The organism is Cellulomonas gelida, from assembly GCF_006538725.1.
Lineage (GTDB): Bacteria > Actinomycetota > Actinomycetes > Actinomycetales > Cellulomonadaceae > Cellulomonas > Cellulomonas gelida.
In genome coordinates this window covers 1-55,954 of the sequence record NZ_BJLQ01000006.1, presented here as the reverse complement: position 1 = coordinate 55,954, position 55,954 = coordinate 1, and the positions used below count along the sequence as shown (strand labels likewise).

Sequence of the window (55,954 nt, the reverse complement as noted above, 5' to 3'; positions counted from 1 at the left end):
GCAGGTCACGATCCGATAACGTCCGGTTCGTGGCGATTCCCCCGATCGACCCGCGGCGCCGCGACCTGCGCCGCCACCACGCCTGGCGACGCGCCCGCGCGACCCGCCGCCGTCGCCTCGCCGAGGCCGCGGCCACCCTCGCGGTGGTGGTCGTCGCCGTCCTCGGCGTTCCCCTCCTGCTCGCCCCGGGCAGTGGTGCGGGCGGCGGCTCGGGTGCCGAGCAGGTCCGTGCCACGGGGGTGAGCGCCGGTGCGGAGGCGCCCGACCGGCCCGGGGCCGCGGCGGGGTCGCCGCGGCCCGCGAGCAGGTCGACGACGCGCGACGCCGACCCGGCCACACCCCCGGCAGATGCGGATGCGGCACCGTCCCGGTCGGCGGCCCCGTCGTCGGCCAGCGACGGCAGCGCGCCCGGCACCGGCTCGTCGTCCTCGCCTTCGTCCGCCCCCTCGGCGCCACCGGTCAGCCCGACGACCGCCGCCGCACCCGCGCCCTCCCCCGCGCCGCAGGCACCACCCGTGCCCGAGACCGACACCGCGCTCGCCGACGAGATCGTCGCGCTGACGAACGCCGCGCGCCGCGACGCGGGCCTGCCCGAGCTCGCGGTCTCGCCGTGCGCGACCGAGCAGGCGGTGCACCGGGCGAGCGTCCTGGTCGCCGAGGACCGCTTCGAGCACGACCCGCTCGACGAGATCGTCGACGCGTGCGACGTCGGGACCGTCGGGGAGAACCTGGCGCTGGGCTACCCGAGCGCGCGGGCCACCGTCGACGGGTGGCTGGCCTCGCCCGGGCACCGCGCGAACCTCCTGCAGCGCCTGTTCACGTCGATCGGCGTGGGGTGCGTGCCGAGCGACCGCGGCCCGTTGTGCGCCCAGGTGTTCCTCGGCTGATGGCTCACGGGCGCATGACGCGTCGCGTGACCGCCTTGGCACCCTCGACGAGCAGGAAGACGACCACCGCGCCCACGATCGTGATCCCCCAGTCGCGCGGCTCGATCGGCGCGGAGTCGAACCAGTCGTTCATGAACGGCGCGTAGGTGAACACGAGCTGGAGCACGACCAGCGCGCCTGCCGCGATCCACACCAGCCGGTTGCCGACGAGCACGCGCCACGTCAGGCTCGTCGACCCCAGGAACCGGCAGCTGAACAGGTACGCGAGCTGCGCGAACGCGAGCATCGCGACCGCGACGGTCTGCGCGTGCGCGTCGGCGGCGCCGAGCCGGTGCCGCTCCAGCAGGTACACCGCGAGCGTCGCGCCGCCGATGACCACGGACGCGAACAGCACGAGCGCGAGCGACCGGGCCGAGACGACGTGCTCGTCGGGCGAGCGCGGGCGCCGCGTCATGATGTCAGGCTCCGCGGGCTCGCCGGCGAGGGCGAGCGACAGCGTGACCGCGGTGACGAGGTTGATCCACAGGATCTGCACGGGCGACAGCGGCAGCGACAGGCCGAGCAGCACCGCGACGAGGATGACGAGCGACTGCGCGCCGTTCGTCGGCAGCAGGAACGCCACCGACTTGCGGATGTTGTCGTAGATCCGGCGACCCTCCTCGACCGCGCGCTCGATCGTCGCGAAGTTGTCGTCGGCGAGAACGATGTCCGCGGCCTCCTTGGTGGCCTCCGTCCCCTTGATGCCCATCGCGATGCCGATGTCCGCCCGCGTCAGCGCGGGTGCGTCGTTGACGCCGTCCCCCGTCATCGCGACGACCTCGCGGTGCGACTGCAGCGCGCGCACGATCCGGATCTTGTGCTCGGGCGACGTGCGCGCGAACACGTCCACGCCGCGTACCCGGCGCCGCAGCTGCTCGTTGGTCATGGCCTCCAGCTCGGCGCCGGTGAGCACCTCGACCTCGTCGTCGCCGCGAGCCTCGCCCACGTCGACGATCCCCAGCTCACGCGCGATCGCCAGCGCCGTCCCCGGGTGGTCGCCGGTGATCATCTTGACCTTGATGCCCGCGCGGTGGCAGTCCGCGATGGCGGCCACCGCCTCCGGACGCGGCGGGTCGACGATCCCGACGAGCCCGAGGAACTCGAGGCGGCTGCCCACGTCGTCGGCCGCGAGCGCGTCCTCGCCGGGCGCCGGGCGGCGGGCCGCCGCGAGGACCCGCAGCCCCTGCGCGCCGAGCTCGTCGATCGCTGCGTGCCAGCGCGCGGCGTCCAGCGGCGCCGGACCGGCCTGCGTGCGCTGCGTCGTGCACCGCTCGAGGAGCCGGTCGGGCGCGCCGAGCACGTGCACGAACCGGGTGCCGTCGGCGAGCTCGTCGAGCGTCGCGGAGAACTTGGTCGAGGACTCGAACGGCACGACTGCGAGCCGCGTCGCGTCGGCCGTGAGCCCCACCTTGAGCGCGAGCACGACGATCGCGGCCTCGGTCGGCTGGCCGACGATCCCCCACCGGCCGTCGGTCCGGACGACGCGCGCGTCGTTGCACAGCTGTCCGGCGACGACGAGGTCGGCCAGGTCGCCGTGACGCGCGAGGTCGAGCGGCGCGTCCGTCGAGTCGCCCGGAGCGCCGTCCCCGGGCACGGCGTCCTGCCTCTGAGCAGAGCCCTGCACCCGCACGGCGCCGACGGGCTCGTAGCCGAGGCCGTCGACGTCGTAGCGACCGTGCGCGGTGACCACGGTCCGCGCGGTCATCTCGTTGCGGGTCAGCGTCCCGGTCTTGTCCGAGCAGATCGTCGTGACCGAGCCCAACCCTTCGACCGCCGTGAGCTTGCGCGTGATCGCGTTCCGGCGGGCCATCTGCTGCACGCCGAGGGCGAGGGTCACGGTGACGAGCGCGGGCAGGCCCTCGGGAACCGCCGCGACCGCGAACCCGATCGCCGCGGAGACCAGCTCGTCGAGCGCGAAGCTGTGGATCACGCGCCCGATGACGAGCATCGCGCCGGCCATGAGCAGGATCAGCAGGCTGAGCTGCTTGCCGAGCCGCGCGAGCTGGCGGGTCAGCGGGGTGTCGAGGTGGTCCACCCCGGCGACGAGCTCCTGGATCCGCCCGATCTGCGTGGCCGGGCCCGTCGCGACCACGACACCGGTCCCTCGCCCCGCGGTGACGATCGTGCCGGAGAACAGCATCGAGCTGCGGTCACCCACACCCGCGTCGGCGCCCACCGCCGCGACCTCCTTGACCGCGGGGACGGACTCCCCCGTGAGCGCGGCCTCCTCGACCTGCAACGTGGTCGAGTCGAGGAGCCGGACGTCCGCCGGCACCCGGTCGCCCGAGCGGACGCGCACGACGTCCCCCGGCACGAGGTCGTCCGCGGGCACCGAGCGCCACTCGCCGTCACGCCGCGCATCGGCCTCGAGCGAGAGCATCGTCGCGATGCCCGCGAGCGCCTTGTCCGCGCGCCCCTCCTGGACGAACCCCACGACCGCGTTCGCGACCGCGACGACGAGGATGACCGTGAAGTCGACCCAGTCGCCGAGGATCGCCTTGAGCACCGCGGCCGCGAGCAGGATGTAGATGAGGACGTCGTCGAAGTGACCGAGGAACCGCAGCACCACGTTCGGGCGCGGCGCCTCGGGGAGCCGGTTGGGCCCGACCTGCGCGAGCCGGCGCCTCGCCTCGTCGTCGGCCAGCCCGTCGGACGTCGAGGCGAGCGCGGCGAGGACCTCCTCGGGCGGCTCGGCGTGCGCGAGCAGCGCGGCGCCGACCTCGGGCGGGGCGACGGTCATGGCACGGCCTCCTTCGCTCGGGATCAGCCTCCCGCACCACCCGGCCGGGCGCGCGGCACGCGCGTCAGGAACGTGCGGAGGGGGCCGGTGCCAGCGCCTGGCGGCGCACCATCTCGCCGATCCAGACCGGCGCGAACGGCGACGTGCACCCCGCAGGGGTCGGGTAGTCCTTGAGCACCTCGAGACGCTCACCGATGTCGATCGCCCGGGCGCGCAGCTCCGGGTGGTGGATGCCGATCGTCGCGAGGCACTCGTTCATCGCCCACTGCAGACGCTCGGGCGCGTCACGCATGTCGGCCTCGATGCGGTCGAGCAGCCCGGTCAGGTCGAGTCCGTCCGGGGCCCGGGCGACGCGGTCGCTCGTCAGGGCCCACCCCGCGCTCGCCACGACCGGGTCGGGGTCGTCGAACCACAGCACGCGCAGCTCCTCGACGTGCGGGCTCTTGCGCACGACGTAGCTCAGCAGCCACCCGTGCACCTTGGGCACGCGCGCGTCGCGGAGCATGGCGTCGAGCTCGTCGGCGCGGTACGCCCTCGGTCGGCTGATGAGGATCGCGACGAGGCGCGCGGCGGTGTCACCGGTCGTCCACAGGCGGCCCGCGAGGTCCTGGTCGGTCTTCAGCCGCTTCGCCACGGCGCGCAGCCGGGTGAGGTTCACGCCGTGGTCGTCGCCGTGGCGCTCGTTGACCGCGCGGATCTTCGGGTCCTCGAGCGCGGCGAGCTCGGCGAGCACGTCCGCGACGGCGGCCTGCGTCTGCGTCACCATGCCTTCGCCCTTCACTTCGTCGTCCGTTCGTCGTCGTCCATCGTCTCCCGGACGCGCGAGAGCCTCTCAGCAGCACCCGTCGGCGCGCGTCACCTCGTGCTCGCCGCGCCGGGCGCGCGTGCGGTCGGCGCGTGCGGCGAGCGCGTCGTCGGGCGGGTACTCGACGTGCTCGAGCGTGAGCCCGTGCGCCGCCACGACGTGCGCGGCCGCGTCGCGACGACGCGCCGCGAGCAGGTCGCCCGGCCAGGTCACCGGCCTGCGGCCCTCGCCCACTGCGAGGCTCGCACCGACCAGCGAGCGGACCATCGAGTGGCAGAACGCGTCGGCCTGCACGGTCGCGACGACGAGCCCGGCATCCGGCCCGTCGGCCGGACGGGACCACGCGAAGCGCTCGAGCGTGCGGATCGTCGTGGCGTCCGGACGCGGCTTGCAGTACGCCGCGAAGTCGTGCAGCCCGACGAGCGCGTCCGCGGCCTCTTGCATCGCGTCGACGTCGAGCAAGCGTGCGTGCCACAGGACGTGCGAGCGGGTCAGCGGGTCGCGCGCGGCGGCCGTGTCGCACACCCGGTAGGCGTAGCGGCGGCGCAGCGCCGAGAAGCGCGCGTCGAAGCCGACCGGCGCGAGGCTCGCACGGTGCACGACGAGGTCGGCGGGCAGCACGCCCGCGAGCCGGGTGGTCAGCGCGTCGAGCGGGTCGCGCTCGCTGCGCCCTCGAGCGGCCGCGAGCGCGTCGTCGTCGACGTCGACGTGCGCGACCTGCCCCCGGGCGTGCACCCCCGCGTCGGTGCGGCCGGCGACGACGAGGCGCGGCGCCGCCAGGCCGCGCGGTCCGGTGCGCAGGATCGTCGCGAGCGCGTCCTCGAGGGCCCCCTGCACCGTGCGCAGCGCGGGCTGGCGCGCCCACCCGGCGAAGTCGGTGCCGTCGTACGCGAGGTCGAGGCGCAGGCGGACGGTCACGCCCGCCACGGTACCGGGCGCCCGCGCGCACTAGCGTGGGCCCGTGCCCGGTCAGGACCCGTACACGCTCGCCGTCGACTGCGGTGGCGGCGGCATCAAGGCGTCGGTGCTCGACGCCGCCGGCACGCTGCACGCGCCCGCGCTGCGGGTGCCCACGCCCTACCCCCTGCCCCCGCAGCGTCTCGTGGAGACGATCGCGGCGATCGCCGCGGACCTCCCGCCGGCCGACCGGGTGACCGTCGGCATGCCGGGCATGATCCGGCACGGCGTGGTCGTCGCGACGCCGCACTACGTGACCCGCAGCGGCCCGCGCTCGAGCGTCGACCCCGCGCTCGTCGTCGCGTGGTCCGGGTGCGACGTACGGGCGGCGCTCGAGTCGCGGCTCGGCCTGCCGACGATCGTGCTGAACGACGCGGAGGTGCACGGCGCCGGTGTGGTCTCCGGGACCGGGCTGGAGCTCGTGCTGACCCTCGGCACCGGCCTGGGGTCCGCACTCTTCGACGGCGGGCGCCTCGCCCCGCACCTGGAGCTGTCCCACGCACCCGTGCGGCGCGGTGTCACGTACGACGAGTACATCGGCCAGCCCGAGCGCCGACGCCTCGGCAACGCGCTGTGGGCGCGGCGCGTGCAGCGCGTCGTCGAGGGGTTCCGGCCCGTCTTCCACTGGGACCGGGTGTACCTCGGTGGCGGCAACGCGCGGCACGTCACGCCGAACGTGCTGGACCGGCTCGGCGACGAGGTCGTCGTGGTGCCGAACCAGGCCGGGATCGTCGGCGGCGTGCGCGCCTGGACCCTCACCGCGGGCTGATCGTCAGGCCCACGGATGGGTAGGGTCGGACATCATGGCGACTGATCCCCCCGCGCCCGCGGACGACGAGGCCGCGGTCGCCGACGACGCCGCACCCGAGCCCACCGAGGTGGTCGTCGTGCTGCGCGACGGTGTGCCCGCGCTCGTCGAACCGGCCGGCGCGCACGTCCCCACCGACGACGATCTCGCCGCGCTGCGTGCCCTGCCGGCGCGCGAGCACCAGGTCGCCAGCCACGCGATGCACGCTTTCTCGGGCGACGACCGCACCGCGAGCCTGGTCCTGGTCCTCGAGGACGTCCTGGCGGGTGTCGGCGTGGACGACCTGACCCACGGCACGCTCGTGGCGCTGCCGGACCCCCGGGCCCTGCTCGTGCACGTCGTGCGCGACGAGCAGGTCCTGCGCGCCGCGCACCTCATGGCCACGGTCGCCCGGATGCGGTCCTCGGAGGCCGGGGCCATCAGCGCGGACGTGTACTTCCGCGACGTCGACGGCGGGTTGCAGCGCATCACCGAGCACGCGGACGACGAGGTGCAGGTGCGCATCGAGGGACGGTTCGCGGACACGCTCGCCGGGCTGGGGCTCGTCGACCGCAGCCGGCGCGCGCGCCGGGCGGCACGCCGACGCCGGGGCTGAGCCGGGCACACGTTACGGTCCTCGCCATGGCCTGGTTCACGCGTCGACCCGACGAGCCCGAGCAGTCCCCGCGCGCGAGCGCGCAGCGCGCCGACGACCCGTCGGTCCTCGATGACGCGGCGCCTGTGGCCCCGGCCGACGAGCTCGGGCGTCGGCTGGTGGCGCGCATCGTGGCCGAGTCCGAGCTCCCCGTCGTCGACCCCGACGCCGGACCGTCGCTGGGTGCGGGGCTGTGCGTGCGCGCCGCGATCGACACCCCGGACACCGTCGACATCCTGCTCACCACCCGCCTCGGCGGGTGGGCCGCGCTCGGCGACGCCGCGCTCGCCGGGCTGCGCCGCCTGCCCGCTCCCGCGCACCAGCGCGTCGAGCACGAGGTCCACGTGTTCGAGAGCGAGGACCACTTCGGCGCCTCGCGCCTCCTGCTGCACGACGAGCTGCTCGCGTCGGTCGGCCTGACCGACCGACCTTTCGGCACGCTCGTCGCCCTGCCGACGCGCTCGAGCCTCCTGGTGCACGTGCTGCACGACGCGACCGTGGTGCACGCGCTGCACCTCATGTCACGCGTCGCGCGCGCGGGCCAGGACATGCCAGGACCGCTGAGCCCGCACGTGTACTACCGGGCCGAGAGCGGTGCGCTCCAGCAGATCACGCGCTACGAGGGCGACCAGCTCCAGGTGCACGTCGACGGGGCGTTCGCGAGCGCGATGCACGACGCCAAGCTCACGGACTGACGCTCACCTCGGCGGACGCCTCGAGCAGCACGCGCGTGAACCGGACCGGCGCGACCACGCTGACCAGGTGCGTCGCCCCCGGCACGACGACCAGCCGACCGTCGCGGCATGCCGCGAGGAACTGCTGCTCGTCGCCCCGGAAGTGGTCCCAGCGCCCGTTGACGAGCCACACGGGCGCCCGGACGTGGGCGAGCGCGGCCACCGGGTCGAACGCACCGACCTCACGCAGCACGTCGCCCATGACCTCGAGCGCGAACCCACCCGCGCCCAGGTCGGAGGTCGCCTGCTCGCCGACGAAGGTGCGCGCGAACCGCTCGTTCAGGCCCGCGCCCGCGTCGGGCAGCCGGCCGATGCCCCGGGCGACCGTCGCCCACCCTGCGACCAGCACACGCCGGGGACGCGTGCAGCACCCCGCCGCGACGAGCCCGGCGACCTGCTCGGGGTGGCGCGCGGCGTGCGCGATCGAGACGTATCCGCCGAGGGAGAGCCCGGCGACGAGCGCCCGTCCGCCCAGCGCGTCGACCGCGCGCGCGACGGTCGCGACCGCCTCGTCCAGCGTGAACTGCTCGTCCGCGCGCGTGCCGTGACCCGGCAGGTCCACCGCGACGGTCGCGAGGCCCGCCCGCGCGAGCGCCTCGACCTGAGGGCGCCACATCGTGCGCGACGTGCGGACCCCGTGCACCAGGACGACCCCCATCGTCGGACCGTACCGCGACCTGCGGGGCGCTCGGTCACCCGTTCGGCCCAGGAGCAACCCCCGCGATTACGACATGGGCGATCCGCGGCGTTTCCCCTCGGGACCTTGGTCCGTAGCGTCGTGGCGACGCTCGGTGGCCGCCGCCGCCGGAGCACACCCGTCCGCGAGGAACCCATGCGCATCCCTGCCCCCCTTCGCCGTGCCACCGCGACGTTCGCCACCGCCACGCTCGCCCTCGTGACGCTCGTCGCGGGACTCGCCGCACCCGCCACCGCGGAGGACATCGGCTTCAGCGTCGACGACTTCGCCGGCAACGCGATGGGCACGCGGACCCTGGTCGCAGGGAACAACACGTGCAGCCCGTCGGGGAACAACGCCCTGACCATGGGCACCGGGACGATGAAGGTCGACGCACGCGTCCCGGACGCGCTCGGCTGCAACTACGCGAACGCACAGGTCACCTGGACCGCGGACTCGGTGGTGAACCTCGAGCAGGCAGGTGCCGACCGCCTGCAGCTCAAGTACCGCGACGTGACGCCGAACCAGCCGTCGGCGGTGACGTTCGGCGTCAGCGCCGAGGACGTCAACGGCAAGGTCGCGAGCGTCGGCGGGCTCACGCGCAACGGCGGCGCGGCGGGCGACTGGCTCACCATCCGCTACACGCCCGCCTACGTGGGCGACGTCGCGGTCTTCACGTTCCCGTCGGGCTTCGACCGCAGCCGGGTCAAGAAGGTCACCCTGTTCGTCTCGGCGACGACGACCAACCAGAACGTCTCGGTGACGTTCGAGGGCATCGGGGCGAACGTCGGCGAGCCCACGTACGTGGCACCCGCGTTCGCCAGCACGAGCCCGCTCGTCTTCCCCCCGTCGACCACCACGACGCGGACCGTGGCCGTCACCGGCAACCCCGCGCCCGACGTCACGATGACCTCCGGGAAGCCGTCCTGGATGAACGTCTCGACCAGCAAGTCGGGTACGACGACGACCGTCACGCTCACCGGCAACCCCGGGACCTCCTACGCGGACACCTCGGTCACGCTGCACGCCGACGTGGCCAACGCGCTGACGGCGGACGCGACCATCCCCGTCGTCGTCCCGTCGCCCGTCTCGGTGACCTACTCGGCCCTGGACGCGACCGTCGGCGTCGCCGGTCCCACGACCCTCGGGACCGTGACCTCGACCCCCGGGTCGACGATCCTCGGCCCGACCACCGGGCTGCCCGCCGGCACGGGCCTGGCGTTGGTCGGCTCCGACGTCCAGCTGACCGGCACGCCCACCGCCACGGGCACGTTCGCAGTCGCGACGACGGTGGGGAACGAGTACCGCACGGCCTCGTTCAGCAGGTCGGTCGTGGTGGGCCAGCAGCCGACCGTGGTCACGGCCGCGAACGAGCGGCACGACGTCATCCTGGGCGAGCCGGTCTCGATCCCGATCACGACGACCGGATACCCGGCACCGCAGGTCGACGTCACCGGACTGCCCGCCGGGCTGAGCTACTCCGACGGCGCCATCACCGGCACGCCCACCCTGCAGGGCGCGAGGATCGTGACGGTCACCGCGACCAACGCGTGGGGCACGGGAACGGGGACCCTGGACCTGGTCGTCGGCCCGCGGCCCACGGTGACCGCCCCCACGACGACCCTCGTGACGGCGGGTTCGGCGACGTCGCTGCCCGTGCCGCTGACGGGCGACCCCTTCGAGGTGACAGCCACCGGCCTGCCCGCGGGCCTGTCGGCGGTCCTGACCGGCTCGACCGCAGCGATCACCGGGACGCCGGCACGCCCGACGAGCGCCGCCCAGGCCACCGGCACCGCGACGATCTCGGCGGACAACGGCTTCGCGACCGCCACCACCACCTGGGCATGGACCGTGCAGGCCGCCCCGCAGGTGACCGGGCCGGCGGCGGTGTCGACGACTCTGGGCTCCGCACTCACCGGCGCGACGTTGGTCGCGACCGGCTACCCGAGCCCGACGCTCACCACCACCGTCCTCGGCGGAGCGTCGCTGCCGCCGGGCCTCTCGCTCGACACGAGCACGCCCGGCCAGGTGAAGGTCGTCGGGACCCCCACCGCCACCACCGCGAGCGGCGCCGTGGTCGTCCGGGTGACCGCGGACAACGGTGTCGGCGGGGCCGTCGCGCGGGACCTCACGATCGACGTGCTGCAGGGCCCGTCCTTCGCCGACGCGTCGCCCGAGCTCACGCTGCGGGCCGGGACGACCGACTCCCTGGCGCTGGCATGGAGCGGGCACGAGCGTCCGACGCTCGCGCTCGGCTCGGCGCTCCCCGGCTGGCTGACGTTCACCGCCGCGACGGGCACGTTCACCGCGGCCCCGGGTGCGGCCGTCTCGGGCTCGTTCGGCCCGTTCGCCGTCACGGCGACGAACGCGGCGGGCACGGCGACCGCGAACGTGACCGTCGTCGTGACCGCCCCGGCGGCCCTCACCGCGAGCGTCACCGACGTCCCCGTCCGGCGCGGCACCGCGGTGGGCACGGTCGACGTCGGGCTCGTCACCGGCTACCCCGCCCCGACCGTGAGCGCGACGGGCCTGCCGAGCGGGCTCGGCGTGGTCGTCTCGGGCGGTCGTGTGCTGCTGTCCGGCACGACGAACGCCACCGGTGGGCGCCACGACGTCACCGTGACCGCGACCAACGGGGTGGGGACGGCAGCGACCCTGTCGTTCACCGTCGTCGTCCAGGTGCCCGCCACGCTCAGCGCACCGCCCACCGTCACCCTCCCGGTGGACACCGCTGCCGTGCTGCCGATCACCCTCGGCGGCTACCCGGCGCCCACGCTCTCGACGACCGCGCTGCCCGCAGGGCTCACGCTGTCCGGCGGGATCGTCTCGGGCACCCCGACGTCTCCGGGCACCTACACCGTGACGCTGTCGGCCTCCAACGGCGTCGACACGGACCCGACGCCGGTGCCGGTGACCATCGAGGTCACATCGGTCCCGACCTTCGCGTCCCCGCCGTCCGCCACGACCCTGCGGCTCGGGACCGCGGTCGACCGTGCGGCCTTCACGCTCGCCGGGCACCCGACGCCCGTGGCGGACGCGGACGGGCTTCCCGCCGGCCTCGCGATCGAGCAGACGGGCGCCGCCGTGCGGCTCGTCGGCACCCCGACCCAGGCCGGCACGTTCGACGTCGAGGTCACGCTGACGAGCGCCACCGGGACGACGGACGCCGGCTGGACCGTCGTCGTGCAGGAGCCCGCGGGCGTCTCGGCGGCGGCGTCCGCCACGCTCGTGCTCGGTGCGCCGATGACGCTGATCCCGCTCACCGTCACGGGCTACCCCGCCCCCGCGCTCACGGTCACGGGTCTGCCCGCGGGGGTCACGCTCGTCGAGGACGGCGACGGCGCTCGCCTCGCAGGGACGCCGACGCGAGACGGCCGGTTCACGGCCGTCGTCACGGCGGGCAACGGGGTCGGCGACGAGTCGAGCACCAGCATCGTGCTCGACGTCGAGTCGGCACCCTCGGCGGGCGACGACGTCGCCGCGAGGTTCCCGGCAGGCACGGCCTCGACGCTCACGCTCGAGCCGACCGGCCACCCCGCGCCGACGCTCACCACGTCGCCGCTGCCGGCGTGGCTGACGTTCGACGCCGCATCCGCGACGTTCTCAGGCACGCCGTCGGAGGCGGACCAGGGCGAGCACGAGGTCGTCGTCACGGCGACGAACGTGCGCGGCACCGCGACGGCCACGGTGACCCTCACGGTCCCCGCTCCCCCGACGACGACGCTGAGCGGCGGGACCACCGTCGTGCGCGCCGCCACCGCGGTCGACGTCGCCCTCACCCCGGTGCTCGGGCACCCCGAGCCCACCGCGACCGCGACCGGCCTGCCCGCCGGCCTGTCCGTCTCCGTGAGCGGCGGCGAGCTGCGACTGACCGGCACCACGTCCGCGCTCGGCACGCACGACGTGCAGGTCACGCTCGACAACGCGGTGGGCACCGCGCTCACCGTGCCGTGGACGGTCGTCGTCCAGGCGCCGCCGTCGATCACGGCACCCGGCCAGGTCGACGTCGTCGTGGGAGAGCCGCTCACCGCCACGGTCGCCTCGCTCGGGTACCCGGCCCCGACCGTCACGGCCAGCGGCCTGCCGGCCGGCGTCACGTTCGTGCCGACCTCGTCGGGTGGCCGTCTCACGGGCACGCCCACGACCGCGGGGACCTCCACGGTGACGTTCCGGGCCACGAACGGTGTCGGCGACGACGCCACGGCGACCACGACGCTCGTCGTGGCCCCGGCGCCGGTCCCCGAGGTCGAGGTCTCCACGCCGCGCATCGCCCCCGGCGGCGCTCTCGAGGTCCGGGTGTCCGGGCTCGAGCCCCACGAGCAGGCACGCATCGAGCTGCACTCGACGCCGGTGCTGCTCGCCGAGGTGCGTGCGGATGCCGACGGCGCGCTCGTCGTCGACGTGACGGTGCCCGCCTCGACCCCCGCGGGCACCCACCACATCGTCGTCATGACGGCCTCGGGCGAGCGCGCCCGGGTCGCCGTCGAGGTCCGAGCAGCGGTGCCGACACCGGACCCCTCGGCCTCGCCGGACCCCTCGGCGACGCCGCGGCCGACGCCCACCTCGGGCGGCCGGGACGACCAGGACGACGAGCTCGCGACGACCGGTGCCACCGCCGGACCGCTCGTGGCGCTCGCGCTGCTGAGCCTCGCGCTCGGTGCGACGGCGCTGACGGCCCGTCGCCGCCGCAGCTGAGCACCGGTACGACCAGCTGAGCCCGGCCGGCGACTCCGTGACGGAGCGCGCCGGCCGGGCCGGGCCTAGCGTGACGGGATGGACCGTCCCTCGCTGCACGCCACCTCGGTCACGATCGGCACGGACGACCCCGCGCTGCTCGCCGACTTCTACGCACGCCTTCTGGGCGGCCGCGTGACGGCCCAGGACCCACCGCACGGCGACGACGCGGGCTGGGCCCAGGTCGCCACGGGCGACCCCGGCCGACCGGGACTCACGCTCAACTTCGAGCACGAGCGCCAGTTCCGCCGCCCCACGTGGCCCGCGAGCCCCGATGGCCAGAACGCCACCCAGCACCTGGACGTCCTGGTCGAGGATCTCGCGGCTGCGACGGCCTGGGCGATCCGCTGCGGGGCGGTCCTGGCCACCGCACAGCCCCAGCAGGACGTCCGTGTCCTGCTGGACCCGTCGGGGCACCCCTTCTGCCTGTTCACCTGACCGGCGAACCCCCCTTGATCCGAGCCGACCTGAACCGGGCCCACCTGGCCGGTCGCTCGCGGGGCCCGGACGCGGGACGACGAAGGCCCGGACACCGTGGGGTGTCCGGGCCTTCGTGCGGCGACGGCGAGCGTCAGGCCTTGTCGTCGGCCTTCGCCTCGTCGGCGGGCGCGTCCTCGACGGGAGCGTCGGCGACGACGTCCTCGACCGGCGCGTCCTCGACCTTGGCGGCCTTCGGCTTGGCGGCCTTCTCGGCGGCCTTCGTGGCCTCCTTGACGACGGCCTGCTTCGGCGAGAGCGGCTCGCGCACGATCTCGATCACGGCGAGGGGCGCGTTGTCGCCCTTGCGCGGACCGATCTTCGTGATGCGCGTGTAGCCACCGTTGCGCTCGGCCAGGGCCGGGGCGATCTCGGTGAAGAGCACGTGCACGACGCTCTTGTCCTTGACGACGGTCAGGACGCGACGGCGGGCGTGCAGGTCGCCGCGCTTGGCGAACGTGATGAGGCGCTCGGCGAGCGGACGCAGGCGCTTGGCCTTCGCCTCGGTCGTCGTGATGCGGCCGTGCTCGAACAGCTGGGTCGCGAGGTTCGCGAGGATCAGCCGCTCGTGCGCGGGACCGCCACCGAGCCTGGGACCCTTGGTGGGCGTGGGCATGGTCAGTTCTCCTTGAAGTTCTTCGTCAGTACCGGGTCAGTACTGGACCGGTGCTGATGTCAGTACTGCTCGTCCTCGACGAAGTCGCCCTCGTCGTCGCCGTAGTACGCCGACGCGGACGGGTCGAAGTCGAGCGGGCTGTCCTTGAGGGTCAGGCCGAGCTCGGCGAGCTTCTCCTTGACCTCCGTGATCGACTTGGCGCCGAAGTTGCGGATGTCCAGGAGGTCGGCCTCCGACCGGGCGACGAGCTCGCCGACCGTGTGGATGCCCTCGCGCTTGAGGCAGTTGTACGAGCGGATCGTCAGCTGCAGGTCCTCGATCGGCAGCGCCAGGTCCGCGGCCAGGGCCGCGTCCGTCGGCGACGGGCCGATCTCGATGCCCTCCGCCTCGACGTTGAGCTCGCGAGCCAGACCGAACAGCTCGACGAGCGTCTTGCCGGCCGACGCGAGCGCGTCGCGCGGGCTGATCGCCGCCTTCGTCTCGACGTCCACGATGAGCTTGTCGAAGTCGGTGCGCTGCTCGACACGCGTCGCCTCGACCTTGTAGGTCACCTTGAGCACGGGCGAGTAGATCGAGTCGACCGGGATGCGGCCGATCTCGGTGTCGTACGACTTGTTCTGCGCGGCCGACACGTAGCCACGGCCACGCTCGACGGTGAGCTCGATCTCGAGCTTGCCCTTGTCGTTCAGCGTGGCCAGGTGGAGCTCGGGGTTGTGCACCTCGACCCCCGCCGGCGGGACGATGTCCGCCGCGGTGACGTCGCCGGGGCCCTGCTTGCGCAGGTACATCACGACGGGCTCGTCGTTCTCCGAGGAGACGACGAGGTTCTTGATGTTGAGGATGATCTCGGTGACGTCCTCCTTGACACCCGGCACGGTCGAGAACTCGTGCAGGACGCCGTCGATGCGGATCGACGTGACGGCGGCACCGGGGATGGAGGACAGCAGCGTCCGGCGGAGCGAGTTGCCGAGCGTGTAGCCGAAGCCGGGCTCGAGCGGCTCGATGGAGAACCGCGAACGGACCTCCGAGATGACCTCTTCGGTCAGGGTGGGGCGCTGTGCGATCAGCACGGTGTGTTTCCTCTCAGCGGACGTCCGCCATATGACGCCACGCAGGTGTTGCGTTCCCGGTCATGCCTCGGTCCGCATGCCAGGGGATGAGTCTGTGAGCCGCGTGCACCCGTACCGGGCCGGGCAGGGGCTCGGCCCGGTACGGGTGTCGATCAGACGCGGCGGCGCTTCGGCGGACGGCAGCCGTTGTGCGCCTGCGGCGTCACGTCCTGGATCGAACCGACCTCGAGACCAGCGGCCTGCAGCGAACGGATCGCCGTCTCACGACCCGAGCCCGGGCCCTTGACGAAGACGTCGACCTTGCGCATGCCGTGCTCCTGCGCACGACGCGCGGCGGCCTCGGCGGCGAGCTGCGCCGCGAACGGCGTCGACTTGCGCGAGCCCTTGAAGCCGACCTGGCCGGACGACGCCGACGAGATCACGGCGCCCGAGGGGTCGGTGATCGAGATGATCGTGTTGTTGAACGTGCTCTTGATGTGCGCCTGGCCGTGGGAGACGTTCTTCTTCTCCTTGCGGCGCGGCTTGCGCACGGCGGTACGGGACTTGGGAGGCATCTGCTCTTCTTCTCTCTACGGATCGGGCTGCCGGCAGCGGGGGCGTTACTTGCGCCCGGCCTTCTTCTTGCCGGCGACGGTGCGCTTCGGGCCCTTGCGGGTACGCGCGTTGGTCTTCGTGCGCTGACCGCGCACCGGAAGGCCGCGGCGGTGACGCAGGCCCTCGTAGCAGCCGATCTCGACCTTGCGGCGGATGTCCGCGGCGACCTCACGTCGCAGGTCACCCTCGAGCTTGTAGTTGCCCTCGAGGTAGTCGCGCAGGGCGACGAGCTCGTTGTCGCCGAGGTCCTTGACCCGCAGGTCGCCGGAGATGCCGGTGGCCGCGAGGGTGGCCTTGGCGCGCGTGCGGCCGACCCCGTAGATGTAGGTGAGCGCGATCTCCAGCCGCTTCTCGCGGGGGAGGTCCACTCCGATGAGACGTGCCATGTGCCTGGTGGCTCCTGTAACTGCTCGGAGGTCTTCCGCACCGTCTTCCCACGTGCCTGCGGGCCCCGGCCTCCGAGCCGAGGGTTCGCCGGCGCCCGTCCCGTGGGTCAGACCTCGGGTGCGGCCGCCGGAGCGACGATGCGCTTGCCGGACCTGACGGTCCGTCGTGCGTGCCCCGAGCGCTCGGGGCGTGGTGCGGCGAGATGCCGCCGGGGCATCAGCCCTGGCGCTGCTTGTGACGCAGGTTCTCGCAGATCACCTGAACGCGACCGTGCCGGCGGATCACCTTGCACTTGTCGCAGATCTTCTTGACGCTGGGCTTGACCTTCATCGCGTGATTCCTCCGCCGCCGCGCGCCCTCACGGGGCCGACGGCGTTCTCGTGGTGATTACTTGTAGCGGTAGACGATGCGACCGCGGGACAGGTCGTACGGGCTCAGCTCGACGACCACCCGGTCCTCAGGGAGGATCCGGATGTAGTGCTGTCGCATCTTGCCCGAGATGTGCGCGAGCACCTTGTGGCCGTTGGTGAGCTCCACGCGGAACATCGCATTCGGGAGCGCCTCGACGACGCTGCCCTCGATCTCGATGACGCCGTCCTTCTTCGCCATATCCTCCGCTAACTGTCGGTCGTGTCGAGCACCACGACATCCACGCGGACAGGCAAGGAGCCGGGCCGTCGTCGAGATCGTGGAAGGGAGCGGGTGCTGCTCCAAGCCGCTCGGCCGGTTTCCCGGTCACGCGCAACCTACGGAGCGCACACACCCAACGGGACACTTTACGCCATGGCACCCGTTCGACGAAACCGCTCCGCCCTCTCGCGCACGTGACGTCCGACTCCCCGGCGAGGCTCAGGCGAGCGGTGTGGGCACCACGCCGTGGGGGGCGAGTCCCGCCGCGCCACCGTCGCGGGCCGTGAGCACCCAGATCCCGGTCTCCAGGATCGCGACGGTGTGCTCCCAGTGGGACGCACGCGACCCGTCCTCGGTCACGACGGTCCAGTCGTCGGCCAGGACACGGGTCGCCTGGTCGCCGCGCACGATCATCGGCTCGACGGCCACGCACAGGCCGGGGCGCACCTTGGCGCCGCGGTCACGGGTGCGGTAGTTCAGCACGTCCGGCGGCTGGTGCATCGCGGAGCCGATGCCGTGCCCCACGTAGTCCTCGACCACGCCGAACCGCACGCCGCCGTTGCGGCCCGCGGTGTGCGCGTCGTCGACGACGTCCTCGACCGCATCGCCCACGACCCCGAGGCGGTCGGCCCCTGCCAGCGCAGCGATGCCGGCCCACAGGGCCGCCTCGCCGGTCGCGACGAGCTCGACGTCGCCCGGGTCGCCCTCACCGAGGACGAAGGACACTGCGCTGTCGCCGTGCCAGCCGTCGACGATCGCGCCGCAGTCGATCGAGACCACATCACCCGCGACGAGCACCCGCTCCCCCGGGATCCCGTGCACGACCTCGTCGTTCACCGAGACGCACACGGTGGCCGGGTACCCGTGGTACCCGAGGAAGGACGGCTTCGCGCCGCTCGCGGTGATGACCCGAGCCGCCGCGGCGTCGACGTCCGCGGTCGTCGCCCCCGGCACCGCGGCCGCACGGGCGGCGTCCAGCGCGTCGGCGACCACCAGCCCGGCCCGGCGCATCGTGCGCACCTGGTCCGGGGTCTTGTACTCGATCTTCTCGCGGCCGAACACGGCGCCCACTCGTCCCGACCGACCGCTCAGCGGACGGCGGAGCCGATCGCCGACAGCAGACGCTCGGTGACCTCGTCGACCTCGCCGATGCCGTCGACCTGCGCAAGCAGCTCGCGCTGGGCGTAGACGTCCGAGATCGGCGCGGTCTGCTCGGCGTAGACGTCGAGCCGGTGACGGATCACGTCGGCCGTGTCGTCCTCGCGGCCCTCGATCTCGGCACGCTTCAGCAGCCGCTCGACGACGACCTCCGGGTCCGCCGTGATCTCGACCGCGAGGTCGAGCGTCACGCCGGCGTCAGCCAGGATCGTGTCGAGCTCGGCCACCTGCGCCACGTTGCGGGGGTACCCGTCGAGCAGGAAGCCCTCGGCGGTGTCCGCCTGCGCGAGGCGGTCGCGCACCATGGCGTTCGTGACCTCATCGGGCACCAGCGCGCCGCGCGAGGAGTACTCCTGCGCCTTGCGGCCGAGCTCGGTGCCGCCCTTGATGTTCGCGCGGAAGATGTCGCCGGTCGAGATCGCCGGGACGCCCAGACGCTCGGCCAGGCGGGCCGCCTGCGTGCCCTTGCCCGCTCCGGGGGGGCCCAGCAGGACCAGACGCGTGCTCATCGGAGGAACCCTTCGTAGTGACGCTGCTGCAGCTGCGACTCGATCTGCTTGACGGTCTCCAGACCGACGCCCACCACGATGAGGATCGACGACCCGCCGAACGGGATGTTCTGGCCGATGTCGAGCAGGGCGAACGCCAGCGTCGGGATGAGCGCGACGATCGCGAGGTACAGCGAGCCGGGAGCCGTGATCCGCGAGATCACATAGCTCAGGTAGTCGGCGGTCGGACGGCCCGCCCGGATGCCCGGGATGAAGCCGCCGTACTTCTTCATGTTGTCCGCGACCTCGTCCGGGTTGAACGTGATCGCCGTGTAGAAGTAGCAGAAGAAGATGATCAGGAAGACGTAGAGCGCGAGGTGCAGCGGGGCGTCCGCGACCGCGAGGTTGCGCGAGACCCACAGCACCCACGGCGAGGTCTGGTCGCCGAACTGCGCAATGATCCCCGGGATCGCCAGGAGCGACGACGCGAAGATGATCGGGATGACGCCCGCCATGTTGATCTTGATCGGGATGTAGGTGCTCGAGCCGCCGTACATGCGGCGACCGACCATGCGCTTGGCGTACTGCACCGGGATGCGCCGCTGGCTCTGCTCGACGAAGACGACGAGCGCGATGACCAGGATGATGATCGCGAACACGATGAGGAACTTCGTCGCGCCGTTGTTGCCACCGGCGATCGACCACAGCGCCGGCGGGAAGCTGGCCGCGATCGACGTGAAGATGAGCAGCGACATGCCGTTGCCGACACCGCGCTCGGTGATCAGCTCGCCGAGCCACATGATCAGGCCCGTACCGGCGGTCATCGTGATGACCATGATGACGAGCGTGATCCACGAGCTGTCCGGGATGACGTCGACGGTGCAGCCGCCGAAGAGCTGGCCGCTGCGCGCGATCGTGATGACCGTCGTCGACTGCAGGACCGCCAGGGCGATCGTCAGGTAGCGCGTGTACTGCGTGAGCTTCGCGGTACCCGACTGACCTTCCTTGTGCAGCTCCTCGAACTTGGGGATCACCACGCGCAGCAGCTGCACGATGATGCTCGCCGTGATGTACGGCATGATCCCGAGCGCGAACACCGACAGCTGCAGCAGCGCGCCGCCGCTGAAGAGGTTCACGAGGCCGAGCAGGTCGTTGCCCGTGCCCATCTCGTCGATGCACTGCTGCACGTTGGGGTAGGACACCCCTGGTGTGGGCAGGAAGGATCCGATGCGGAACACCACCATGATGCCGATGGTGAAGAGCAGCTTCCGCCGCAGGTCGGGCGTCCGGAACGCCCGCACGAATGCGCCTAGCACCTGTCCTCCTGGGTAGCCGCCCGTGCGGCACGTCGTCAGCCATGACCTGGCCAAGGCCGCAGCAAGACTACCTGCAACCCGACCCGGCTCTGTCAACGCGGGTGAGCGTCCCTGCTACCCGCGCGCTCACCGACGCCGACGAGCGGCGAGCAGGAGCAGTATGCCCCCTGCCGCGGCGGTCACCGTCACCGTGCCCATCTGCAGGACGCCGACGAGCTGCGCCCGCCGTCTCGAGCGGGCGCACCGCAGCCGGTGCTCCACCGCTCGTCACGGCTCGGGCGGCGCACTGCGCACGCGGCCAAGGCCGCGGCGTCCGACCGTCCCCGCAGGTCAGCGGCGATTCATCGCGTCCGGCGAGATGCGCGCGCGGGGCAGGACCGGTCGCGCAGCGAGCCCGCGTCGCAGCCGGACGCCGTCGACTCGCGCGCCGCCGCCCTCTCCGCCGACGACGCGACCCCGCCGCCCGCGCGCGGGCGCGAACCGTTTCGGGGCGTCACGGAGCCGTCAGCGGCCGCACACGCGACCTCCGCGCCGGGCCGACCCCGCCCACGACTGCGCGATGCGACGGGCCCACGGAGGGCCGCGACGGCCGTCTCGCGCCGCGCACGACGAAGCGGGTGGCCCCGGCCTCAGCCGGAACCACCCGCTTCAGGTGTCGTGCGCGTCCTGACGGACGTGGGGGCGTCAGCCCTCGGTGATCGAGCCACCCGCGGCGACGACCTTCTCCTTGGCCGACGCGGAGTACGCGTCCACGGCCACGGAGACCTTGACGGTGAGGTCACCGTCGCCGAGCAGCTTGACGCGCTGGCCCTTGCGGACCGCGCCCTTGGCGACCAGGTCGGCGACCGTCACGTCGCCACCGTCGGGGTACAGCGCCGAGAGCTTGTCCAGGTTGACGACCTGGTACTCGACACGGAACGGGTTCTTGAAGCCACGGAGCTTGGGCAGCCGCATGTGCAGCGGCATCTGCCCACCCTCGAAGCGGTCCGGAACCTGGTAGCGAGCCTTGGTGCCCTTGGTACCGCGGCCCGCGGTCTTGCCCTTCGACGCCTCACCACGACCGACACGGGTCTTCGCGGTCTTGGCGCCGGGGGCCGGACGCAGGTGGTGGACCTTGAGCGTGCCACCGGCACCCGGCTGAGCCGCAGCCTCCGCCGCCTTCTTGGCGGCAGCGGTCTGCGTCTTGGCGGGAGCCTTCTTGGCGGCAGCGGCCTTGGCCGGAGCAGCCTTGGCCGGAGCGGCCTCGGTCGCCTCGTCCTTGGCAGCGGCCTTCGCGGGCGTCTTCTTGGCCGGAGCCTTCTCGGCAGCCGCGGTCGTCGCCTTCTTGGCCGGAGCCTTCTTGGCGGCGGCCTTGGGCGCAGCCTCGGCCTCAGCGGCCACCTTGTCGTTCTTCTCGTCAGCCATGGTCACTCGACCTCCTCGACCGCCACGAGGTGCTGCACGGTCTTCACCATGCCGCGGATCTCGGGACGATCCTCCTTGACGACGACGTCGCCGATGCGCTTGAGACCAAGCGTGCGGAGCGTGTCGCGCTGGTTCTGCTTGCCACCGATGCCGGAGCGCTTCTGCGTCACCTTGAGGCGGGCCATCACGCACCCACCTTCTCGGCGGCCTTCGCAGCCTGGCCGGCGGCCTGCGCCCGCAGGAGCGGGGCCGGCACGACGTGCTCGAGCGGCAGGCCACGGCGCGCGGCCACGGCCTCAGGCTGCTCGAGACCACGCAGGGCCGCGACCGTCGCGTGGACGATGTTGATCGCGTTCGACGAACCGAGCGACTTGCTCAGGACGTCGTGGATGCCGGCGCACTCGAGCACCGCACGCACCGGGCCACCGGCGATCACACCGGTACCGGGCGCGGCGGGGCGCAGGTGGACGATGCCGGCAGCGGCCTCGGCCGTGATGGGGTGCGGGATCGTGCCCTGGATGCGGGGGACGCGGAAGAAGTTCTTCTTCGCCTCCTCGACACCCTTGGCGATCGCCGCGGGCACCTCCTTGGCCTTGCCGTAGCCGACGCCCACGGTGCCGTCACCATCGCCCACCACGACGAGCGCGGTGAAGCTGAACCGACGGCCACCCTTGACGACCTTGGCCACGCGGTTGATGGTCACGACGCGCTCGAGGAACGCGCTCTTCTCTGCGGCGTCGCCACGGCGACCGCCGCCATCACGGCGACCGCCGTCGCGGCGCTCGCCGCCGGTGCCCTGAGCACCGGTGTTGCTGCGTGCAGGAGCAGCCATCAGTGAGTCCTCTTCTTCCGGATCGTCGTGGTCACAGTGCCAGACCGCCCTCGCGGGCGCCGTCGGCCACCGCGGCCACGCGGCCGTGGTACTTGTTGCCGCCGCGGTCGAACACGACCGCCTCGATGCCCTTGGCCTTGGCGCGCTCGGCGACGAGCTCGCCGACCTTCTTCGCCTTCGCCGACTTGTCGCCCTCGGCGCCGCGCAGGTCGGCCTCGAGCGTGGACGCGTACGCGACGGTCTGACCGATCGCGTCGTCCACGACCTGGGCCGTGATGTGGCGCGCCGAGCGCGTCACGACGAGGCGCGGACGAGCCGCCGTGCCGACGACCTTCTTGCGCAGGCGCAGGTGACGACGCTTGCGCGAGATCGCCTTGCCCTTGCCCTTGATGCTGATCGCCATGGCTTACTTCCCAGCCTTTCCGACCTTGCGGCGCACGTTCTCGCCCGCGTAACGCACACCCTTGCCCTTGTACGGCTCGGGCTTGCGGATCTTGCGGATGTTCGCGGCGACCTCGCCGACCTGCTGCTTGTCGATGCCCTGCACCGAGAAGCGCGTCGGGGCCTCGACCACGAAGGAGATGCCCTCCGGCGGCGAGACGACGACCGGGTGGCTGAAGCCGAGGGCGAACTCGAGGTCCGAACCCTTGGCCGTGACGCGGTAACCCGTGCCCACGATCTCGAGCTTCTTGATGTAGCCCTCCGTCACACCGGTGACCAGGTTGGCCAGAAGCGTGCGGGTGAGGCCGTGCAGCGAGCGCGAGTAGCGCTCGTCGTCAGGACGGGACACGACGAGCGTGCCGTCCTCCTGCTTGACCTCGATGGGCGAGGCGACCGTGTGCGTGAGGGTGCCCTTCGGGCCCTTCACGGTGACGACGGCGCCGTCGATGTTGACGTCCACCCCAGCCGGGACCGGGACGGGAATCCTGCCGATACGAGACATGGCTTGGCTCCTTTCCTGGTCTCAGATCACCAGACGTAGGCGAGGACTTCCCCACCCACGCCCTTCTTGGCTGCCTGCTTGTCGGTGAGCAGGCCGGAGGACGTGGACAGGATCGCCACGCCGAGGCCGCCGAGCACCTTGGGCAGGTTGGTCGACTTGGCGTACACGCGCAGGCCCGGCTTGGACACGCGCTTGACGCCGGCGAGCGCACGCTCGCGGTTCGGGCCGTACTTGAGCTCGACGACGAGGTTCTGGCCCACAGGGGCCTCCTCGACCTTCCAGCCCTGGATGTAACCCTCGGCCTGGAGGATCTCCGCGATGTGCGACTTGAGCTTCGAGAACGGGATCGACACGGTGTCGTGGTGCGCCGAGTTCGCGTTCCGCAGACGAGTCAGGAAGTCTGCGATCGGGTCGGTCATGGTCATGGGGGCTTCAGCCCTTTCTCGCCGGGGTATCCCGGGCCGCGCGAAGCGGCCCGGGACCTACCGACGATCGAGTCGTGAGGGGATTACCAGCTGCTCTTGGTGACGCCGGGGAGCTCGCCACGGTGGGCCATCTCCCGCACGCAGATCCGGCACAGGCCGAACTTGCGGTACACCGAGTGCGGACGGCCGCAGCGCTGGCAGCGCGTGTAGCCACGCACCGCGAACTTGGGCTTGGCGTTCGCCTTGTTGATCAGAGCGGTCTTCGCCATGGGTCAGTCCTCCTTGAACGGGAAGCCGAGGAGCTTGAGCAAGGCGCGGCCCTCGTCGTCGGTGTCCGCCGTGGTCACGACCGTGATGTCCATACCGCGGACACGGTCGATCTTGTCCTGGTCGATCTCGTGGAACACGGACTGCTCCACGAGGCCGAACGTGTAGTTGCCGTGGCCGTCGAACTGCTTGGGCGACAGGCCGCGGAAGTCGCGGATGCGAGGCAGCGCGGTCGACAGCAGGCGGTCGAGGAACTCCCACGCACGGTCGCCGCGCAGCGTGACGTGCGCACCGATCGGCATGCCCTCACGCAGCTTGAACTGCGCGATGGACTTGCGAGCCTTCGTGACCTGCGGCTTCTGGCCCGTGATCTGGGTCAGGTCGCGGATCGCACCGTCGATGAGCTTCGAGTCCTTGGCGGCCTCTCCGACACCCATGTTCACGACGACCTTCACGAGGCGCGCGACCTGGTTGATGTTCTCGTGCGAGAACTGCTCGAAGAGAGCCGACTTGATCTCGTCGTTGTACTTGGACTTCAGGCGGGGCGTCGCCGGAGCCTGGATCGTCGTCTCAGTCATCTCAGACGTCCTTCCCGGAGCGCTTGGCAACGCGGACGCGGACCGTCCGGGTGCGGCCGTCGCGCTCGACCTGCTCGGAGCGGTAGCCGACCCGGGTGCCCTTCTTGGTCTCCGGGTCCACGAGCATCACGTTGCTGATGTGGATGGGCGCCTCGACGGTCTCGATGCCACCCGTGCGGGTGCCACGCGACGTCTGGCCGGCCTTCACGTGCTTCTGCACGCGCTGGATGCCCTCGACGACGACGCGCTGCGTCTCCGTGAGGACCTCGAGGACACGGCCCTGCTTGCCCTTGTCACGGCCCGAGATGACGACCACGAGGTCGCCCTTCTTGATCTTCGCCATGGTCAGAGCACCTCCGGAGCCAGCGAGATGATCTTCATGAACTTCTTGTCACGCAGCTCGCGCCCGACCGGGCCGAAGATGCGCGTGCCGCGAGGCTCACCGTCGTTCTTGAGGATCACGGCCGCGTTCTCGTCGAACTTGATGTACGAGCCGTCCGGGCGCCGGCGCTCCTTGCGGGTGCGCACGATGACCGCCTTGACGACATCGCCCTTCTTGACGTTGCCGCCGGGAATGGCGTCCTTGACGGTGGCGACGATGACGTCGCCGATCCCGGCGTAGCGGCGGCCGGAACCGCCGAGCACACGGATGCAGAGAATCTCCTTCGCACCCGTGTTGTCGGCGACGCGAAGCCGCGTCTCCTGCTGGATCATCTACCTACTCCTGTCGTCTGGCGGGTTCTCGGTCCCGAGCGGGCCGAGCCTGGCCGAACGGATAGTTGCCGTGATGCACACGTCGCGGCGGGGACGACCCGGTGGGACTTCCCCGCCGCCCGTGGGCAACTGGATGGTTGCTCGAGAGCAGCCGTTTCACGCAGCCGAAGCCGCGAGATCTTACTTGGCCTTCTCCAGGATCTCCACCAGGCGCCAGCGCTTGGACGCGCTGAGCGGGCGGGTCTCCATGATGAGGACCAGGTCGCCGATGCCGGCCGTGTTCTGCTCGTCGTGCGCCTTCACCTTGGAGGTGCGGCGCAGGACCTTGCCGTAGAGCGGGTGCTTGACCCGGTCCTCGACCTCGACCACGACGGTCTTGTCCATCTTGTCGCTCACGACGTAGCCACGGCGCGTCTTGCGGTACGCGCGGTGCTCCGCCGTGGCGGTGGTGTGCTTCTCGTTCATGTCAGCCTCACTCGCTCGCGCTCGGCGCGGTCCGGATACCGAGCTCGCGCTCGCGCAGGATCGTGTAGATCCGGGCGATGTCGCGGCGCACGGCCTTGAGCCGCCCGTGGCTCTCGAGCTGGCCGGTCGCGGACTGGAAGCGGAGGTTGAACAGCTCCTCCTTGGCCTTCTTCAGCTCGGCGACCAGCTTCTCGTCGTCGAAGGCGTCCAGCTCGGTAGGAGCCAGGTCCTTGGTTCCGATAGCCATCAGTTACCACCCTCGCGAACCACGAAACGGGTCTTCATCGGGAGCTTGTGCTGCGCGCGGCGCATGGCCTCGCGCGCCAGGGGCTCCGGGACGCCGGCGAGCTCGAACAGAACTCGGCCCGGCTTGACGTTGGCGATCCACCACTCGGGCGAACCCTTACCGGAACCCATGCGGGTCTCAGCAGGCTTCTTCGTGAGCGGCCGGTCCGGGTAGATGTTGATCCAGACCTTGCCGCCACGCTTGATGTGGCGGGTCATGGCGATACGAGCAGCCTCGATCTGCCGGTTCGTGACGTAGGCGGGCTCAAGAGCCTGGATGCCGTACTCGCCGAACGAGATCGTGGTACCACCGGTCGCGGCGCCGGAGCGCCCCGGGTGGTGCTGCTTGCGGTGCTTCAGCCTGCGCGGGATCAGCACGGCTCAGGCCTCCGTTCCGGTCTCAGGGGTCGCCTCGGGGTTCGACTCGACCGGAGCCTCGGCGGCAGGAGCCTGCGCCTCGCGCTCACGACGACCGCCGCCACGCGGGCCACGGTCACCACGGTCGCTGCGCTCGCCGCGCGGACCGCCACGGGACGGCCGCGGGGCCTGGCTGGCCTGCTCGCGGGCGTACTCCTTCTCGGTCATGTCGCCCTTGTAGACCCACACCTTGACGCCGATGCGGCCGAAGGTGGTGCGAGCCTCGAAGAACCCGTAGTCGATGTTCGCGCGGAGCGTGTGCAGCGGCACACGACCCTCGCGGTAGAACTCCGTACGGCTCATCTCCGCGCCGCCGAGACGGCCGGAGACCTGCACGCGGATGCCCTTGGCGCCGGCCCGCTGCGCGGACTGGATGCCCTTGCGCATCGCGCGACGGAAGGACACACGGCTCGCGAGCTGCTCGGCGATGCCCTGGGCGACCAGCTGAGCCTCGAGCTCGGCGTTCTTGACCTCGAGGATGTTGAGCTGGACCTGCTTGCCCGTGAGCTTCTCGAGCTCGCCGCGGATGCGGTCGGCCTCCGCGCCACGACGCCCGATGACGATGCCCGGGCGGGCGGTGTGGATGTCGACGCGGACGCGGTCACGCGTGCGCTCGATCTCGACCTTCGCGATGCCGGCGCGCTCGAGACCCGTGCTCATGAGCTTACGGATCTGCACGTCCTCGCGAACGTAGTCGCGGTAGCGCTGACCCGGCTTCGTCGAGTCCGCGAACCAACGCGACCTGTGGTCGGTGGTGATGCCCAGGCGGTACCCGAGCGGGTTGACCTTCTGCCCCACTGTCAGGACCGTCCCTTCGTCTCGCGCTCCGCGACGACCACGGTGATGTGGCTCGTGCGCTTGAGGATCTGGCTGGCGCGACCCTGAGCGCGCGGCCGGAACCGCTTCAGGGTCGGGCCCTCGTCGACGAAGACCTCCGAGATGTAGAGGTTGGCCTCGTCGAGGCGCTCACTGTTGCGCTTGGCGCCCTCGACCGCGTTGGCGATCGCCGACTGCACCGTCTTGAGGACGGGCTCCGCGGCCGCCTGCGGCGCGAACTTCAGCACCGCCACGGCCTCCCCGGCCTGCTTGCCACGGATGAGGTCGACGACGCGTCGGGCCTTCTGGGGCGTGACGCGGACGAACCGCGCCTTCGCCTTGGCTTCCATCGTGTCTACTCCTGTCTCTGCCGTCAGAGCGTCACCAGCTGACCCGGGGGTCAGCGGCGACGGCCCTTCCGGTCGTCCTTCTCGTGGCCGCGGAACGTCCGCGTCGGGGCGAACTCGCCGAGCTTGTGCCCGACCATCGACTCCGTCACGAACACCGGGGTGTGCTTACGACCGTCGTGGACGGCGAACGTGTGGCCCAGGAAGTCCGGCGTGATGACCGAACGACGCGACCACGTCTTGATGACGTTCTTCGTTCCGGCCTCGTTCTGGACGTCGACCTTCTTCTGCAGGTGGCCGTCGACGAACGGGCCCTTCTTGAGGCTGCGAGGCATTCTCTCGGGCTCCTATCAGCGCTTCTTGCCGGTGCGCCGACGGCGCACGATGAGCTTGTCGCTCGGCTTGTTCGGACGGCGGGTACGGCCCTCGGCCTGACCCCACGGGCTCACCGGGTGGCGGCCACCGGAGGTCTTGCCCTCACCACCACCGTGCGGGTGGTCGATCGGGTTCATCGCGACACCACGGACGGTCGGGCGCTTGCCCTTCCAGCGCATGCGGCCGGCCTTGCCCCAGTTGATGTTCGACTGCTCGGCGTTGCCGACCTCGCCGATCGTCGCGCGGCAGCGCAGGTCGACGTTGCGGATCTCGCCGGACGGCATGCGCAGCTGCGCGTACGGGCCGTCCTTCGCGACGAGCTGCACCGACGTCCCGGCCGAGCGGGCGATCTTCGCTCCGCCGCCGGGCCGCAGCTCGATGGCGTGGATGACCGTACCGGTCGGGATGTTGCGCAGCGGCAGGTTGTTGCCGGGCTTGATGTCGGCGCCGGCACCGGCCTCGACGACGTCACCCTGCGACAGCTTGTTCGGCGCGATGATGTAGCGCTTCTCGCCGTCCGCGTAGTGCAGCAGCGCGATGCGCGCGGTGCGGTTGGGGTCGTACTCGATGTGCGCGACCTTGGCCGGCACGCCGTCCTTGTCGTGACGACGGAAGTCGATCACGCGGTAGGCGCGCTTGTGACCGCCACCGTGGTGGCGCGTGGTCACGCGACCGGTGTTGTTGCGGCCACCCGACTTGGTCAGCGGGCGGACCAGCGACTTCTCCGGCGTGGAGCGCGTGATCTCGACGAAGTCGGCCACGCTCGAGCCACGGCGGCCCGGCGTCGTCGGCTTGTACTTACGGATTCCCATGAGTCCTCAGTCCTTCGCTCAGCCGACCGGACCGCCGAAGATGTCGATCGTTCCCTCGCGGAGGGTGACGATCGCACGCTTCGTGTCCTTGCGGCGGCCGATGCCGAAACGGGTCCGACGGGCCTTGCCCTGACGGTTGGCGGTGTTGACCGAGTCGACCTTCACGCCGAACACCTGCTCGACGGCGATCTTGATCTCGGTCTTGTTCGCCCGCGGGTCGACGAGGAAGGTGTACTTGCCCTCGTCGAGCAGGCCGTAGCTCTTCTCGGAGACGACCGGCGCGATCAGGATGTCGCGGGGGTCCTTGCCGACGTTGGTCACTTGGACTCCTCCTCGGCCTCGGTCGAGGTCGCCGTCGCCTTCGCGCCCTTGACGGGGCCCGCGAGGAACGCGTCGAGCGCACCCTGCGTGAAGACGACGTCGTCCGAGACGAGGACGTCGTAGGTGTTGAGCTGGTCGGCGACGAGCAGGTGGACGCGCTCGACGTTGCGCAGCGACTTCCACGTGATCTCGTCGGAACGCTCGACGACGACGAGCACGTGACGACGCACCGTGAGGTTGTCGAGCACCGCGAGAGCGGCCTTGGTCGACGGGGCCTCACCCGGGGCGAACCCGGAGACGACGTGCACGCGGCCGGCGCGAGCGCGGTCCGAGAGAGCACCGCGGAGCGCCGCGGCCTTCATCTTCTTCGGGGTCCGCTGCGAGTAGTCACGCGGCGTGGGGCCGTGGACGACGCCACCACCGGCGAACTGCGGCGCACGGGTCGAGCCCTGACGGGCGCGGCCGGTGCCCTTCTGCTTGTACGGCTTCCTACCACCACCACGGACCTCACCACGCGACTTCGTGTCGTGCGTGCCCTGTCGGGCCGCGGCGAGCTGCGCGACGACGACCTGGTGGATCAGCGGGACGTTCGTCTGGGCGTCGAAGACCTCACCGGGCAGGTCGGCCGTGCCGGCCTTCTTGCCCTGCGGGTCGACGACGTCGACGGTCAGCGTGTCGCTCATCGAGGTCACGCACCCTTCACAGCGGATCGCACGACGACGACACCGTTCTTGGGGCCGGGGACGGCACCCTTGACGAGCAGGAGGCCCCGCTCGGCGTCGATCGCGTGCACGGTCAGGTTCTGAGTGGTCTGACGGGCGACGCCCATCCGACCGGCCATCCGCAGGCCCTTGAACACGCGCGACGGCGTCGAGGCGCCACCGATCGAGCCCGGCTTGCGGTGGTTGCGGTGGGCACCGTGCGAGGCGCCGACGCCGGAGAAGCCGTGACGCTTCATCACACCGGCGGTGCCCTTGCCCTTGGTCGTGCCGATCACGTCGACGAGCTGACCCGCCTCGAAGGCGGTCGCGTCGATCTCCTGGCCGAGCGTGTACTCGGACGCGTTCGACGTGCGGATCTCGGCCACGTTCCGGCGCGGGGTGACCCCGGCCTTCTCGAAGTGGCCCTTGAGCGGCTGCGTGACCTTGCGCGGGTCGATCTGGCCGAAGGCCAGCTGGACCGCTGCGTAGCCGTCAGCCTCAGCGGAGCGGACCTGCGTCACGACGTTCGTGCCGACCTCGACGACCGTGACGGGCACGAGGCGACCGGCCTCGTCCCACAGCTGGGTCATGCCGAGCTTGCGGCCGAGCAGGGCCGTGACGGGGCGCGCGTTCTGCTGGGTAACCATGAGGATCAGTTCCTTCCCAGCGATCAGAGCTTGATCTCGATGTTCACGTCCGCAGGCAGGTCGAGACGCATGAGCGAGTCGACGGCCTTGGGCGTGGGGTCGATGATGTCGATGAGCCGCTTGTGCGTGCGCATCTCGAAGTGCTCGCGGCTGTCCTTGTACTTGTGGGGCGACCGGATGACGCAGAACACGTTCTTCTCGGTCGGCAACGGCACCGGGCCCACGACCGACGCACCAGCGCGAGTCACCGTGTCGACGATCTTGCGCGCCGAGCTGTCGATGACTTCGTGGTCGTAGGACTTGAGCCGGATGCGGATCTTCTGTCCCGCCATGGCGTCGTCTACTTCTCTCTCTTCGAACTGGTCCGTCCGACCCCCGCGCTCGGGCGTGTCGCTCTTCGCGACGCACCTGGGCGCTGCATACCGTTCCCGGTATGAGGTCGGTGGTTGTCGTCGAACCGCCACCGCCGGGTCGACCCCGGGGCTGACGCGGTTCGCCACGTCTGTCGGCCCAGCCTGGCGCGCACGAAGGCACACCCGTAGCGGGCAACCTGAACAGTGTGCCAGACGAGCGCCTGCATCTCCAACCCGGGCCGGCGGTGACCTGCACCTCATCGCGCGGCGGATCCCGCGCAGCGACCGGGCACCCGGGCCCCGCACGCGCTCGACCCGCGCCGGTGCGCGCCGTTCACGCTCCGCGCGCCGTCCGACCGCTACGCGCCGTCGGCCCCGATCCAGAACGTGGCCTCGAAGCGCCCACCCACGGCGTCGTCGTCGGCCCCGCGCGGCTCGACGCTCAGCAGCATCACCGGGACGCCGTCGGTCTCGACCCGCTCCCCCACCGCGACCCAGCCGAGCTCACCCGCCACCTTCACCGAGCACCCGTCGTCCGAGAGCCCGCCGATCCCGAGCACCACGTCGCCGACGACGAGCTGCGCACCACCCGCGGCGCTCTCGACCACCCCGCCGGCGGGAGTCTCGGCCGTGCGCTCGCACCGCGCCTCGTCCCCCCGCCCCGACCACGCCAGGACGGCAGCGACGGCCACGGCGACGACCCCGAGGCCCACGCCGGCGAGCACCACGGGACGCACCCGGCGCCCGGTCGCGGTGTCGCTCACCGCCGCTCCCCCGACTCGGGCACGAACTCGAGCTCCGCGCGGCCGACCCCGACGGCGCTCACGTCCCGCACCGTCAGCGTGCCCCAGCCCGGCAGCGAGAGCGCCTGCCCGCGATCCACCCAGGCGCGGTGGCGGGCGCCGTGCAGCCCGACCGCGAGGCGCGCGCGCATCGCGCCGTCCACGACGTCGAGCCCCACGACCCCGACGAGCGCCTCGGCAACCTCCCGCTGCGTCCCGGCACGCAGCTCGAACGACTCGCTCATGCCGGTGCCTGCGAGACCGTCACGCGTCCGAAGATCCGCGCGAACTCGTCCGCGTCCATCCGGAACACCTCTCCGCCGTCCGCACCGTTGCCCTGGCCCCACGGGTTGCGGACCCACACCCCGCCGTCGTCGTCGATCCGCTCGACCATGTAGGCGTGCCCGCCCACGACGTCGACCTCGATGTCGGTCAGCTCGCCGTCGCGCCGCACCTGCACCGTGACGTCGTCGGCATCGGGACGCCCCCCGGTGTCCGCCGTCACCGCCGCACCGTCGGCCAGCCGCTCGGCGATGCTCTCGCGGTTGCCGCCGAACTCGTCGTCCCACGGCCACCACGTGTCGTCGGTGGTGTACGAGCTCGCGTCGCGACCGGTGATCATCTCCATCGCGTCCTCGGGGTAGCCACCGTCGTCGAGGTCGGCGTAGCCGAGGTGGATGCCGAGAGCCGCCTCGTAGACGGACACCAGCCCGACCGTGCCGGCGGGCTGGCGCACGCCGCCGTCGTAGACGCCGTCGACGAACACCTCGGTCGGCTTGCCGTCGACGTAGAGGGTCACCCAGTAGCCCTGCTTGAGGGCGTCCCAGCGCACGTTGCGCCGCAGCAGGGCGTCACCGTCGTCGGTGCGCATGAAGCCCATGAGCGACGAAAGCAGGTAGCAGGAGCCAATCCCCTGCTGCCGCACGTCTGCCTGGTCCCACGAGCCCTTGTCGAGCATGTCGTCCGGGACCTGGGTGTCGCGGCGCGCGGCGTCGGACAGCGCGTCGATCGCTGGCTTGTCGGTGCCCAGGGCGGCGCGCACCGCGTCCGCGGCGCGGCCCGCGGCAGCCTCCGCCCGACCGGTCGCGCTCCACACCCGCGCGCGTGCCCGCAGGTAGTCGTACCAGGCGGGGAGGTCGAGCGCGTCGGCGGCGACCCGGGCCCTCGCCCGCCTGCGGTCGTCGTCGGCGGCCCTCGCGTCCTCCTCGGCCGCCGCGAGCTCCGCAGCGAAGCCGGTCAGCGCTCCCGCGATCGCGGTGAGGCTCGACTCGACCGCCCCGGCGCCGGACTCGACGGCTCCCAGCCGGGCGTCGCACGCGTCGGCGGCCGCACCGGTCCAGTCGAGCGCCCCGCGCTGACCGTGCACGAGAGCGCCGGCCTCGGCCACCGCGGTCGCCGCGCCGCTCACCTGCGTGGCCGCAGCACTCACGGCGCCCGCGTCGCCCGGCAGCACCCTCACCGCACGGCTCCGACGAGCAGGCTCGCGAGCTTCTCGAGCGCGGCGCGCACGCGCTCCTCGGCGTCGCGGTACGCCTGCGCACAGTCCTGGAGCCGGATCGCCGAGCCGACGGTCACGCTCGCGAGATCGCCCACGCGGGTGGTCATCGCCGTCTGCGCCTCGGCCATCGCGCCGCTCAACGACGCGAAGCCGTAGACGCCGTCGCCGGCCGGCCACGCCGCCGGGTCAGCAGGCCGCAGGGTCGTGACGACCTGCAGCAGCTCCTTGCCCGCCTCGTCGAGCGTCCCGGCCGTCGCCGAGAACCCTTCGCTCACCGCACGCACCCCCGCCTCGCCGAGTCGGACGAACTCGGGCGACGGTAGCACTCCGGACGTCCTGCCGGCCGCCGTCCTGCCGACCGTCGTCCGAGCGGCCGTCCTCGTGCCAGCTGCCGGTCCCGGGCGACCGTCACGCAGCGTCGTGGTGGACCATGATCGTCCCGACGCCGCTGCTCACCTTCACGACGTAGTGCGGCCCGTCGGCCGAGAAGCCCTCGGTGGGGATCTGCGTCCCGGCCTCGACCGCGTTCTCGGTGCGGTCGTCGACCATCACCTGACCCGCGCCGGTCTGGACGTCGACGAGGACCGCCACCCCGGCAGGGACGTGCAGCACGAACGACCCCAGGCCGGACTTCAGGTCGACCGTGACCGGCGCGTCCGGCACCGGCAGCGTCAGGTCGACCGAGCGAGCACCCGCGGTGACCTCGACGCCCGCGACCTTGGCGCCCATCAGGTTCGCGGTGACCGTGTCGGTCTCCGCACCCAGCGCCACGGTCCACGCGACCTCGGGGGCCAATCGGACCTTCGACGCGTCGCCGGCCAGCGTCGCCACCGCCGGGTCGCCCTCGCTGAGCTGAGCGGCGGCGTCGGCGCCCGTGGCCTCGATCCCGACGAGCTCGTCCGCGCCCGCGTCGGCACGCAGCAGCACCGAGCCGACCGACCCCTCGAGGGTCAGCGCCGCGGTGTCCGCGGTCCCGCGGGCGATCGACGCGGACACCGGCCCACCGTCGTCGTTCGTGGCGTCGTCGGCGGCACCCTTGCCACCGAACACCGCGTACGCACCCACGCCGACGACGATCGCCAGGGCGATCCCGATCACCCAGCCGAGCACCTTGCCCCGGCCCGGCTGCGCGGGGGCCGCGGTGCCGCCCGAGCCGGTGGGGTCGAGCACGGCGTCGAACGCCGGGGACGAAGGAGCCGGGTCGACGGCGGTCGCGGTGCGGCGGCCGTCGGCCGTGGGACGCGACTCGGGAAGCTCAGCAGACATGCGCAGGACGCTAATCGCGCGCGCGAGGCCCGGCGAGAGGATCCCTCGTCCGGGCCGCTGTCCGAATCGTTTCACTCCCCACCCGCCGCGGGCGGACACCGCCAGAGCCCGCAGACGGCAGCAGGGCCCGGGAGCCGAAGCTCCCGGGCCCTGCCGAGCGATCAGCCCCGAAGGGCGAGGATCACTTGATGATCTTGACGACGCGACCCGAGCCGACGGTGCGGCCACCCTCGCGGATGGCGAAGCCGAGGCCCTCCTCCATCGCGATGGGCTGGATCAGCGTGACGGAGATCTCCGTGTTGTCGCCGGGCATGACCATCTCGGTGCCCTCGGGCAGCGTGATGACACCGGTGACGTCGGTCGTCCGGAAGTAGAACTGCGGACGGTAGTTCGTGTAGAAGGGGTTGTGACGCCCACCCTCGTCCTTGGCCAGGATGTAGACCTGGCCCTCGAACTCGGTGTGCGGCGTGATCGAACCCGGCTTCACGACGACCTGGCCACGCTCGACCTCCTCGCGGCGCGTGCCGCGCAGGAGCAGACCGACGTTCTCGCCGGCCTCGGCGTAGTCGAGCAGCTTGCGGAACATCTCGACACCGGTGACGGTGGTCTTGATCGCCTTCTCCTTGATGCCGACGATCTCCACCTCCTCGTTCACCTTGAGCTGACCGCGCTCGACGCGGCCCGTCACGACGGTGCCACGACCGGTGATCGTGAAGACGTCCTCGATCGGCATGAGGAACGGCTTGTCGATGTCACGCACCGGGTCCGGCACGTTCTCGTCGACGGCGTCCAGCAGGTCCTCGACCGACTTGACCCACTGCGGGTCGCCCTCGAGCGCCTTGAGGCCCGAGACGCGCACGACCGGCGCGTTGTCGCCGTCGAAGCCCTGCGACGACAGCAGCTCGCGGACCTCCATCTCGACGAGCTCGAGGATCTCCTCGTCGTCGACCATGTCGGACTTGTTGAGCGCCACGAGCAGGTACGGGACGCCGACCTGACGGGCGAGCAGGACGTGCTCACGCGTCTGGGCCATCGGGCCGTCGGTGGCCGCGACCACGAGGATGGCGCCGTCCATCTGCGCCGCACCCGTGATCATGTTCTTGATGTAGTCGGCGTGACCGGGGGCGTCGACGTGCGCGTAGTGACGCTTCTCGGTCTGGTACTCGACGTGCGCGATGTTGATCGTGATACCGCGCTGCTTCTCCTCAGGCGCCTTGTCGATCTCGTCGAACGGCGTGAAGGGGTTCAGGTCCGGGTACTTGTCGTGCAGCACCTTCGAGATCGCGGCGGTCAGCGTCGTCTTGCCGTGGTCGACGTGACCGATGGTCCCGATGTTGACGTGCGGCTTCGTCCGCTCGAACTTCGCCTTGCCCACTAGGTGTCCTCCTCAGGACTTGGTAGAGACTGCCCGGCTGCAGCTACCGGAAGGTACCTGCAGAGCGCGCGGCCCCACGGGTCGGTTTGTGTGATGGAACTACAGGTTTCGACCTGTGGGACTACTCGCCCCGGGTCTTCTTGATGATCTCGTCGGCCACGGCCCGAGGCACCTCGGCGTAGCTGTCGAACTGCATCGAGTACACCGCACGACCCTGGGTCTTCGACCGCAGGTCACCGACGTACCCGAACATCTCCGAGAGGGGCACCTGGGCGCGAATGACCTTCACACCCGTGGCGTCCTCCATGGACTGGATCATGCCGCGGCGCGAGTTCAGGTCGCCGATGACATCACCCATGTAGTCCTCAGGGGTGCGGACCTCGACGGCCATGATCGGCTCGAGCAGAGCCGGGTCGGCCTTGCGGACAGCTTCCTTGAGGATCATCGAACCGGCAATCTTGAACGCCATCTCCGAGGAGTCGACGTCGTGCGCCGCACCGTCGAGCAGGATCGCCTTGACGCCCACGAGCGGGAAGCCCGCGAGGACGCCGAGCTGCATCGCGCTCTGGATGCCCTGGTCGACGGACGGGATGTACTCGCGCGGGACGCGGCCACCGGTGACCTTGTTCTCGAACTCGTACAGCTCGCCCTCGGCCGGGTCCAGCGGCTCGAAGGTCATCTGCACCTTCGCGTACTGGCCGGAGCCACCGGTCTGCTTCTTGTGCGTGTAGTCGATCTTCTCGACCGCACGACGGATCGTCTCGCGGTACGCGACCTGCGGCTTGCCGACGTTCGCCTCGACCTTGAACTCGCGACGCATGCGGTCGACGAGGATGTCGAGGTGGAGCTCGCCCATGCCGCCGATGACGGTCTGGCCGGTCTCCTCGTCGAGCTTGACCCGGAACGTCGGGTCCTCCTCGGCGAGCTTCTGGATCGCGATGGAGAGCTTCTCCTGGTCGCCCTTGGTCTTCGGCTCGATCGCCACGTCGATGACGGGCTCCGGGAAGGTCATGGACTCGAGCACCACCGGCGAGCTCGGGTCGCACAGGGTGTCACCGGTGGTGACGTCCTTGAGCCCGATGAACGCGTAGATGTGGCCGGCCGTGGCCTCCTGGACCGGGTTCTCCTTGTTGGAGTGCATCTGGAAGAGCTTCCCGATGCGCTCCTTCTTGCCCTTGGTCGAGTTGAGCACCTGGGCGCCCTGCTCGACGGAGCCGGAGTAGACCCGGACGTACGTCAGCTTCCCGAAGAACGGGTGCGACGCCACCTTGAACGCGAGAGCCGAGAACGGCTCGGTCGCGTCGGGGTGACGCTCGACGACGATCTCCGCGTCCTTCGCGTCGTGGCCCTGCACGGCAGGGACGTCGAGCGGGGTCGGGAGGTAGTCGATGACGGCGTCGAGCATGGGCTGGACGCCCTTGTTCTTGAACGCCGAGCCGCACAGGACCGGGTAGGCCTCCGAGGCGACCGTGAGCTTGCGGATGCCGGCCTTGATCTCGGCGACCGTCAGCTCCTCGCCACCGAGGAACTTCTCGAGCAGCTCGTCGTCGGTCTCGGCGACGGCCTCGAGCAGCTCCGCGCGGTACTGCGCGGCCTTCTCGACGAGGTCGGCGGGGATCTCCTCGACCTCGTACTTCTCGCCCAGCGCGGTCTCGCCACGCCAGACGAGCGCACGCTGCTCGACCAGGTCCACGACGCCGATGAAGTCGCTCTCCGAGCCGATCGGCAGCTGGATGACCAGCGGCTTGGCCTTGAGGCGCTCGACGATGGTCTTCACGGTGAAGTAGAAGTCCGCGCCCAGCTTGTCCATCTTGTTGACGAAGCAGATGCGCGGGACGTCGTACTTGTCGGCCTGGCGCCAGACGGTCTCCGACTGGGGCTCCACGCCCTCCTTGCCGTCGAACACTGCGACGGCACCGTCGAGGACGCGCAGCGAGCGCTCCACCTCGACCGTGAAGTCCACGTGGCCAGGCGTGTCGATGATGTTGATCTGGTTGTTCTTCCAGTAGCAGGTCGTCGCGGCGGACGTGATCGTGATGCCGCGCTCCTGCTCCTGCTCCATCCAGTCCATCGTCGACGCACCGTCGTGCGTCTCACCGATCTTGTAGTTGACCCCGGTGTAGAACAGGATCCGCTCGGTGGTCGTCGTCTTGCCGGCATCGATGTGCGCCATGATGCCGATGTTGCGGACCTTCGTGAGGTCCGTCAGCACGTCAAGTGCCACGTTGGTCTGCCCCTTGTCGGTTGGCTCGGTGTGCGGCCGGCACACGCTGACGCGTGCCGGCCGCACCGGCTGGAATCACCAGCGGTAGTGCGCGAAGGCCCGGTTGGACTCGGCCATCTTGTGCATGTCCTCCCGGCGCTTCACAGCGGCACCGAGGCCGTTGGACGCGTCGAGGATCTCGTTCATGAGGCGCTCGGTCATCGTCTTCTCGCGACGAGCGCGCGAGTAGTCGGTGAGCCAGCGCAGCGCGAGCGTCGTGGAGCGCACGGGACGCACCTCGATCGGCACCTGGTACGTGGCACCACCGACACGACGCGACTTGACCTCGAGCGACGGACGCACGTTGTCGAGCGCGCGCTTGAGCACGACGACCGGGTCCTGCTGGGTCTTCTCGCGCACGCCCTCGAGCGCGCCGTAGACGATCGACTCCGCGACGGTCTTCTTGCCGTCGAGGAGGATCTTGTTGATGAGCTGCGTGACGACCGGCGACCCGTAGACGGGGTCGACGATCAGCGGCCGCTTCGGGGCGGGACCCTTACGAGGCATCGGTTCAGCCCTTCTTCGCGCCGTAGCGGCTGCGCGCCTGCTTGCGGTTCTTCACGCCCTGCGTGTCGAGAGCGCCGCGCACGATCTTGTAGCGGACACCCGGCAGGTCCTTCACACGACCGCCGCGGACGAGCACGATCGAGTGCTCCTGCAGGTTGTGGCCGACGCCGGGGATGTAGGCCGTGACCTCGACGCCCGACGACAGGCGCACACGGGCGACCTTGCGCAGAGCGGAGTTCGGCTTCTTGGGGGTCGTGGTGTACACGCGCGTGCACACGCCACGACGCTGCGGGCTGCCCTTGAGGGCAGGCGTCTTCGACTTGTTCGTCTTCGCCTGCCGGCCCTTGCGGACCAGCTGCTGGATCGTAGGCACTACGTCTCCGTCTGGTAGATGAGCTCTGGTCGACCGGTGCCCGTCACCCTGGACGGCCGGCAAGTGCGCGAGTCGCCGCCCGTCGCGCGGCTATCGCATGGTCGTGAGTCCCGAACCGACCCACGCGCTCGGGCGTGTCGCCCCGTTCTCCTCCGGCTCCGAGGCCCAGCGGGAGCCGGGCGGCGGGGACCGCACGAGAGGCGGGGGTTGGTGTCCCTGCGCACCTGCGGGGCGGGTCCGTACGAAGCGGACGACACCCGTGCGAGTGCACGCGCGAGGGCCCGACGGCGCGGGCACGGTGTCCAACGTTACCTTCCTCGCCCGGACACCGTCAAAGGACCGGCACTGTGACGCTGCCCGTGCTCGCGCTGCGCCGCAACCGGGGGTCCGCCCGCGCTGGTCAGCCGTGCGCGGAGCCGTCCGCGGTCACGAGTAGAACGCGGCTCTCTCCGGCCATGCTCCCTCGCGTCGGTGCAGCCGGAGCACCTTCACGAGCGCCCACTGCGCGGAGATCGGACGGTCCTGCGTGCCCTCGACGTACCACGCGTCCAGGTCCTCGAACGGGATGACCAGCACACCCTCGTCGGCCACCGGCGTCTCCCCGAAGGCGTACCGCACCTCCGTCGCCGACTCGGCGACCTTGCGCCCGAACGCCGTGCCCGCCATCGTCATCCCCTCCGGCTCGCGTCGAGGGCCGAGCGCCAGTCCGACACCTCGGTCGCCGCCCGGTGCGCCTGCGCGTACGAGGCACCGGGATGCGCGTCCATGTAGCGCGCCTCGGCGATCTCGTGGCGCAGGAGCATGCGGTCGAGCTCGGTCGCCGTGCCCGAGCGCAGCCGCTCGAAGGCCTCCGCCATGTCCGGGCTCGCGTCGAACCGCCCCGTGTACGGGTCATCGTAGTCAGTGCCCAGCAGGTGCTCGTCGCGCAGCACGTGGTCCATCGCGCGGTCGACGTCGACCTGCGAGAACTCGGGGTTGTGCCGCGCCATGTCCGCGGCGAGGTCCGGGTCCGCGCGCAGCGAGTCGTAGACCCGCTCCGACCACTCCTCCGCACGCCAGTCCTGGCGCGGACGCGGCCCGTGCTCGCCGCCGGTGTGCACGACCGGCCCGTCCGGCCGGGCGGGCGGCGCGTCCGCCGAGCGGCGCACGCTCGCGGCGAGGCGGGCGAGGGCCTCACGCATCGCCTCGACGAGGTTCTTCAGGGACTTCGCGGAGGTCACGACGTCGACGACCGACCGGCCGACCCGCGTCGCGAGCGATGACACGCGCGTCGAGACCTGGCCGACGATCCACGGGGTCGCCAGCCCGAGCGTGAACACGGCCTCGGCCGCCCACGAGATGATCGAGCCGACGAGCTGGGCGATCGTGTCGCGCACCAGGTCGTGCACCACCTGCACGACCGTCGCGCACGTCCGCAGCGCGGAGGCCACCGCCGACGACGACGCCGACGACGCGCGCATCTTCGCCGCCAGGTCGTCGGCGTACCTGGCGTACGCCACCACCGCCGCACCCTGCATCGCCTCGAGATCGGCACGCGCCATGTGGCTCAGGTCCTCGCCCGCGGTGCCCATCGCCGCGGCCACGTTGTCCCACGTCCCCGCGAACCCGGCGACCGCGCCCGCATCACCCGTGAGGTCGTCCAGCCAGCCCTTGAGCGGCTCGAGGTGATCCATCAGCCAGCCCAACCCGGCCGCGATCAGCGAGCCGAGCGGGTCGACCACGGTGGCAGCCACGTCGAGCGCCGCGCCGACGCCCGCCAGCCCCACCTCCAGCCACGACCCGCCCTGCAGCGCCTGCGCCAGGTCGTGGACCGACTCGACCACCCCTGTGCCGGAGACCGCGGTCGTCGTGTCCTGCCCCGGGACGACGAGCGAGTCGGTCATGCGCCGTCCAGCGCTCGCGTCAGGGCGCGCAGCGCGAGGGCCACCCGTTCGTCGCAGGCCTCGAAGGAGGCGGCCATGCCCGTCAGCCCCGTGGACGCCGCGGACACCGCGCCGTCCAGCTCCACGATCGCGTCCTGCGACGCGCGCGCGGCGCCCGACACGATGCTCGGCAGGAACGAGCACAGGACGCCGAACGCGCCGCCGTGCAGGTCGGCCGAGCCCACGGCCGAACGCGCCGCCCCGACGTCCGACCCGAGGCTGCGCACCCGCCCCGCGTGCCGGCGCAGCACTTCGGTGTCGAGCACGAGCTCGCTGCTCACGGGGTCGCCCCCCAGCGCTGGGCGACCTCGGCGCGCAGGTGCGCGCTCGCGCCGTCGTCGGCGCCGAACGCCTCCTCCATGGCCGCCACGGCCCGCGCGCCCGCCTCCGCGCCGGCCCGCCCGACGAGCTCGACGACGAGCCGCGACAGCTCGCGCCCGCCGCGGTCGAGCGCCTCGTCTGCGAGCTCGAGGTCGGTGAGCCGTCCCGAGACGTCGACCTCGACCAGCACGTCCCCTCGTGGCGAGGACGCACGGCCCCGGATGGCGTCGATCCGGTCCCGGACCTCGCCGGCCGCCACCGCGCGTCGTTGCGCGGCCGCGATGTCGTCGCGCACGCGCGCGAGGACCTCGTCGGGATCGGAGTAGACGGACATGTCGGGCAGCATAGCCACGGTCCGTGCCGGGTCGCGCGGGCGACCTCGAGCTCGTGCGTCAACGCCCGAGGGGGCCCACCGCGGTGCGGTGGACCCCCTCGGGTCGGATCAGGAGTACGACGTCAGCGCAGGTCGCCGAAGTCGATGTCCTCGAGCGGGATCGCCTCGCCGGAGCCGAAGCCCAGGGCCGGGAAGTCGATCTCGTCGTAGCCGAACGTCGGGTACAGCTCGGCCTTCGCCTCCTCCGTCGGCTCCACCGCGATGTCGCGGTAGCGGGGCAGACCGGTGCCGGCGGGGATGAGCTTGCCGAGGATGACGTTCTCCTTGAGGCCGAGCAGCGGGTCGCTGCGACCCGACATGGCGGCCTCGGTGAGCACGCGGGTGGTCTCCTGGAAGGAGGCCGCCGACAGCCACGAGTCGGTCGCGAGCGACGCCTTCGTGATGCCCATGAGCTCGGGACGACCCGAGGCCGGCTGACCGCCCTCGGCAACCGCCTGACGGTTGGCGTCCTCGAACCGGCCACGCTCGGCGAGCTCGCCGGGCAGCAGGTCGGTCGAGCCCGAGTCGAGCACCGTCACGCGACGCAGCATCTGCCGCACGATGACCTCGATGTGCTTGTCGTGGATGTCCACGCCCTGCGAGCGGTAGACCTCCTGCACCTCGTCGACCAGGTGCTCCTGCGTCTTGCGCGGGCCGAGGATGCGCAGGACCTTCTTCGGGTCCACGGCACCCTGGACCAGCTGGGTCCCGACGACGACGTGGTCGCCGTCGTTGACCAGCAGGCGGGAGCGCTTGGTGATCGGGTAGGCGATCTCCTCCGAGCCGTCGTCCGGGGTCAGGACGATGCGCCGCGAACGGTCACCCTCCTCGATCACCACGCGACCCGAGAACTCCGCGATCGGCGCCTCACCCTTGGGGGTGCGGGCCTCGAAGAGCTCCTGGACACGCGGCAGACCCTGCGTGATGTCCTCCGCGGAGGCGACACCACCGGTGTGGAAGGTACGCATCGTCAGCTGCGTGCCGGGCTCGCCGATCGACTGGGCCGCGATGATGCCGACGGCCTCACCGATGTCGACGAGCTTGCCGGTGGCCAGCGAGCGGCCGTAGCACTTGGCGCACGTGCCGACGCGCGACTCGCAGGTGAGCACCGAGCGCACCTTGAGCGTGTCGACACCCGACTCGAGCAGACGGTCGAGCAGCACGTCGCCGACGTCGTCACCGGCGTGACCGATGACCTCGCCGTCGACCTCGATGTCCGTCGCGAGCGTGCGCGAGTAGACGCTGGTCTCGACCTTGTCGTGACGACGCAGCGCGCCGTCGCCACCCGGGACGCCGATCGGCATCGTCAGGCCGCGCTCGGTGCCGCAGTCGTCCTCGCGGACGATGACGTCCTGCGAGACGTCCACCAGACGACGCGTGAGGTAACCCGAGTCGGCGGTCCGCAGAGCGGTGTCCGCCAGACCCTTGCGGGCACCGTGCGTGGCGATGAAGTACTCGAGGACGGACAGGCCCTCGCGGTAGTTGGACTTGATCGGACGAGGGATGATCTCGCCCTTCGGGTTCGCCACGAGACCGCGCATACCGGCGATCTGACGGACCTGCATCCAGTTACCACGCGCGCCCGAGCCGACCATCCGGTACACCGTGTTGCGCGCAGGGAAGTTCTCCTGCATCGCCTTGGCGACCTTGTCGGTGGCCTGCGTCCAGATCTCGATGAGCTCCTGACGACGCTCGTCGTCGGTGATGAGGCCCTTCTCGTACTGGCCCTGCACCTTGGCGGCGCGCGCCTCGTGCTCCTCGAGGATCGCGGCCTTCGCCGCCGGCGTCGCGACGTCGGAGATGGCGATGGTCACGCCCGAGCGCGTGGCCCAGCGGAAACCGGCCTCCTTGAGCGCGTCGAGGGACGCCGCGACGGCGACCTTCGGGTAGCGCTCGGCGAGGTCGTTGACGATGACCGACAGGCGCTTCTTGTCGACGACGCCGTTCTCGTACGGGTAGTCGACCGGCAGCAGCTCGTTGAAGAGCGCACGGCCGAGCGTCGTCTCGAACAGCAGCGTCTGGCCCGGCTCCCAGCCCTCGGGCGCCGCGTCCTCGCCGAGCACCAGGTCGTCGAAGCGGATCTTGACGACCGCGTTCAGGTCGAGCGAACCCTGGTCGAACGCCATGATCGCCTCGGAGACCGAGCTGAACGCCCGGCCGGCGCCCGTGGCCTCCGGCTTGTCCGACGTCAGGTGGAACAGGCCGATGATCATGTCCTGCGAGGGCATGGTCACCGGACGGCCGTCCGACGGCTTGAGGATGTTGTTGCTCGAGAGCATGAGGATGCGGGCCTCGGCCTGCGCCTCGGCGCTCAGGGGCAGGTGGACGGCCATCTGGTCACCGTCGAAGTCCGCGTTGAACGCGGCGCAGACGAGCGGGTGCAGGTGGATCGCCTTGCCCTCGACGAGCTGCGGCTCGAACGCCTGGATGCCCAGACGGTGCAGCGTGGGTGCACGGTTCAGCAGCACCGGGTGCTCGGTGATGACCTCCTCGAGCACGTCCCACACGACCGGGCGCGCGCGCTCGACCATGCGCTTGGCGGACTTGATGTTCTGCGCGTGGTTGAGGTCCACCAGACGCTTCATGACGAACGGCTTGAACAGCTCGAGCGCCATCTGCTTGGGCAGGCCGCACTGGTGCAGCTTGAGCTGCGGGCCGACGACGATGACCGAACGGCCCGAGTAGTCGACGCGCTTGCCGAGCAGGTTCTGGCGGAACCGGCCCTGCTTGCCCTTGAGCATGTCGGAGATCGACTTCAGCGGACGGTTGCCGGGGCCCGTGACGGGGCGGCCACGACGGCCGTTGTCGAACAGCGAGTCCACGGCCTCCTGGAGCATCCGCTTCTCGTTGTTGACGATGATCTCCGGCGCGCCCAGGTCCAGGAGCCGCTTGAGGCGGTTGTTCCGGTTGATGACGCGGCGGTACAGGTCGTTCAGGTCGGAGGTCGCGAAGCGGCCACCGTCGAGCTGGACCATCGGGCGCAGGTCCGGCGGGATGACCGGGACGGCGTCGAGGACCATGCCCGTGGGCGAGTTGGTCGTGGTGAGGAACGCGTTGACGACCTTCAGACGCTTGAGGGCACGCGTCTTGCGCTGGCCCTTGCCCGTCTTGATGATCTCGCGCAGGTTGTCCGACTCGGCCTCCAGGTCGAAGGCCTCGAGGCGCTTCTGGATCGCCGCGGCGCCCATCGAGCCCTCGAAGTAGTTGCCGTAGCGGTCCTGCAGCTGGCGGTAGAGCAGCTCGTCGCCCTCGAGGTCGGCGACCTTGAGGTTCTTGAACCGGTCCCACACCTGGTCGAGACGGTCGACCTCCGCGTCGGCACGCTTGCGGATCTGCGCCATCTCGCGCTCGGCCGAGTCGCGGACCTTGCGGCGCGCGTCGGCCTTGGCACCCTCGGCCTCGAGCTCGGCCAGGTCGGCCTCGAGCTTCGCGGCGCGGTTGTTGATGTCGTTGTCGCGGCGGTCGGTGATCTCCTTGCGCTCCAGGTCGATCTCGTTCTGGAGGTTCGGGAGGTCTTCCTGACGACCGTCGACGTCGACCCACGTGATCATGTAGGCCGCGAAGTAGATGACCTTCTCGAGGTCCTTCGGCGCGAGGTCGAGCAGGTAGCCCAGACGCGACGGCACACCCTTGAAGAACCAGATGTGCGTGACGGGGGCGGCCAGCTCGATGTGGCCCATGCGCTCACGGCGCACCTTGGAACGGGTCACCTCGACGCCGCAGCGCTCGCAGATGATGCCCTTGAAGCGCACGCGCTTGTACTTGCCGCAGTTGCACTCCCAGTCCCGGGTGGGACCGAAGATCTTCTCGCAGAACAGGCCATCCTTCTCCGGCTTCAGGGTCCGGTAGTTGATGGTCTCGGGCTTCTTGACCTCGCCGTGCGACCAGGCACGGATGTCGTCGGCCGTGGCCAGGCCGATACGCAGCTCGTCGAAGACGTTGACGTCGAGCAAGGGTGGTCCTACTTCCTTCGCTTGCCGGCCCGCGTGCTCGCGGGTGTCCGGCGGACGGAAATGTTGCTAAAGGGGTGCGGGCCCCCGGTCCGGCATCCCTGCTGGGCAGCCGGACCGGGGCTCGACGTCAGATCTCTTCGACGCTGCTGGCGTTGGGGCGACGCGACAGGTCGATGCCGAGCTCCTCCGCTGCGCGGTAGACCTCGTCGTCGTTCTCCTTCATGTCGATCGAGACGCCGTCGGACGACAGCACCTCGACGTTCAGGCAGAGCGACTGCATCTCCTTGAGCAGGACCTTGAACGACTCCGGGATGCCCGAGTCGGGGATGTTCTCGCCCTTGACGATGGCCTCGTACACCTTCACGCGGCCCGGGACGTCGTCCGACTTGATGGTCAGGAGCTCCTGCAGCGTGTAGGCCGCGCCGTACGCCTCGAGGGCCCAGACCTCCATCTCGCCGAAGCGCTGGCCGCCGAACTGCGCCTTACCACCCAGCGGCTGCTGCGTGATCATCGAGTACGGGCCGGTCGAACGCGCGTGGATCTTGTCGTCCACCAGGTGGTGCAGCTTCAGGATGTACATGTAGCCGACCGACACCGCGTCCGGGAACGGCTCGCCGGAGCGGCCGTCGAACAGACGCGCCTTGCCGTCCGAGCCGACCATGCGCTCGCCGTCACGGTTCGGCAGCGTCGAGCCGAGCAGCCCCGTCAGGGTCTGCTCCGGGACACCGTCGAACACGGGCGTCGCGACCGGGTTGCCCGGCTGCGACGAGGCGGCGATCGCCGGGACACCGTCACGCCACGCCACGTCGCCCTCGGCGAGCTGGATGTCCCAGCCCTGCTTGGCGACCCAGCCCAGGTGCGTCTCGAGGACCTGGCCGACGTTCATACGGCCGGGCACACCGAGCGGGTTGAGGACGACGTCCACGGCGGTCCCGTCGGCGAGGAACGGCATGTCCTCGACCGGCAGGATCTTCGAGATGACGCCCTTGTTGCCGTGACGGCCGGCGAGCTTGTCGCCGTCCGTGATCTTGCGGCGCTGCGCGATGTACACGCGGACCAGCTCGTTGACGCCCGCGGGCAGCTCGTCGCCGTCCTCGCGCGAGAACGTGCGCACCTCGATGACCGTGCCGGACTCGCCGTGCGGGACCTTGAGCGAGGTGTCGCGCACCTCGCGCGCCTTCTCGCCGAAGATCGCACGCAGCAGGCGCTCCTCCGGGGTCAGCTCGGTCTCGCCCTTGGGCGTGACCTTCCCGACGAGCACGTCGCCGGCCGCGACCTCGGCACCGATGCGGATGATGCCGCGCTCGTCGAGGTCCGCGAGGACCTCCTCGGAGACGTTCGGGATGTCCCGCGTGATCTCCTCGGGGCCGAGCTTGGTGTCACGGGCGTCGACCTCGTGCTCCTCGATGTGGATCGAGGACAGCACGTCGTCCTGCACGAGGCGCTGCGACAGGATGATCGCGTCCTCGTAGTTGTGACCCTCCCACGACATGAACGCGACCAGCAGGTTGCGGCCGAGCGCGAGCTCGCCCTCGTCCGTGGCCGGGCCGTCGGCGAGGACCGAGCCCACCTCGACGCGCTGACCGGCGTCGACCAGCACGCGCTGGTTGTAGGACGTGCCCTGGTTCGAGCGGCGGAACTTCGCGACGCGGTACGTCGAGGAGGTCGCGTCGTCGTTCGCCACCGTGATGAGGTCGGCCGAGACCTCCGTGACGACACCGGGCTTCGTCGCGACGATCACGTCGCCGGCGTCGACGGCCGCACGACGCTCCATGCCGGTGCCGACCAGCGGGGCCTCGGAGCGGACCAGCGGCACGGCCTGGCGCTGCATGTTGGCGCCCATGAGCGCGCGGTTCGCGTCGTCGTGCTCGAGGAACGGGATCAGGGCCGTCGCGACCGACACCATCTGGCGCGGCGAGACGTCCATGTAGTCGATGAGCTCGCCGGGGATGTAGTCGATCTCCCCGCCCTTGGTGCGGACCAGGACGCGGTCCTCCTCGAACTCGCCGTTCTCCTTGAGGGGCGCGTTCGCCTGGGCGATGACGTGACGGTCCTCGTCGTCGGCCGTGAGGTAGTGCACCTCGTCCGTGACGCGACCCTTCACGACCCGGCGGTACGGCGTCTCGACGAAGCCGAACGGGTTGATCCGACCGAACGACGCGAGCGAGCCGATCAGACCGATGTTCGGACCCTCAGGGGTCTCGATCGGGCACATGCGGCCGTAGTGCGACGGGTGGACGTCACGGACCTCCATGCCGGCGCGGTCACGGGACAGACCACCCGGGCCGAGGGCCGACAGACGCCGCTTGTGCGTCAGCCCCGCGAGCGGGTTGTTCTGGTCCATGAACTGCGAGAGCTGCGAGGTGCCGAAGAACTCCTTGATCGACGCCACGACCGGGCGGATGTTGATCAAGGTCTGCGGCGTGATGGCCTCGACGTCCTGCGTCGTCATGCGCTCGCGCACGACGCGCTCCATCCGGGACAGGCCCGTGCGGACCTGGTTCTGGATGAGCTCGCCGACCGCGCGGATGCGGCGGTTGCCGAAGTGGTCGATGTCGTCCGTCTCGACGCGGATCTCGATCGACTCACCGTTGCGCGTGCCCGGCAGCGAGGTCTGGTCGATGTGCAGCGCGGCGAGGTACTTGATCGTCGCGACGACGTCCTCGCGCGAGAGCACCGAGTCCGACAGCGGCGCGTCCTGGCCGAGCTTCTTGTTGACCTTGTAGCGGCCGACCTTCGCGAGGTCGTAGCGCTTCGGGTTGAAGTAGAAGTTCTCGATGAGCGCGCGACCGGCCTCGACCGTGGGCGGCTCGCCCGGGCGGATCTTGCGGTACAGGTCCAGCAGCGCCTCGTCCTGCGTCTGGACGTGGTCCTTCTCGAGCGTGTCGATGACCGCCGGGTACGCCGCGAACTCCTCGCGGATCTCGCCCTCGGTCATGCCGAGCGCCTTGAGCAGCACCGTGGCGTTCTGCTTGCGCTTGCGGTCGACGCGCACGCCGACGTTGTCGCGCTTGTCGATCTCGAACTCGAGCCACGCGCCACGGCTCGGGATGACCTTGGCCGTCAGGACGTCCTTGTCGGACGTCTTGTCGGCGGTGCGCTCGAAGTACACGCCGGGCGAACGGACGAGCTGCGAGACGACCACGCGCTCGGTGCCGTTGATGATGAACGTGCCGCGCTCGGTCATGAGCGGGAAGTCGCCCATGAAGACCGTCTGGCTCTTGATCTCACCGGTCGTGTAGTTGACGAACTCGGCCGTCACGAACAGCGGGGCGGCGAAGGTGAAGTCCTTCTCCTTGCACTCCTCGGCCGTGTACTTCGCCGGCTCGAAGCGGTGCTCGCGGAAGGAGAGCGACATGGTGCCGCCGAAGTCCTCGATCGGGGAGATCTCCTCGAAGATCTCCTCGAGGCCGGCGGTCTGCGGGACGTCGTTGCGACCGTCCTCGAGAGCCGCGGCCACGCGCGCCTGCCACCGCTCGTTGCCCAGCAGCCAGTCCATGCTCTCGGTCTGCAGGCCGAGCAGGTCAGGGACCTCGAGCGGCTCGTGGATCTTGGCGAAGGAGATGCGGCGGGATGCGGTGCGGTTCGCGATGGCGTCGGCGGACGGTGCAGAAGGGGTGCGCGAGGCAGCCAAGAGGGGTCCTTCCCTGCGGTCGAGAGGCACGCTGCGCCGCCTGGCAAGGCGCGACCCCCAGCCTCGACGGCGGATCTCGACGCGCACATACGTCAAGATCCGGCTCGGGATATCTGAGATCGCGGGCACAGGCCAGCGCAAAGCGCTAGCATACTCGGCCCCCTGACGGAAGTCCACCCGGTCGGCGAGCGCCGCACCCCCGTGGTGCACCTCGACGGTGCACCCACCCGGTGCTCGCTCCAGCCGGACCGACGGATCCGCGTCCGCGCCCGGCCCTTCGGCCAGGCGGGCGACCTCGTTGTCGCCGCGGCCATGGTGGCACAGACCACACCCCGACGGGAAGTTGCCGGCCGCCGCACGCACGACGAAGGCCCGCCGCCCCGGACGGGGTGGCGGGCCTTCGTGCGTGAGCGTCTCCGCGACGGGGACGAGCCCCGCGCGGAGTCAGATCACTTGAGCTCGACCGAAGCGCCGGCGCCCTCGAGCTGCGCCTTCGCCTTCTCAGCCGTCTCCTTGTTGACGCCCTCGAGCACCGGCTTCGGCGCCTCGTCGACGAGGTCCTTGGCCTCCTTGAGGCCGAGCGACGTGAGCGCGCGCACCTCCTTGATGACCTGGATCTTCTTGTCACCGGCGGCGGTCAGGACGACGTCGAACGAGTCCTTCTCCTCCTCGGCGGCGGCGTCGGCACCAGCACCACCGGCGGCCGGCGCGGCGGCGACGGCGACGGGGGCAGCAGCGGTGACCTCGAAGACCTCCTCGAAGGCCTTCACGAACTCGGACAGCTCGATCAGGGTCAGACCCTTGAACTGCTCGATGAGCTCCTCAGTGGTGAGCTTCGCCATGAGAGGCGTTCCTTTCTTCGGTGCTCCGGGACGCGCACGCGTCCGAAGCGGGATGTGGGGTGATGCGCGGTGCGAGATCAGGCGTGAGCCGGATCAGGCAGCCGCACCTTCCGACTCCTGCTTCTGACGCAGGGCATCGATGACGCGAGCGGCCTGGGCGGTGTTCGCGGTGAAGACGTAGGCAGCCTGGTAGAGCTTGGCCTTCATCGCACCGGCCGCCTTGGCCAGCAGGACCTCACGGGTCTCGAGGTCCGCGAGCTTGGTGACCTCTGCAGCGGTCAGGGCGCGGCCGTCGAGGACGCCCCCCTTGATGACCAGTGCAGGGTTCGCCTTGGCGAAGTCACGCAGACCCTTGGCGGCCTCGACCGGGTCGCCGGTGACGAAGGCGATCGCCGACGGGCCCGCGAGCTCGTCGTCGAGGCCCGTCAGGCCGGCTTCCTTGGCCGCGATCGCGGTCAGCGTGTTCTTCACCACGGCGTAGGTTGCGTTGCCGCCGAGCGCGCGACGCAGCGTCTTGAGCTGCGCCACGGTGAGCCCGCGGTACTCGGTCAGCACGGCCGCGTTGGACTCGCGGAACTTGTCCGCGATCTCCGCGACGGCGGCTGCCTTGTCCGGCCTCGCCATGGCAATCCTTCCGATGGTGGTGCCGGTCCCCGTCCCCCAGAACGACGAAGAGCCCCGCGCAGGCGCGGGGCTCGACAGACCGGCGCGGACGAACCGCACCATCGTGTAGAACTCTCACCTGCGCTGGCCTCCGCGAGCTGCGGGACTTCGGTTGGTCCGACGAGCGGACCGACGACCGGCGGTCTTGGGCACGACGAGACTACGTCACGCCCGACGAGCGACCAAATCGCGCTGGTCAGACGGGGGCACCCAGGCACACGAGCGGCACCAGGTCGCCCTGCGAGCGCTCGTGCTCGTCGCACGCCGCCGCGACCGCCTCCGCGACCGGGACCCCGGCCGCGAGCCTCTCGTGCACGCTCGTCATGACGCGCATCGCGGTCTCGTCCGGCAGCGGCGCGATCGCCGCGACCACGCACCCCACGCCCGTGCGCAGCAGCACGCTCGCGAGCCCGAGCGCCTCTCCCCCGTGCCGGATCGTCGCGCGGCCCACCTCGCACGACGACAGGAGCACGAGGTCGGGCACCTCGCCGCCGGCGTCGAGCTCGTGGGCGAACAGCGGGCCGTCCGCGAGCCGCAGCGACGAGAACAGCGGGTTGTCGGGCTCGTGCCGGCCGTGGGCGGCGAGGTGGACGATCCCGGGCGACGAGAGCGCCTCGGCCACGGTCGCGACCGAGGCGTCGTCGTCGACGAGGGCGCGCGCCCCCGGCCACAGGTCGGCGACGCGCCTCGCCTCGTCGGCGGCGTGCACCAGCCCCGGGCCCGCGGCGGCGGTCACCGGCGCGCCCGGCAGCCCGGCACCCGAGTACCGCATCCAGTGGTGCACGGACGGCGCGACGACGGTCGGGGTCCCGCGCCGCGACGGCAGCATCGACCACGGCAGCACGCCCAGCCACCCGCCCGCGACGACGACGAGCTCGTCGGCGTCGTCGAGCACCGGGGCCAGCGTGCCGTCGAGCCGGTCCAGCCCGGCGCGCAGCGACCGGTTCGCGACCGCCCGCAGCTCCGCGGGCACCAGGGGGTTCGCGACGACCTCGAGGTCCGCGTGCACGCGCCGCACCAGCTCGGCCGCGTCGGCCGCCTCGCCGAGCTCCGTGAGGCGCGCGCCGCTCTTGTCCATGCGCACGGCCAGGAGGCGACCCTGGTGGTCGATCACGTCCAGGAGAGTGGTGCGGGGCTGGTTGTCGAGCACGGCGCGCACCTCGTGCGCCCGGCCCTCGCGCTCGTCGCGCGCGCTTCCCGGCTCGTGCCACGAGCGCGCGAGGATCTCGTGCTTGAGGCGCTGCGCCTCGGCGAACAGCCGGATCCGCTCGGGGTCCGCCGCGGGACGCCCCGTGACCGGTCGGCTGCCCTCGACGAGCCTGCGCAGCTGCGCGAGCAGCTCAGCGGCGTCCGGGTCCGTCGGCGGGTTGACGCGCGGCGCGCCTCCCATCACCGCGCGCACGCGCTCGACGCACTCCAGCACCGGTTCCGGTCGCCCCGTGGCGAGCGCGAGGCGCATGTCGAGCACCGACAGCGCCGTGCCGTGCACCGCGCCCGCCGTCCGCAGGTCGAGCGACCCGAACCGGCTGCGGTGCAGCGCCAGGTCGCGCTGGCCCGCCCGCACGTGGTGGGACGCGCGCTGGGGCTGCCCCGCCGCGGCCGCCAGGAGCGCGCGCAGCCGGCGCCCGTGCAGCCGGAGCGTCAGAGGCTCGTCCGTGCTGACCGCACCGAGCCCGTCGAGCACACGTGCCGGGTCCGGACCCGCGCCGCGCGCGAGGTCTGCCTCGATCCGCAGGTACGTGGCCGCGCGCTGCCACGTCGGGCGTCCCGTCGTCCGGCACAGCTCCTCGACCTCCGCGGCCCGACGAGCGACCCCCGCCCACCCCGAGCGCGACGCCCTGCCCTCGGGCTGCTGCGCGAAGACCGCGGCGTCCGCCTGCAGTGCCAGGAGCGCCGAGCGGACCACCCACGCCTCGTCGCCACGACGCTGGAAGCGCCGACGCGCACTCGTCGCCCAGTGCCGAGCCGCGACCGGGTCGCCCCGCAGGAGCGCGCACTCCGCGCGGCCCAGCTCGCACTCGGCCACCTCGCGCGGCAGCCTCTCGTCGGCGAACATCTGCGCCGCCTGCGCGAGGATCTCGTCCGCCACGCCGACGAGCCCCGCCTCGAGCAGCACCTCGCTGCGGTCCCGCAACGCGGTGGGCCGAACGGGCCCGGGCAGGCTGCGCGCCGCGGCCTCCATCGACGCGAGGGCCTCCGGCAGGCGCCCCTCGTGGAAGTGCAGGTAGCCGAGGTTGTGCTCGGCCTTGAACACCAGCAGGGAGAACCCGGCCGCCTGCGCACGCCGAGCGCACTCCTCGTAGTCCGCCCGGGCCGCCACGACGTCGCGCCGCTCGCTGTGCAGGGTGCCGCGGTTCAGCAGGGCCCGGCAGCCGTCGACCGGGTCCGCGACCTCGATCTGCTCGACCGCGGCGTCGAGCGCCACCAGGGCCTCCTCCTGCCGGCCCGCACGCAGCGCGAGCAGGCCGCGGACGCCCGCCGCCGCCGGCACGATCCCCGGCCAGGCGTGCGCGGCACCCGCCGCGACGAGACCGTCGAGCTGGGCGAGCGCCGCCTGCGGCCCGCCGCGCGTCTCGAACTCGCACTTCGCGAGCTCCATGAGCGCGCGCGCTCGCACCCGCACGCGCAGCGGGTCGGTCAGCTCGCCGCCCTCAGGCGCACCCGTGCGGTCCAGCTGGGCGAGCGCCGCCACCAGCCGGCGCCTGGCCATGCCGGGGTGCCCCTCGGCGTTGTCCGCCTCCGCGAGCGCGACGTCGACCGCGACGCGCTCCAGGGCGGCGCGGTGGGGATCGTCACCCGGCAACGGCCCGGCGTCGACCGGTCCGGTGCTCTCGGTCATGGTCTCGGCTAGAGCTCGATCTGTGGTGTCACGACAGGCATCGTCGGGTCCGACGCCCGGCGCAGCACGAGCCGCGCGGGACCACGCTCGAGCTCCACGAAGGCGAACCTGCCGTCCTCGTCGGACGTCGTGGTCTCGACATGACCCGCGTGGTGCAGCTCGACGACGAGCTCACCCGCCGGCGCCGCCCACCCGTCGACCCGCACGCGGTCGTTCTCGTGGTGCACCGAGATCATCACCGTGAGCACGTCGGTCGTGAACGTGATGGTCCCCGCCTCGATGCTCGTCTCGTCGGCGCGCACCGCGAGTGCGGGCTCACCGACGAGGTGCAGCTCGGCGAGCTCCGCGTTGAGCAGCTCCATCGTCAGCGCGAGGCCGATGCTGTCGATGAGCCCCTCGGGCACGGGGTCGGCCGCGTCGACCAGGGTCGCGAGGCGGCCCAGGATCTCGAGGTCCAGGTCGTCGACGCCCGCGGCTGCGACGAGCGCGAGGGTCGCGTCGTCAGTCATGACATGCTCCAGGAAGGGTCGGAGGAGAGGGAGACGCGCAGCTTCGCGAGGCACCGTCCGCGGGTGGGACCGATGCTGCCGACCGGCATGCCCAGGGCTTGCGAGACCACGGTGTAGTCCGGTCGGTCGACCATCGCGACGAGCCCGAGGAGCCGGCGGCACCGCTCGGGCAGGGCCCGCACGTGGTCCCACAGGACACGGTCACGCTCGTCGCGCAGCGCGCGTGCGTCGGGGAGCTCGTCGGCAGGAGCGGTCAGCCAGGTCGTGGCGGCCTCGTCGGAGTCGGTCCGCGCGGCCTCCTCGCGCGAGCGCCGCACTGCCCGCCACGCGGCCCGCTTCGCGGTCACCAGGGTCCACTGCAACGTCGCCCGCGGGTCCCGGATCGTGTCGATCTCGCGCACCAGCGCGAGCCAGACGTTCTGCACGATGTCCTGCGCCTGCTCGGTCCCGGCGCCCTGCGCTCGCACCGTGTGCCAGAGCAAGGGCGTCATGACCTGCACGAGGGCCGCCATCGGTGCACGGTCACCCTCCCGGTACGCCACCACAGCACGGGCCGCCTGGTCGGCGAGCCCCTCCCCCTGGCCGCGGAGCGCGGTGTCCACCGGCTCCACCAGGTCGTCACTCATCATCAGACCCCTCACTCGACCGGTCGTCGGACGACCGCCTTCTGACACTAGGACGGCCAGGACAAACCCGACAAGGCATCTGCGGCACGCACCTCACGGGTCGACGACGAGGAGCACGCGGCGAGGCGCCAGATACGCCGCCCGTCCGCGCGCGCCAGGTTCACCCGAACGAAGGACACCCGAGTCGGCGACGGCGCAGCGCGCGCGCCCCGAAGGTACTGAACGCGACGCTCTCGTCGCAGCAGTCGTCGCCGGATGTATCTGGGCCGCCGCCGCCTGCTCCTGACCTGCGGCTCGGCCCAGCCGAGAGACGCCCGGCCCACCGCCCGTACCCACGAGGAGTGTCAGCCCCATGTCCGAGCAGGACCCCCGCTCCGACTCCGGCCCCGCGCCCGAGTCCTCCCCTGACACCGCAGCCTCCGGCGCCGCGACGCCCGGCACAGCACAGGCCGGTGCCGACGCGCGCGCCCGGATCCGCCCGACGAAGCGCGGCATCGAGGACGTGCTCCTGGCCCGCGCGGGCGTCGTCGGCGTCGACATCGCCGAGAAGTGGTCGCACGGCCGCCCGACCGGCCAGCAGGCGATCGTCGTGCACGTCGAGCGCAAGCGTCCGCTCGACGAGCTGACCGACGCCGACCGCATCCCCGAGACGATCGACGGCGTGCCGACCGACGTCGTCGCAGGCCGCGTCTCGCCGTTGAGCCTCGCCACGGCGGTCGGCACCGCGGTCCAGCCCGGTCGGCTCCGGCCCCTGGTCGGCGGGCTCAGCATCGGCCCCTCGGACGCCGTCACCATCCCCGTGGACGGCCAGGCCCAGCTCCGCAGCGTCAACGGCACGCTCGGCGTCGTCGTGCGCGAGCGGCACACGGGGCGCGCCTTCGCCCTCACCAACTGGCACGTCGCCGCCGGTGACGGCCGCGAGGACGTCGGCAGCCGCTGGATCCAGCCCGCACTCGCCGACGGCGGCAAGCCCGGCTCCGACCGGTTCGGCGCGCTCGTGCGCGGCGCGGTGACGGATCGGATCGACGCCGCCGTGGTCGCGCTCGCGCCCGGCGCTCCGTGGCTGCCCGGGATCCTGGGGATCGGGCCTGTCACCGGGACGCAGCGCGCGGTCGTCGGGTCCACCGTCCGCAAGTCCGGCCGCACGACCGGCGTCACCGTCGGCACCGTCGCGTCGACCGACTACACGACCGCCGTGGACTTCGGCCCCGGGGTCGGGCTGCGGACGCTGCGCGACCAGATCCGGGTCGAGCCCGTCGAGGGCCACGAGCGCTTCTCGGCAGGCGGGGACTCCGGGTCGGTCGTGGTCGACGCTACCGGCGCCGTCGTCGGCCTGCTGTGGGCCGGCGAGGACGACGGGAGCTTCTCCGTCGCCAACCCGATCGACGTCGTGCTCGACACGCTCGGGGTCGCGGTCGTCGCGGCGACGCCCACCTGGCGGGACGGGCTGCGCAACGCGGCCCGTGCTGACGGGCACGAGCCGGGCGCGACGAACGGGCGGCCGACGGGGCTCGGCGCCGGGTCCGCTCAGTCGGCTGGTCGGGGTGCGCAGGGGGCATCCCGACCGGCCGGCGCAGCGGCCCAGCCGTTCACCGAGCCCTTCACGGAACCGTTCACCGAGGCACTCGGCGCCAACCCGTTCACGGAGCCCTTCACGGAGCCGTTCACGGAGCCGTTCACCGAACCCTTCACGGAGCCGTTCACGGAGGCGCTGGGCGCCAACCCGTTCACCGAACCGTTCACCGAGCCGTTCACC

General features: G+C 71.5%; 61 protein-coding genes. 7 read left to right on the top strand and 54 right to left on the bottom strand.

Annotated features, from left to right (window positions below; all coding sequences use genetic code 11):
• Positions 1-29 precede the first annotated feature (29 nt).
• A complete protein-coding gene (locus CGE01nite_RS04360; protein WP_141369196.1) occupies positions 30-887 on the top strand; it encodes a CAP domain-containing protein in 858 nt (285 codons plus the stop codon).
• Positions 888-891: 4 nt separating this feature from the next.
• On the opposite strand, the gene CGE01nite_RS04355 is transcribed toward CGE01nite_RS04360, so the two are convergent.
• From CGE01nite_RS04355 to truA, 3 genes are all read right to left on the bottom strand, one after another.
• On the bottom strand, positions 892-3,666 hold the full coding sequence (locus CGE01nite_RS04355) for a cation-translocating P-type ATPase (RefSeq protein ID WP_141369193.1): 2,775 nt from the start codon (positions 3,664-3,666) through the stop codon (positions 892-894).
• A 64-nt stretch (positions 3,667-3,730) separates the two neighbouring features.
• Entirely contained in the window at positions 3,731-4,432 is a 702-nt protein-coding gene (locus CGE01nite_RS04350; protein ID WP_141369192.1) for a DNA alkylation repair protein, read from the bottom strand.
• A 66-nt stretch (positions 4,433-4,498) separates the two neighbouring features.
• Complete coding sequence (truA, locus tag CGE01nite_RS04345; protein ID WP_229747361.1) at positions 4,499-5,389, bottom strand: tRNA pseudouridine(38-40) synthase TruA; 891 nt, start codon at positions 5,387-5,389, stop codon at positions 4,499-4,501.
• A gap of 43 nt (positions 5,390-5,432) precedes the next feature.
• Here truA and CGE01nite_RS04340 point away from each other — a divergent pair, with 43 nt between their 5' ends.
• Genes CGE01nite_RS04340 through CGE01nite_RS04330 form a run of 3 tightly spaced genes read left to right on the top strand, consistent with a single transcriptional unit; the run spans position 5,433 to position 7,565 of the window.
• A complete protein-coding gene (locus CGE01nite_RS04340; protein ID WP_048342554.1) occupies positions 5,433-6,197 on the top strand; it encodes an ROK family protein in 765 nt (254 codons plus the stop codon).
• Positions 6,198-6,231: 34 nt separating this feature from the next.
• A complete protein-coding gene (locus CGE01nite_RS04335; RefSeq protein ID WP_141369188.1) occupies positions 6,232-6,831 on the top strand; it encodes a hypothetical protein in 600 nt (199 codons plus the stop codon).
• A gap of 26 nt (positions 6,832-6,857) precedes the next feature.
• The gene (locus CGE01nite_RS04330; protein WP_048342552.1) at positions 6,858-7,565 is read left to right on the top strand and encodes a hypothetical protein; all 708 of its coding nucleotides are present in this window, start codon (positions 6,858-6,860) and stop codon (positions 7,563-7,565) included.
• Here the strand turns inward: CGE01nite_RS04330 and CGE01nite_RS04325 are convergent.
• On the bottom strand, positions 7,555-8,262 hold the full coding sequence (locus tag CGE01nite_RS04325) for an alpha/beta fold hydrolase (RefSeq protein WP_048342551.1): 708 nt from the start codon (positions 8,260-8,262) through the stop codon (positions 7,555-7,557). The two genes, CGE01nite_RS04330 and CGE01nite_RS04325, sit on opposite strands and share 11 nt — an antisense overlap.
• 174 nt (positions 8,263-8,436) lie before the next feature.
• Between CGE01nite_RS04325 and CGE01nite_RS04320 the strand changes: the two genes are divergently transcribed.
• On the top strand, positions 8,437-12,975 hold the full coding sequence (locus tag CGE01nite_RS04320; RefSeq protein ID WP_141369186.1) for a putative Ig domain-containing protein: 4,539 nt from the start codon (positions 8,437-8,439) through the stop codon (positions 12,973-12,975).
• Positions 12,976-13,053: 78 nt separating this feature from the next.
• Positions 13,054-13,452 (top strand): VOC family protein, encoded by a 399-nt coding sequence (locus CGE01nite_RS04315; protein WP_141369184.1) that lies wholly within the window; start codon positions 13,054-13,056, stop codon positions 13,450-13,452.
• 133 nt (positions 13,453-13,585) lie between these two features.
• On the opposite strand, the gene rplQ is transcribed toward CGE01nite_RS04315, so the two are convergent.
• From rplQ to CGE01nite_RS04065, 50 genes are all read right to left on the bottom strand, one after another.
• Complete coding sequence (gene rplQ / locus CGE01nite_RS04310; RefSeq protein WP_141369182.1) at positions 13,586-14,107, bottom strand: 50S ribosomal protein L17; 522 nt, start codon at positions 14,105-14,107, stop codon at positions 13,586-13,588.
• A 59-nt stretch (positions 14,108-14,166) separates the two neighbouring features.
• Complete coding sequence (locus CGE01nite_RS04305) at positions 14,167-15,177, bottom strand: DNA-directed RNA polymerase subunit alpha (protein ID WP_048342547.1); 1,011 nt, start codon at positions 15,175-15,177, stop codon at positions 14,167-14,169.
• Between the two features lie 152 nt (positions 15,178-15,329).
• The gene (gene rpsK / locus CGE01nite_RS04300; protein ID WP_019136350.1) at positions 15,330-15,731 is read right to left on the bottom strand and encodes a 30S ribosomal protein S11; all 402 of its coding nucleotides are present in this window, start codon (positions 15,729-15,731) and stop codon (positions 15,330-15,332) included.
• Positions 15,732-15,776: 45 nt separating this feature from the next.
• Positions 15,777-16,157 (bottom strand): 30S ribosomal protein S13, encoded by a 381-nt coding sequence (gene rpsM, locus CGE01nite_RS04295; RefSeq protein WP_048342546.1) that lies wholly within the window; start codon positions 16,155-16,157, stop codon positions 15,777-15,779.
• 217 nt (positions 16,158-16,374) lie between these two features.
• A complete protein-coding gene (rpmJ, locus tag CGE01nite_RS04290; RefSeq protein ID WP_013117849.1) occupies positions 16,375-16,488 on the bottom strand; it encodes a 50S ribosomal protein L36 in 114 nt (37 codons plus the stop codon).
• A 57-nt stretch (positions 16,489-16,545) separates the two neighbouring features.
• Positions 16,546-16,767, bottom strand: a complete 222-nt coding sequence (infA, locus tag CGE01nite_RS04285; RefSeq protein WP_013770189.1) for a translation initiation factor IF-1 — start codon at positions 16,765-16,767, stop codon at positions 16,546-16,548.
• A gap of 240 nt (positions 16,768-17,007) precedes the next feature.
• Positions 17,008-17,850, bottom strand: coding sequence for a type I methionyl aminopeptidase (gene map / locus CGE01nite_RS04280; protein WP_048342563.1), 843 nt, complete (start codon positions 17,848-17,850; stop codon positions 17,008-17,010).
• Positions 17,851-17,876: 26 nt separating this feature from the next.
• Positions 17,877-18,455, bottom strand: a complete 579-nt coding sequence (locus tag CGE01nite_RS04275; protein WP_048342545.1) for an adenylate kinase — start codon at positions 18,453-18,455, stop codon at positions 17,877-17,879.
• Positions 18,452-19,750 carry a preprotein translocase subunit SecY gene (gene secY, locus CGE01nite_RS04270; RefSeq protein WP_048342544.1) on the bottom strand — a complete coding sequence of 433 codons (1,299 nt, stop codon included), beginning with the start codon at positions 19,748-19,750 and terminating at the stop codon, positions 18,452-18,454. Before secY ends, CGE01nite_RS04275 begins: the two co-directional genes overlap by 4 nt.
• A 684-nt stretch (positions 19,751-20,434) precedes the next feature.
• Positions 20,435-21,154, bottom strand: coding sequence for a 50S ribosomal protein L15 (gene rplO / locus CGE01nite_RS04265; protein ID WP_141369180.1), 720 nt, complete (start codon positions 21,152-21,154; stop codon positions 20,435-20,437).
• Between the two features lie 2 nt (positions 21,155-21,156).
• Entirely contained in the window at positions 21,157-21,339 is a 183-nt protein-coding gene (gene rpmD / locus CGE01nite_RS04260; RefSeq protein WP_048342543.1) for a 50S ribosomal protein L30, read from the bottom strand.
• Positions 21,339-21,986 carry a 30S ribosomal protein S5 gene (gene rpsE / locus CGE01nite_RS04255; protein WP_048342542.1) on the bottom strand — a complete coding sequence of 216 codons (648 nt, stop codon included), beginning with the start codon at positions 21,984-21,986 and terminating at the stop codon, positions 21,339-21,341. The genes rpmD and rpsE overlap by 1 nt, the downstream gene beginning before the upstream one ends.
• Positions 21,987-22,017: 31 nt before the next feature.
• The gene (gene rplR / locus CGE01nite_RS04250) at positions 22,018-22,389 is read right to left on the bottom strand and encodes a 50S ribosomal protein L18 (protein ID WP_048342541.1); all 372 of its coding nucleotides are present in this window, start codon (positions 22,387-22,389) and stop codon (positions 22,018-22,020) included.
• Between the two features lie 3 nt (positions 22,390-22,392).
• On the bottom strand, positions 22,393-22,929 hold the full coding sequence (gene rplF / locus CGE01nite_RS04245; protein ID WP_048342540.1) for a 50S ribosomal protein L6: 537 nt from the start codon (positions 22,927-22,929) through the stop codon (positions 22,393-22,395).
• A gap of 26 nt (positions 22,930-22,955) precedes the next feature.
• Positions 22,956-23,354 (bottom strand): 30S ribosomal protein S8, encoded by a 399-nt coding sequence (rpsH, locus tag CGE01nite_RS04240; RefSeq protein ID WP_048342539.1) that lies wholly within the window; start codon positions 23,352-23,354, stop codon positions 22,956-22,958.
• Between the two features lie 83 nt (positions 23,355-23,437).
• Complete coding sequence (locus tag CGE01nite_RS04235) at positions 23,438-23,623, bottom strand: type Z 30S ribosomal protein S14 (RefSeq protein WP_048342538.1); 186 nt, start codon at positions 23,621-23,623, stop codon at positions 23,438-23,440.
• 3 nt (positions 23,624-23,626) lie between these two features.
• The gene (rplE, locus tag CGE01nite_RS04230; RefSeq protein WP_048342537.1) at positions 23,627-24,199 is read right to left on the bottom strand and encodes a 50S ribosomal protein L5; all 573 of its coding nucleotides are present in this window, start codon (positions 24,197-24,199) and stop codon (positions 23,627-23,629) included.
• A gap of 1 nt (position 24,200) precedes the next feature.
• Positions 24,201-24,542 (bottom strand): 50S ribosomal protein L24, encoded by a 342-nt coding sequence (gene rplX, locus CGE01nite_RS04225; protein WP_048342536.1) that lies wholly within the window; start codon positions 24,540-24,542, stop codon positions 24,201-24,203.
• Positions 24,543-24,544: 2 nt separating this feature from the next.
• Entirely contained in the window at positions 24,545-24,913 is a 369-nt protein-coding gene (rplN, locus tag CGE01nite_RS04220) for a 50S ribosomal protein L14 (RefSeq protein WP_048342535.1), read from the bottom strand.
• Between the two features lie 180 nt (positions 24,914-25,093).
• Entirely contained in the window at positions 25,094-25,378 is a 285-nt protein-coding gene (gene rpsQ / locus CGE01nite_RS04215) for a 30S ribosomal protein S17 (RefSeq protein ID WP_048342534.1), read from the bottom strand.
• A gap of 7 nt (positions 25,379-25,385) precedes the next feature.
• Positions 25,386-25,625, bottom strand: coding sequence for a 50S ribosomal protein L29 (rpmC, locus tag CGE01nite_RS04210; protein WP_048342533.1), 240 nt, complete (start codon positions 25,623-25,625; stop codon positions 25,386-25,388).
• The gene (rplP, locus tag CGE01nite_RS04205; protein WP_048342532.1) at positions 25,625-26,041 is read right to left on the bottom strand and encodes a 50S ribosomal protein L16; all 417 of its coding nucleotides are present in this window, start codon (positions 26,039-26,041) and stop codon (positions 25,625-25,627) included. Before rplP ends, rpmC begins: the two co-directional genes overlap by 1 nt.
• Positions 26,042-26,044: 3 nt before the next feature.
• Positions 26,045-26,878 (bottom strand): 30S ribosomal protein S3, encoded by an 834-nt coding sequence (gene rpsC, locus CGE01nite_RS04200; protein WP_048342531.1) that lies wholly within the window; start codon positions 26,876-26,878, stop codon positions 26,045-26,047.
• A 2-nt stretch (positions 26,879-26,880) separates the two neighbouring features.
• Positions 26,881-27,246: a 50S ribosomal protein L22 gene (rplV, locus tag CGE01nite_RS04195; RefSeq protein ID WP_048342530.1), complete on the bottom strand. Its 366-nt coding sequence runs from the start codon at positions 27,244-27,246 to the stop codon at positions 26,881-26,883.
• Positions 27,247-27,296: 50 nt separating this feature from the next.
• Complete coding sequence (gene rpsS / locus CGE01nite_RS04190; RefSeq protein WP_048342529.1) at positions 27,297-27,578, bottom strand: 30S ribosomal protein S19; 282 nt, start codon at positions 27,576-27,578, stop codon at positions 27,297-27,299.
• 15 nt (positions 27,579-27,593) lie between these two features.
• Positions 27,594-28,430, bottom strand: coding sequence for a 50S ribosomal protein L2 (gene rplB, locus CGE01nite_RS04185; RefSeq protein WP_013882859.1), 837 nt, complete (start codon positions 28,428-28,430; stop codon positions 27,594-27,596).
• An 18-nt stretch (positions 28,431-28,448) separates the two neighbouring features.
• On the bottom strand, positions 28,449-28,751 hold the full coding sequence (rplW, locus tag CGE01nite_RS04180) for a 50S ribosomal protein L23 (RefSeq protein WP_048342528.1): 303 nt from the start codon (positions 28,749-28,751) through the stop codon (positions 28,449-28,451).
• Complete coding sequence (gene rplD, locus CGE01nite_RS04175; RefSeq protein ID WP_048342560.1) at positions 28,748-29,434, bottom strand: 50S ribosomal protein L4; 687 nt, start codon at positions 29,432-29,434, stop codon at positions 28,748-28,750. The genes rplW and rplD overlap by 4 nt, the downstream gene beginning before the upstream one ends.
• A 5-nt stretch (positions 29,435-29,439) precedes the next feature.
• Positions 29,440-30,099, bottom strand: coding sequence for a 50S ribosomal protein L3 (rplC, locus tag CGE01nite_RS04170; protein WP_141369178.1), 660 nt, complete (start codon positions 30,097-30,099; stop codon positions 29,440-29,442).
• A 23-nt stretch (positions 30,100-30,122) separates the two neighbouring features.
• Positions 30,123-30,431 (bottom strand): 30S ribosomal protein S10, encoded by a 309-nt coding sequence (gene rpsJ, locus CGE01nite_RS04165; RefSeq protein ID WP_013117879.1) that lies wholly within the window; start codon positions 30,429-30,431, stop codon positions 30,123-30,125.
• 380 nt (positions 30,432-30,811) lie between these two features.
• A complete protein-coding gene (locus CGE01nite_RS04160; protein WP_141369176.1) occupies positions 30,812-31,216 on the bottom strand; it encodes a hypothetical protein in 405 nt (134 codons plus the stop codon).
• Positions 31,213-31,479: a hypothetical protein gene (locus tag CGE01nite_RS04155; protein WP_048342525.1), complete on the bottom strand. Its 267-nt coding sequence runs from the start codon at positions 31,477-31,479 to the stop codon at positions 31,213-31,215. The genes CGE01nite_RS04160 and CGE01nite_RS04155 overlap by 4 nt, the downstream gene beginning before the upstream one ends.
• Entirely contained in the window at positions 31,476-32,693 is a 1,218-nt protein-coding gene (locus CGE01nite_RS04150) for a calpain family cysteine peptidase (RefSeq protein WP_141369174.1), read from the bottom strand. Before CGE01nite_RS04150 ends, CGE01nite_RS04155 begins: the two co-directional genes overlap by 4 nt.
• Positions 32,690-33,007 (bottom strand): hypothetical protein, encoded by a 318-nt coding sequence (locus tag CGE01nite_RS04145; protein WP_141369172.1) that lies wholly within the window; start codon positions 33,005-33,007, stop codon positions 32,690-32,692. The genes CGE01nite_RS04150 and CGE01nite_RS04145 overlap by 4 nt, the downstream gene beginning before the upstream one ends.
• A 133-nt stretch (positions 33,008-33,140) precedes the next feature.
• On the bottom strand, positions 33,141-33,998 hold the full coding sequence (locus CGE01nite_RS04140) for a hypothetical protein (protein WP_141369170.1): 858 nt from the start codon (positions 33,996-33,998) through the stop codon (positions 33,141-33,143).
• A 181-nt stretch (positions 33,999-34,179) separates the two neighbouring features.
• Positions 34,180-35,373, bottom strand: a complete 1,194-nt coding sequence (tuf, locus tag CGE01nite_RS04135) for an elongation factor Tu (RefSeq protein ID WP_048342521.1) — start codon at positions 35,371-35,373, stop codon at positions 34,180-34,182.
• A gap of 121 nt (positions 35,374-35,494) precedes the next feature.
• Complete coding sequence (gene fusA, locus CGE01nite_RS04130; protein WP_048342520.1) at positions 35,495-37,597, bottom strand: elongation factor G; 2,103 nt, start codon at positions 37,595-37,597, stop codon at positions 35,495-35,497.
• A 75-nt stretch (positions 37,598-37,672) separates the two neighbouring features.
• Positions 37,673-38,143: a 30S ribosomal protein S7 gene (gene rpsG / locus CGE01nite_RS04125; RefSeq protein WP_048342519.1), complete on the bottom strand. Its 471-nt coding sequence runs from the start codon at positions 38,141-38,143 to the stop codon at positions 37,673-37,675.
• Between the two features lie 4 nt (positions 38,144-38,147).
• Positions 38,148-38,516 (bottom strand): 30S ribosomal protein S12, encoded by a 369-nt coding sequence (gene rpsL, locus CGE01nite_RS04120; protein WP_013882841.1) that lies wholly within the window; start codon positions 38,514-38,516, stop codon positions 38,148-38,150.
• 426 nt (positions 38,517-38,942) lie between these two features.
• Positions 38,943-39,182 carry a hypothetical protein gene (locus CGE01nite_RS04115; protein ID WP_048342518.1) on the bottom strand — a complete coding sequence of 80 codons (240 nt, stop codon included), beginning with the start codon at positions 39,180-39,182 and terminating at the stop codon, positions 38,943-38,945.
• 2 nt (positions 39,183-39,184) lie between these two features.
• Positions 39,185-40,399, bottom strand: coding sequence for a hypothetical protein (locus tag CGE01nite_RS04110; protein ID WP_141369168.1), 1,215 nt, complete (start codon positions 40,397-40,399; stop codon positions 39,185-39,187).
• Entirely contained in the window at positions 40,396-40,719 is a 324-nt protein-coding gene (locus tag CGE01nite_RS04105) for a type VII secretion target (RefSeq protein ID WP_048342517.1), read from the bottom strand. Before CGE01nite_RS04105 ends, CGE01nite_RS04110 begins: the two co-directional genes overlap by 4 nt.
• Positions 40,716-41,093 carry a YbaB/EbfC family nucleoid-associated protein gene (locus tag CGE01nite_RS04100; RefSeq protein ID WP_170210892.1) on the bottom strand — a complete coding sequence of 126 codons (378 nt, stop codon included), beginning with the start codon at positions 41,091-41,093 and terminating at the stop codon, positions 40,716-40,718. Before CGE01nite_RS04100 ends, CGE01nite_RS04105 begins: the two co-directional genes overlap by 4 nt.
• Before the next feature lie 122 nt (positions 41,094-41,215).
• Positions 41,216-45,085 carry a DNA-directed RNA polymerase subunit beta' gene (locus CGE01nite_RS04095; RefSeq protein WP_048342516.1) on the bottom strand — a complete coding sequence of 1,290 codons (3,870 nt, stop codon included), beginning with the start codon at positions 45,083-45,085 and terminating at the stop codon, positions 41,216-41,218.
• A gap of 127 nt (positions 45,086-45,212) precedes the next feature.
• Positions 45,213-48,719: a DNA-directed RNA polymerase subunit beta gene (rpoB, locus tag CGE01nite_RS04090; RefSeq protein ID WP_048342515.1), complete on the bottom strand. Its 3,507-nt coding sequence runs from the start codon at positions 48,717-48,719 to the stop codon at positions 45,213-45,215.
• A gap of 449 nt (positions 48,720-49,168) precedes the next feature.
• Positions 49,169-49,561, bottom strand: coding sequence for a 50S ribosomal protein L7/L12 (gene rplL, locus CGE01nite_RS04085; RefSeq protein WP_048342514.1), 393 nt, complete (start codon positions 49,559-49,561; stop codon positions 49,169-49,171).
• Between the two features lie 93 nt (positions 49,562-49,654).
• Positions 49,655-50,185 carry a 50S ribosomal protein L10 gene (gene rplJ / locus CGE01nite_RS04080; protein WP_141369162.1) on the bottom strand — a complete coding sequence of 177 codons (531 nt, stop codon included), beginning with the start codon at positions 50,183-50,185 and terminating at the stop codon, positions 49,655-49,657.
• A 235-nt stretch (positions 50,186-50,420) separates the two neighbouring features.
• Positions 50,421-53,063 (bottom strand): CHAT domain-containing protein, encoded by a 2,643-nt coding sequence (locus CGE01nite_RS04075; protein ID WP_048342512.1) that lies wholly within the window; start codon positions 53,061-53,063, stop codon positions 50,421-50,423.
• Between the two features lie 8 nt (positions 53,064-53,071).
• Positions 53,072-53,572: a carboxypeptidase regulatory-like domain-containing protein gene (locus tag CGE01nite_RS04070; RefSeq protein WP_141369161.1), complete on the bottom strand. Its 501-nt coding sequence runs from the start codon at positions 53,570-53,572 to the stop codon at positions 53,072-53,074.
• Positions 53,569-54,198 carry an RNA polymerase sigma factor gene (locus CGE01nite_RS04065; RefSeq protein WP_229747360.1) on the bottom strand — a complete coding sequence of 210 codons (630 nt, stop codon included), beginning with the start codon at positions 54,196-54,198 and terminating at the stop codon, positions 53,569-53,571. The genes CGE01nite_RS04070 and CGE01nite_RS04065 overlap by 4 nt, the downstream gene beginning before the upstream one ends.
• Positions 54,199-54,550: 352 nt before the next feature.
• Between CGE01nite_RS04065 and CGE01nite_RS04060 the strand changes: the two genes are divergently transcribed.
• Positions 54,551-55,954, top strand: a 1,404-nt coding sequence (locus CGE01nite_RS04060; RefSeq protein WP_255318473.1) for a chymotrypsin family serine protease, incomplete at its 3' end; no start/stop codon positions are given.

Coding starts and splice junctions, on each gene's coding strand:
- CGE01nite_RS04355 (WP_141369193.1), bottom strand. CDS start 3,666: ATGACCGTCGCCCCGCCCGAGGTCGGCGCCGCGCTGCTCGCGCACGCC.
- CGE01nite_RS04350 (WP_141369192.1), bottom strand. CDS start 4,432: ATGGTGACGCAGACGCAGGCCGCCGTCGCGGACGTGCTCGCCGAGCTC.
- CGE01nite_RS04335 (WP_141369188.1), top strand. CDS start 6,232: ATGGCGACTGATCCCCCCGCGCCCGCGGACGACGAGGCCGCGGTCGCC.
- CGE01nite_RS04330 (WP_048342552.1), top strand. CDS start 6,858: ATGGCCTGGTTCACGCGTCGACCCGACGAGCCCGAGCAGTCCCCGCGC.
- CGE01nite_RS04325 (WP_048342551.1), bottom strand. CDS start 8,262: ATGGGGGTCGTCCTGGTGCACGGGGTCCGCACGTCGCGCACGATGTGG.
- CGE01nite_RS04320 (WP_141369186.1), top strand. CDS start 8,437: ATGCGCATCCCTGCCCCCCTTCGCCGTGCCACCGCGACGTTCGCCACC.
- CGE01nite_RS04315 (WP_141369184.1), top strand. CDS start 13,054: ATGGACCGTCCCTCGCTGCACGCCACCTCGGTCACGATCGGCACGGAC.
- rplQ (WP_141369182.1), bottom strand. CDS start 14,107: ATGCCCACGCCCACCAAGGGTCCCAGGCTCGGTGGCGGTCCCGCGCAC.
- rpsK (WP_019136350.1), bottom strand. CDS start 15,731: ATGCCTCCCAAGTCCCGTACCGCCGTGCGCAAGCCGCGCCGCAAGGAG.
- rpsM (WP_048342546.1), bottom strand. CDS start 16,157: ATGGCACGTCTCATCGGAGTGGACCTCCCCCGCGAGAAGCGGCTGGAG.
- rpmJ (WP_013117849.1), bottom strand. CDS start 16,488: ATGAAGGTCAAGCCCAGCGTCAAGAAGATCTGCGACAAGTGCAAGGTG.
- infA (WP_013770189.1), bottom strand. CDS start 16,767: ATGGCGAAGAAGGACGGCGTCATCGAGATCGAGGGCAGCGTCGTCGAG.
- CGE01nite_RS04275 (WP_048342545.1), bottom strand. CDS start 18,455: ATGAGCACGCGTCTGGTCCTGCTGGGCCCCCCCGGAGCGGGCAAGGGC.
- rplO (WP_141369180.1), bottom strand. CDS start 21,154: ATGGCTGACGAGAAGAACGACAAGGTGGCCGCTGAGGCCGAGGCTGCG.
- rpmD (WP_048342543.1), bottom strand. CDS start 21,339: ATGGCCCGCCTCAAGGTGACGCAGAAGCGCTCCGGCATCGGTGGCAAG.
- rpsE (WP_048342542.1), bottom strand. CDS start 21,986: ATGGCTGCTCCTGCACGCAGCAACACCGGTGCTCAGGGCACCGGCGGC.
- rplR (WP_048342541.1), bottom strand. CDS start 22,389: ATGGCGATCAGCATCAAGGGCAAGGGCAAGGCGATCTCGCGCAAGCGT.
- rplF (WP_048342540.1), bottom strand. CDS start 22,929: ATGTCTCGTATCGGCAGGATTCCCGTCCCGGTCCCGGCTGGGGTGGAC.
- rpsH (WP_048342539.1), bottom strand. CDS start 23,354: ATGACCATGACCGACCCGATCGCAGACTTCCTGACTCGTCTGCGGAAC.
- CGE01nite_RS04235 (WP_048342538.1), bottom strand. CDS start 23,623: ATGGCGAAGACCGCTCTGATCAACAAGGCGAACGCCAAGCCCAAGTTC.
- rplE (WP_048342537.1), bottom strand. CDS start 24,199: ATGACTGAGACGACGATCCAGGCTCCGGCGACGCCCCGCCTGAAGTCC.
- rplX (WP_048342536.1), bottom strand. CDS start 24,542: ATGGCGAAGATCAAGAAGGGCGACCTCGTGGTCGTCATCTCGGGCCGT.
- rplN (WP_048342535.1), bottom strand. CDS start 24,913: ATGATCCAGCAGGAGACGCGGCTTCGCGTCGCCGACAACACGGGTGCG.
- rpsQ (WP_048342534.1), bottom strand. CDS start 25,378: ATGAACGAGAAGCACACCACCGCCACGGCGGAGCACCGCGCGTACCGC.
- rpmC (WP_048342533.1), bottom strand. CDS start 25,625: ATGGCTATCGGAACCAAGGACCTGGCTCCTACCGAGCTGGACGCCTTC.
- rplV (WP_048342530.1), bottom strand. CDS start 27,246: ATGGAAGCCAAGGCGAAGGCGCGGTTCGTCCGCGTCACGCCCCAGAAG.
- rpsS (WP_048342529.1), bottom strand. CDS start 27,578: ATGCCTCGCAGCCTCAAGAAGGGCCCGTTCGTCGACGGCCACCTGCAG.
- rplB (WP_013882859.1), bottom strand. CDS start 28,430: ATGGGAATCCGTAAGTACAAGCCGACGACGCCGGGCCGCCGTGGCTCG.
- rplD (WP_048342560.1), bottom strand. CDS start 29,434: ATGAGCGACACGCTGACCGTCGACGTCGTCGACCCGCAGGGCAAGAAG.
- rplC (WP_141369178.1), bottom strand. CDS start 30,099: ATGGTTACCCAGCAGAACGCGCGCCCCGTCACGGCCCTGCTCGGCCGC.
- rpsJ (WP_013117879.1), bottom strand. CDS start 30,431: ATGGCGGGACAGAAGATCCGCATCCGGCTCAAGTCCTACGACCACGAA.
- CGE01nite_RS04155 (WP_048342525.1), bottom strand. CDS start 31,479: ATGAGCGAGTCGTTCGAGCTGCGTGCCGGGACGCAGCGGGAGGTTGCC.
- CGE01nite_RS04140 (WP_141369170.1), bottom strand. CDS start 33,998: ATGTCTGCTGAGCTTCCCGAGTCGCGTCCCACGGCCGACGGCCGCCGC.
- rpsG (WP_048342519.1), bottom strand. CDS start 38,143: ATGCCTCGTAAGGGTCCCGCCCCGAAGCGGCCGCTGATCGTCGACCCC.
- CGE01nite_RS04115 (WP_048342518.1), bottom strand. CDS start 39,182: ATGGCGGGCACGGCGTTCGGGCGCAAGGTCGCCGAGTCGGCGACGGAG.
- CGE01nite_RS04110 (WP_141369168.1), bottom strand. CDS start 40,399: ATGACCGACTCGCTCGTCGTCCCGGGGCAGGACACGACGACCGCGGTC.
- CGE01nite_RS04100 (WP_170210892.1), bottom strand. CDS start 41,093: ATGTCCGTCTACTCCGATCCCGACGAGGTCCTCGCGCGCGTGCGCGAC.
- rplL (WP_048342514.1), bottom strand. CDS start 49,561: ATGGCGAAGCTCACCACTGAGGAGCTCATCGAGCAGTTCAAGGGTCTG.
- rplJ (WP_141369162.1), bottom strand. CDS start 50,185: ATGGCGAGGCCGGACAAGGCAGCCGCCGTCGCGGAGATCGCGGACAAG.
- CGE01nite_RS04075 (WP_048342512.1), bottom strand. CDS start 53,063: ATGACCGAGAGCACCGGACCGGTCGACGCCGGGCCGTTGCCGGGTGAC.
- CGE01nite_RS04070 (WP_141369161.1), bottom strand. CDS start 53,572: ATGACTGACGACGCGACCCTCGCGCTCGTCGCAGCCGCGGGCGTCGAC.
- CGE01nite_RS04065 (WP_229747360.1), bottom strand. CDS start 54,198: ATGAGTGACGACCTGGTGGAGCCGGTGGACACCGCGCTCCGCGGCCAG.